Raw genomic sequence first — 57671 nt, 5'->3', positions numbered from 1 at the left:
CTACATAATGAGCTGTGGGCTATCTTCTCATCAGTAAAAAACAAACAAGACGGTCAAGCGTTAAGACAAGTGCTAGCGCCTAAGATGCAGGATATCGATGGCAGAGTAGTAGATACTAAGCTTAAAGAACGTGATGACTTCTATGCGGCTTTAACCGAATTTTCTAACGCTATGAAAATTGCTTTGCAATCGGCATCTTTCTTTGAAGACAAGTCATTTGATAGTAAGCGTGATCGTTATAAGCAAGATCTAAAAGCCTTTGTTAATCTACGCAAGCAAGTCCGTGAAGACGCTGATGAAACCATCAATTACGATGAGTACGAAGCGGATATTCGTAGTTTACTCGACAAGCACATTGCTGGGCTTGAGGTGAAAGAAGCAAAAGGCGTTTACCTAGTCGACAACTTAGGGAAAAATATTAAGCCTGAAGCGATGAGTGACGATGAAGCACGTAACCAAACCGATAAGATCACCGGTCGTGTCACTAGAATGATTGAGCAAGACTTGGCTGATGATCCTTATGCGCAAGAGTATTTTTCTAAACTACTTAAGCAAGCCATTGAAGATGCCAAAGCGATGTTCGATGCACCAGTAAAACAATACATGATGTTTTTCGGTCTTGAGCAAGAGGTAAAAGATCGTAACGTCGCAGATGTGCCAAATGAGTTTATTGACGAGTCTGGTAAATTAAATAAACATGCTCAAGCTTATTTTGGTTTGTTTAAGCACTTATTCGATCAGGACTACTTAGCTGATAAAGCACTAGGTGATTCGTTAAATGATGAGCAGCTTGTAAAGTATGCCTTCGCTATTGATGAGGCCGTGAATAATGCGGTAGCTGAGTATTCCATCAATCCAGCAGAAATAGAAAATGATATCAGTATGAAGTTGCTGCCGATGTTGTTTGCTGATTTGGGTTTAAATAATGCCCAAAAGCTTATAGAAGAAGTGCTGAAAATTACCCGTCTTGGTTTATCAAGAGGCTAGTGAGTAATGAATAAGGTATCTATAAACGGCAAGTCTCACACTTCAAAAGAAGAGCGTGGCGTCTTCTCTTACGGTACGGATGTGATCCACTACGAAGTGATCCGTAAATCTGTAAGCAGTAAAGCCCAAGCTAGTAATACTAAGCCTCGTAAAGTTGTGATTAAGGTACATCCTGATCAGCGTGTGGTTGCTACTGCTCCTATCGATGCAACGGATTTGATAATCCATGATGCCATGATGAAACGTGCTCGATGGATATGGCAAAGCCTGCAAGACTTTGCCAAGCAAAAGGATCATGTATTGTCCAAGCGTTATGTCAGCGGTGAGACCCAGTTTTATCTGGGTCGTCGCTATGTCTTAAAAGTGCTTACTGACCCTAGTATATTGCCTAGCGTGAAGCTCAATCGCGGTAAATTGAATGTGACCTTAGGGCAGGAAGTTATTAATCAGAGGTCTGACATACGAGCAGCTGAAGTTAAATTATTGATTGATCAATGGTATCGAAATAGAGCTGAAATTGTCTTTAAGGTGGCGCTTGAAGCATTGCTACCAAAGGCTTCTTGGATAAAAATACATCCATCATTTAGAGTTTTAGTAATGAAAAAACAATGGGGCAGCTGCTCGACTAAAGGCAGTCTCATACTCAACCCTCATCTGGTTAAAGCACCAAAAGAATGCATTGATTACGTCATTCTACATGAGCTATGTCATATCGCTGAGCACAACCACAGTGAGCAATTTTGGCGGCTACTGACGCAGGTAATGCCAAACTGGAGAGAGGTAAAAGTTAAACTGGATGGTATGGCTGAAATGTATTTGAATGAGTGAGAATAGTCCGAGATAGAGTTTTGAATAAGAGAAGGGAAGCTTCTGGCCTAGCCGATACTTTGTGATCAGTGCCATTCATATTGAGAGTCACATCTTCCGTACGACTGTTCATAATGCTTTGATCCCAGTTGTTTTATTAAAATATAAGTCAAGTAAGTCACACATGCTCTTCTTCAATATTCATGATTCCAGTAATCAACTGGCATGAAGCCTTATTCTATTTTCTATAAAAGGGGTAGGTCCGATATTGAAAAAATATCTTTGGACCAAGCTGAATAAAAAACTATGCATATCCATAAAGTACCTAAAAAGAAAGTGTTAAGCTAGAGAAAATTCACCGTAACTACAAATTAAAAAATAGTTTACTAGATTGCCAATATATTTTTCAGTGCTAAACTAGTGATTACTAACATTAGTAGATAGTTGCTCTTTATTAGGCAATTTAACGACAGCAAGTTAAACAATCTAGTAAATTTACTATACGTTTTGCTATAGCTGACAAATTAATTTGATTATTTATTTAACAATTCCTATTTTGTTTTAAAAACTATAGCGTAAATATTGACTGTGTTTTGTCAATAATACTAATAAGCAAAAGACCATTTTAAGGAATGAAATGCTTTTATCTCCCATACCTACACAGGCACCGCATAGCTGGAAACACATAGAAAATATTTCTATTATAGAGTCGAACGAGCCATTACAAACCGTTCCATATACTGAGAACTTAAAGCAGCTTCCATTCTATTTTGATCAAGATATACCGCATGCTATTAATATTTGTGTAGCAAGGCGTTCTGTTATCCAAAAATTACAACAAGCCGCTAACTTGCTACCTGATCATTTAGGCATTGTGGTACTTGATGCGTGGCGCTCACGTGCGGTTCAACAAGCCGTTCAGGATGAAGTGGGCAACATCATAAAAATTAAATATCCACATCTCACCAGTTCAGAACAACAACAGCTCCTACTACAATTTGTTGCTCCAGTTAGCCCAGATTTTATCAGCCCGCACTTAACAGGGGGTTCTGTCGACATCACCCTATTTGAGCGTGCAACAGACAAATGGTTGGATATGGGTTCTGATTTTGATGAACCAACAGAACGTTCATACACCCATTTCTATGAAAATCAGCCTGAGCATCCTGCTTGTAACAACAGACGTTTATTGTATTCGGTAATGACTCAGGTGGGCTTTAGCAATCTACCAACGGAATGGTGGCATTTTGATTATGGTAATCCGCTTTGGGCCTATTATAACCAGCAAGATAATGCCATTTATGGCGCAGCCCATTGGGATATTAACTCTCATTAATTACTGAGCTGTCCCAATTTTGAGAGATATCTATATCACGTTCAAGGAGGAACATGATGGAAACATTGATTCAAGCAGATGATCATCTGGCATTGTGGACGTTTGTCATGGTTGCAGCGACTTCTGCTATTTTCATCGAGCAGCGCTACAAATGGGCCAGTAAGATACCAGGCGCTGTGATTGCATTATTGATTGCCATTGCCGCATCTAACCTAAAGATCATCCCAATAGATGCCCCTACATATGACATCGTCTGGGGTTATATTGTACCTTTAGCCATACCTCTATTATTATTCAAAACTAACATACAGTCTCTTGTTAAAGAAAGTTGGAAACTGCTATTGTTGTTTTTGATGTCATCTATGGCTACCATGATCGGTGCTGTCATTGCGTTTATGGCCCTACGTCACTATATTCCAGAACTGGATAAAATCAGTGGCATGATTTCAGCCTCGTATAGTGGTGGAGGGGTGAACTATGCGGCCATGTCAGCTAAATTAGCACCCAGTGAAAGCATCAATGCAGCCACTATTGTGGCTGACAATATGATGATGGCTTTTTACTTCTTGATATTGATTGGCTTGGCTGGTATACCTCTCATACGCCGAATATGGGGATCGCCACATACGGACGCCATTGAAAAGAATCCGGAGATGCTAAACAGTCGTACATTATCTGAAGCGTTTTGGAAACCAAACCTTATTTCTTTAAAAGATATTGCGATCTGCTTGGCCGCCTCAATGTTAATTGTACTAATTTCATTTAAGCTGTCAGCATTTCTGCAAGCGCTCTTGGGTACTAGTGATAATATTATCGTCGGTCTAATCATTAGCTTGATCACTGATAAATATTTGTTGTTGACGACCATCACGTTTGTCATAGTTTCTATCTTTAAAAACTCTTTTGAAAAGCTTAATGGTAGCCAAGAGCTAGGTACTTACTGTATTTATTTATTCTTTGTGGTCATCGGTATTCCGGCATCAATCAGTTTGATTGTGACCCAAGCACCCTTGCTGTTTGTGTTTGTATTCATCATTGCTATGGTCAATTTAGCCATTACCATGGGGGTGGGCAAATTGTTCAAGTTCAGTGTTGAAGAGGTGGTATTGGCCTGTAACGCCAATATTGGGGGCCCGACCACTGCGGCAGCCTTGGCCATTAGTAAAGGTTGGACGAACTTAGTCGGTCCTATCTTGGTCATCGGTACTGTGGGTTATGTGATTGGAAACTACGTAGGTACTATTATCTATTTCATAGTGACTCAGATTGGTATGTAAACATTACCAATGTATAAGTACAAAAATCGGTACCTTTTGGTATCGATTTTTGTTTTTCAGTGGCCAATCCAAACCTAGTACTACGTAGTCTTTCTATTCATTACTAAGTTTGCAAATGTTAGGACTATCATTAGATTTTTATCTTTACGTAATAAGAGGATCAATCTAGAATCTGAAGAGATTAGCATTATTTTCGGTTAGTATTTGAGTCACTAGTTCTTTATCATCAACGATTTTCTTAAAGTTACTGAGCACTTTATCAAAATCTATCTGACTCTCATACTGTGTATGTGGCCAGTCACTTCCCCAAATAAGATTATTTTTCATATCACGTTCTATGAGTAATTTAAACGCATCAACGGCATTCTGAATGCCCATCTTCTTATCCAAACGATAATATCCTGAAACTTTTACCCAGTGTTGGTTAGGATCAAGCATATCCAAAAATTGCTGATAGTCTGGATTATCGACACCTACTATGGGGTCGAATCGACCAAAGTAATCAATAACTATATCAATCGCATACTGTTTCAACATAGGTAATAACTTAATTAGAATAATTATGTTGATACTTACTTGAATAATAGTGAGAATGAAAATTTAATCAAAGTATGTCGTATTGCAAAAAACCTTAAAGGAGATCCAATCGAATACAGAGAGTCTTACGGTTTAGCAGAGAACTTTAGTTATGAAGTTAATATTAATTAGTCACTAGCAAATTAAATTGATTTGTATTTCCTCCTAAGTAGCCTAAGTTATAAATGTTTTTATATAATGAAGTTATGTTCACTTAAAACTATAACAAATAAACAATAATTCCACGATATGATGGTAACTATTACTCTTAGCATCAAGCAAGTTTGATGAGCAATATAAACTCACTCTAAAAAAATAAGCCACCTTGAGTGGCTTATCCATCCTATCTAACTAGTGACACCTATCAGCTATCTTAGTATTTAACCATTGTACAATTTCGCTCTCTACCCATGCCACTCGACCTCGTGATAGCTTGACCTGACGAGGGAAAGCTGTATCGTAACGATTAGACTTCTTATCTAACATGTCGTAAATAGTTGTTCTACTAAGACCTGTAAAGTAGATGACTTCTTTTAATGGCAACATTCTTGGTATATGTAAAGTACTTAGATTAGTAGACTCGTTTTGATTATTAGTATTTTCCATGACTAGCTCCTTGTGAGTGTATGAGAGCGTTTCCTCTCATACAGTTAGGGAGTCCCATATTTTTTTACTGCGTCCTATGCCGTCCGAACGCTTCCCTTTAGTGAGCGCATAAAAAAAAGGAGCTGAATGTATCAGCCCCTTCTTATACCGCTTTATAGTTCTTAGCCGCCTTAATTTACCGCTGTCACACTTTTCCGTAGACCTTCCTCAATACTGGTCACATTATGATTGTGCTTGCCATTCTGCGAACCACCCTGTTGGCTACTGCTAGCTTGGCTTATCTCGACCGGATAAAATTCCTCAGCTACTTCCGCTAGGACATCGGCATCAATCTCAAAGCAGGAGTTCACGTAGCCTTGCTTGGCTGCCACCTCTAACGCTGCTTGATCAAAGCCGTGTTCACCAAGCTCCGCATCGATGACCTGCGCATCTTGTACCGCTTGTTTAAGAGTCACGCCCTCTCGTAAAGTTAAGTCCACAAAGTAAATCGGTGTCCGATAGCTTTGCGTGGTGCTCTTACCCCTTAGGGTGAGTTGCAACGGTAGACACGACAGCTTATTGCCCGATACCGCAGCAAAGTAGCTCAGCCTTGCTGCAAGGGTACGAATACTATTAAAACCGGTGGTACGAAAGATAAACGTCCCCAGCTCATCGTCTTCACTCAAATTAACATACAGTCTGCCATACGGCTTACAAGCACCCCCTTGCGCTAGTGGACAGCGATCTGGTGACGGACATGACAATTGCTCAACGCCTTTGTTGGTGCGACGCTGACAGTGTTCCCCATCGCCCACACACAATGGACGTCCAGTTTGCCGATCAAATAGCGTGTACTCAGCGCGTAGATTGAGCTCAGGATCATTGAACAACAGGCGCACAGGGATTTGTCTAAGCTTACCGTTATTGTTTTCACGCAATTTCTCATCGAGTGGATGATTGACCCAGCCGTCTTTATTCTGCACTTGGCTGGTAATTGTAAATTGATCGTCTTTAGCAGGCAGACGCTTACCGTCCTTTTGAATGACTCGGCCAATGCTGATGCGACCGAGTACGGGCGGGGTGATGGTGAGACCTTTAATCATGGGAATATTCCTTAAGTGAGTTTATTAAAGCCATAAAAAAGCCCACCTGTTAAGGGTGGGCGGTTATGCGCTTAGTTTATTTACTGGGTTAATTCATTGCTGGTTGAGTGGGCTAAGTAATTGATCACTAGCCTAGCTGTCGCTTAGAATCACAAAGCGACGGCTGCCTTGACGGGTTTTACTAAACTTTGTTAAAAGCTCAGGATGTTCTTTAAGCAAAGCCTTACTATCAAGCCCCATACTATCCTTAGAGCGCTTCCATGAAATCGCGCCATTATCAAATATGGCAACCTCATGGTCCTTAATGAGACTTTGCAGCTGATGCTTGATCTGGTCGTGCTGTACTTGCAACTCATCCATCGATTCGCGGTGAGTAAGCAACTTAGTGAATAAGGTATTAGCGCCTTCGTCTGCGCTTAAATCAATTTTACTCGCAGGCTCTGGTTTCGGATAAAGCTGCTTTAACGCTCGCGCTGCTGACTCTGAGTGGTCAGGGGTCGGCGGCGTGTCCGTTTGCACATACTGCCAGAACAGACGCTCATGCCACAGAATGCTGTTAATAAGTTGCTCATCACGCTCAACCTTAAATATCTTGGCTTCGTGTCCGCAAAGCAATACGCAGATGTGCGCGGCTTGTTTGCCTGTAACGGCCAGTTGGTGTTGCACTTGGCACGTCACATATAATGGCACGCCATGTTTCCAAAGCTTAGCCCCATGCTCTCCTGCAGTTTTGCATTCAAGTATCTGCACATCATCACTACCAACAATCGCGTAATCTAAATTGGCCAGCATAAAGTAATTGTCAGGATCAGGATGCTGCAAGATGGCATTCACCCGACGCACTTTATTGCCTGTATGCTCCTGATAGTATTTCGCCACCATCGGCTCTAAGGTGTTGCCCCAGTACAGTGGTGAGTAACCATCAATAGTCTCATCGATGTTCGAGGTCATGCGTCCAGTCTTAATCATCCACAGCTCAAGCATCGATAGGTACGGATGGATACCACAAGCCGCCGCAGAATCACTAGCGCCAATGCCTTGCTTACGAACCTCAAGCCATTTCTCATGGCTTAGGTGCTTGGTATTCACCAAACGCTTAGCGGTGGTGGATGGGGTGCGATTGGTGGATTTAGTAATTTTAACCGTATTGTCATTAACTTTTGGTTTAACAATGGGTTTAGCCGATTTCGTATTCACCGTTGAGCGTTTACTACGGTTTGGCTGAGTCGTATTGTTTAATGGGATAATGTTCATGATAAATTCCTTGGATAGATTGGTTGGTTTGATTCGTTAAATAAACGGCATAAAAAAACCACGCTCGAAAGCGTGGCTGGTTGTGTTGTCATACTTTAGAGGTAGTGAGTTAAGCCAGCATGAGTAAAGATTCTTCCAAACCCTTTTGCTTGAGCTTAGCGCCAGCCCCGAACCATGCTGAGTTCAGGCGGTTATCGGTACTCATGGCCCGACGTTCATGATCCACGTACTCCGTGATACTGCATAACAGCCCATAAGCCGTATCACGTGCCGCATCAAGATCGGCCCCGCGACCTTGACCGTTAAACATAGACATCACCTTATTCATCGCTTTGGCATTGGGTACGGCTTCTTTCTCTCTCTTTGCGCTGTTGAACAAGATGAGGTTATTATCTTCATCGTTAAATACCCGACTGAGATAATTGCCCGCTTCCGCTTGGGTAACACGGCGCTCAGACAACTGCTTCATCTCATAGCTGTGCTCGTCCCACTGTTTAACAGATACGCCCAATTGCTGCTTTACTTTGTCAGCATCAAAGGAGGTTGAGTGCGGTACTTTCACTACACCGCCACTACCGTTAGCGAGGCTAATCGCAAGGGTGTTATTGCATACCACACGAATGGAAGTGAATTGCGCGGTAGTTGCCAACGTGCCGTCACAAGCGGTTGCAAGTAACAAGTAGCCATTACTGACATCATTCCCCTTAAGCGTCGCTGACTGGCCTGTCCTAGCGAGTGCCCATAACTTTCTGCCGCCTTTAAGTACACCAGCGGTCTCAAGCTCAAAGTCAGACTGCTCAGTAAGATCACGATAGAATTCTAGAATCTCACGAGGTTGTACTTCTTGATAGCGTTGACTAACTACAGATAGCGGCTCGAAATTATCACTACGGTATAAAACCTTTTGCTCAGCAAAGGGCAGAATCAGGTTATGCCCTTTGTCATTGTTTGCCATGTAGCTAACATCTGATGATTCGATACGCCAATCAAGCCCAGCTTGTTTTGCCCAAACCTCAATTGGTTGTTTGGGAGACAGCTCATTACCTAAGCCATGCCAAGGGGTGTCGCCAACAAATGCCATTGATTCGACTAGATGTGCCATGATGATTTTCCTTTTAAGTGTTAGTGATGTTTAATGAGTACGTTAAATAGTGAATGAGTTAATTGAAATCCGTAAAAACGTGATCGCAGCTGCTACAGCGATATTGTTTGTTGACCCGCATCGGTAACGCTTTATTGGGTTGCGTCAGCTCAATAACGGTAGCTAAAACGATGCCGACAACCGCACCAATAGCGGGATGAACTTTAAGGGTCTTACATATACTGACACCGAGACCGACTAACACCGCAGGAGATAACAGCTCATCAAATAAACTTATATCGGTGTTATCACTCACCTCATAAACAGCGGAGGAGTGGCAGCAAGGACAAATTGGTTTCATAAGGGCTCCTATTTATTTTAGGCATAAAAAAGGCCTGCCGAAGCAGACCTGAATGAGGGGGATATAGCATGGTTGTGATAACAGAGGTGCTATCTCATGACTGTAATATACATCTGAGATTGTTTTGCTATGGATGGGCGCTATCGACGTATCCCTCTACGCCAAGGTACATCAAACTGACCGCGTCCAAAGGTACGCATGTTAGGCAACCATACTTTCAGCTGTTGCTCACACTTATCAATCTTTGTTAAATACGAGGCTGTTCGTATAGCGTTCTTAACGGCAAGTGGGTCATCACGATGAATCATACCAATACCCAATAGCCCCTCCTTTTCATACTTTCTCTTATTTGCTACCGTATTCCAATTATAGTAAGTCCCAAGCCCACCCGTAATGCCTTGCCATTTCTCTCCTACCTCTTTACCCAAGTAATAATCTTTCTGCCGTTCTGAACCATTATAGATTAGCAATAGGTGACAATGTAGACCGCCATTTTTACCGCCTTGTTCCAGTGCCCAAGCATGACCTTGCAAATGCTCAAAGCACGTTTTTTGGTTACTAATAAAATCTCTCATTTTATTCATATGGCTATCGAAATCATCTATCGTCACCAAATGACTGGTTTCTGTTGCGTACTTTAAATCGACAGAGACAAACAACAGTTTTGAGTAGTGAGTAGTAAGACTTCTAATATGACTCTCTAAACTTTTTGTATTCTGACCCTCATTATAGCGCCAAGCTATATTTTCATTCTTAATATCATTTTTATAAAAACTCAGCGTTTTTATAAATCGCTGAGTTTTATCATGATCCCAAATAACGTCACATGGGTATGAGTCACCTACAATAGATTGAGTACTACCAATAAATGCATGAATAGATTCAGAGTAAAATAAATCATCATCAAGGTTATCCATGAATGGGTAATATAAATCGTTCAGTTGTTTTCTAACTTCTGTAAAACTTATTTGATTGGCTAGTATAGCCCTAACGAGTTTATCAACGTTAGAAACGATTTGCGGTTGATTGAGATGTGAGTATGACATGTTCCTGCTCCGATGAGTTTGTGGTTCATAGATTCAGGTCAGTCAGTATTTTTTAATGCCGTGCATTAAAGTCTAGTCGCTTAGCTTAGGTAATTAATAATATAAATAACCCACTAAGGATATCAAAGCAACAATGCGGAAACGCCTACATTTTTTACAATCGCTTGTGGATAACTACCAAAAACTAGTAGTGTAATGAAAAATGGAGTTGAGTGCAGAATTAGTGGATAGTAGAAATAGCTAGGGCCTTCATAGAATATGGAAAAATAATCAGTTATTTCAATATCTAGATATCAAAATACCTCTTAAATTACTAGTAAATATCATGTAATATAGCTTGATATAAAACGTGATTAATACTTATATACCACGAGTGGCACAAGAAATTTTAAAGGGGTAAGAAATTATGGCATATATGTTTAATAATTATGATCAGAAAAAGTATGTTGAAAAGAAAGTTATGTCGTTAACTGATAGGGAAGCGATCTGGTTACGTGATTATTTAGCTGATACTATTAATGAAAATTTCTCAGGAATAGAATTCATAAATCTAAAGAAAAATCTTTTGTTAGAGCTATATGAGTACAAGGATTTTAAAAAAATAATTGATGAAAGTATGATATGTATGGGATCGTCCTTAACGCCAGAGAAATATTTTCAATGGCTTAGTGGTAATTTAAGAGCCCAAATATTCTCTATAAATGTATTGCAGGAAAATAGACATCATAAAAGTAGTATAGATAATTACGATAGTAGTGCTATGAATAACATATATAGCTTTTTGGATTTCTTGAAGTTTGGTGATTCATTTGCAAGCTTAGATAATAAAGCAGATATATTAACTCTTAATAAAATTATATGGGATACAGTAAGTGGGGAAGAAAACTATTCGAAATGGTTAAAAGGTGAGTGTGTTAAACAAATAGAATGGGCACAAAACTATCTTAAGGATAAAGGGTGCTATGTAGAAGCCGATATCGATAATTCAAATCATAGCGAAATAAGATCTAGGGTATTAGCTTCGTTAGATCTTATAGATCATCCTGTTGATATTGCTACTAGCAAAAATTACGAGCAGAGTGATGGTAAGATTCTGTTTATATCGAGAATGAAAAAGGCATGGACTCAGCAAAAACAACGTGATGAAGGTAAAACAAAAAAGCCTTATCATTTACCTTTGACTAAAGAAACTAAGGGGAGGCTTGAAAAGATGGCTGAGGTTAAAGGTTTATCTCAAACGGCACTACTTGATATTTTAATTAACTCAGCATATAACCTTGAGTTTCTCGATGTAGATGGTAATGAAATATTCTAATTTTTTTTGATTAAAATTTGCAGCTCATCTGTAGTGATACCTTTACTTATCAAAGCGTTGATGAGTTCTTGCTTATCAGCATCTTGCAATGTGTCAGACTGTTGGCCTTTCAAAGAGCTTTCAATCTGCTGCCTCGCTGTTTGAAAATCTACTACCTCACCTTTATCTCTAAGTAGGTCTAAGAAATTAGCCCATACTTGCATGATCTTGCGACGCTCTTCTAAATGCTGAGCGTGGTTGTATACCGCTCTTATATTATTTCTTTTGTCGTGAGCCATCTGCTTCTCAATAGCATCACCCATGTAGCCAAGTTCGTTTAGGTTAGTTGAAGCGATATGACGGAATCCATGCCCTGTCTGTTTCCCTGCATAACCAATGATATCTAAAGCATTGTTGATGAACTCTTCGCTGTAAGGCTGGTTTGTACCCATATTAAAGAATACGTACTCAAACTGGCCGGTAACTGACTTGAGCTCTTCGAGCACACTAATCAACTGTGTTGATAACGGTACGATGTGCCCTCTAACCACCTTTAAATTATCTACATCAACACGCCATACGTTATTCACAAAGTCGATATGTTCCCATTTCATCATTCTCAGCTCAATGGTTCGACAGAATGAGTAGGCAAGGAATTTCATACCTAATCTAGTTTGATCATGCCCGTGGTACTTTTCTATGTCGCGAAGCAGTTGAGGCAACTCAGATAGCTCAACATGCTTCATGTGCTGTGTTTTTGCTTTTGGATATAAGTCCTTTAGCCCTTCGATAGGATTTGATACAAGCAGCCGCTCCATTTTGGCACGCTTAAGTATTTTCTCAACCAATGCGATAGTTCTACGAGTCACTTCCCTAGGAGGTTTGCCGTTACTGTCTTTTCGAGCTTCAATCTGCTCAGCCATAAGTTTGCAGTCATCGAAAGATACGTTATTAAGCGCAATGTTCTTAAACATCGGCAGCACATCTTTAGCCATTCGATTACTGTCTTGTTGGTAAGTGCGAGGCTTAACAGTTGTCTGTCTCTCGACAAGCCATACTGAAGCGTAGTCATTAAACATCTGCGCTTGTTGGTCTTGAATATTTTTACGGCGTTTTTGCGTTTTAGGATCGACACCTTCAGCAAGCAGAGCCTTTATATCTTTATTAGCTTGTCTAGCCTCTGATAGCCGTACATCTGGGTAGCTTCCCAATGTCAGATTCTGCTGCTTTCTGTTAAAGCGATATGCACTAATCCATGTCTTTGTACCAGAAAGTTGCACCCACAGCTGAAGCCCTTCCCGATCGCTATGTTTGTCAGGGCGAGAGCTTGTACATTTTTCACTGGGTTTAAGACTACGAATTTTGACATCAGTAAGCATAGCTACTATTCCTTATAGAAATTAAAGTAAGCCTTTACCGACGGGGTTTTTTGAAGTATCTGTTGGTATATTTGAATATAGAAATATAAAATTGTTGGTATAAAAGGCTAGTTATTAATTCTATACCAACATGTATACCAACACAATGGATGGCTTACCTGGGTTTTAAAAGGAATGTTTCGGACAACAGTAGTTAGTAGATATAGACTGAGAGCCACACTGCTAAAGGTTTTAAGGAGTGTTTAGGATGGGGTAGGACAAGATAGGAAAACAGAGGATAACTAAGATTGGCGGTGAAGGAGGGATTCGAACCCTCGATACGCTATTAACGCATACACACTTTCCAGGCGTGCGGTTTCAGCCACTCACCCACTTCACCGTACTGTAACATTTGCAGACTATGTTTAGCTACTGTCTGTTATTTTAGACGGCTCAGTATAGCGGATACAGTTTAGAATGTCACGGTTTGCGTTCTCCAATCAAGGAAAATTTCCAACGCAAGCATATCTTTCCTTATTGATGGGTGCCTGCTAGGATAGTATATTATAAGGTATAGAGAGTTGACGGTTAGATGATACGTATAAATGAGCAGAGAAATAAAGAGAGTAGATCTATCTATCCTAGTAAGTTGCGGACGTGTACTACGAGTACAGTACTGACGCTGATGAGTATGATAGTAGCATCTCTCATCGGAATATTACCTGCCTACGCTGAGGATTTATCTCGGTGCAGTCAGTCTTTTTATGGTGGTGTTTATCCTGAATTCACCAATGCTAAATTAAGTAAAAATACGCAGGCGCTATGTTTTGATGGCTTTGCAGTCATGTATTCTGACGTGTCGCGAACGCCGCTGTGGTCAGCAGAGTATTTGACGCGGAAGCGTTTGCAACAAGCCAAACAAATTGACCGCGAAGATAGCTTTCATGAAGAGAGTCGGCTACCCATGTCAGCGCGCGCCAAATTATCAGATTACTCAGGGTCTGGTTTTGATCGTGGTCATTTAGCCCCAAATGGAGATATGGCAAATCGCAGTCAGCAGTACGATAGCTTTAGCCTTGCTAATATAGCTCCGCAGTCGCCACGAAACAATCGCTATATTTGGCGCAATATTGAATCTGCCACTCGTACTTTGACCCAGCAATATGGCGAAGCTTACACTGTTACCGGAGTAGCGTTTACAGATAAAAAAGTCCAGCGCCTCAAAGGTCGCGTATTAGTCCCGAGCCACTTTTTTAAAGCCGTCTATATTCCTGCTATTAATAGCGCAGGTGTTTATTACGTACCTAATGACGAGTCAGAACGTATAGAGATTATCAGTGTTGATGAATTGACAGCGCGAATAGGTATTGATGTGTTACCTGTGCTTGACCAACAGATAAAGGCGCAAGCATTGACGCTACCACTCAAGGCAGGTGACAAGATGGACATGCCCGATGTTACAGATAAAAATCCCAGTTGGATGCTTTTTGTTGTCGCCATTATTGATTGGGTAATGGCCCAACTACAAGCTTAAACACCAATTTTGACTGGTATATTGTAAATACTGTTCTCATAATTATAAAATGCGCAATGCTGCTGATAAATAGGAAAAATAAATGATTGAACCTTTTGCAAATAATCATCAAAGTATGCAAATTGGCGAGCTGGTCATCGAAAACCAAACCGATAAAATCATTATTTACGGTGATATTGACCTACAACTCAATATGTTAGGACATGAGCAAGCACAGCAATTGCACGAGCTCACCAGTAAAATACTACAAGCTTTTGATAAAAATCCTGATTATAGTAAAAATGTGCCTGAGTCAAAAGGTAAGAGTGACTTACCAGATGAAAGTATAGACAATCCCTTCTTGTAACTATTTGATATAGTTTTGATTTTATAGTAATACTAATCTATAAAGAAATTACTAGGCAACATTCGGAATTTGCTTATAATGAGTTAAACTGCTTTTACGTTACTCTGATTGTAGGTATCGATGGTAAGTAACAACACTATTAGAAAATGGTCAATGTTACTCAGCAATTAGAGCAGTCAATAAGCATGAACACTCTCACATTTTGAGTCATCATCGTACGAAAGGAGTCGATCTATGAAACTATTTACTAAAACCGCTTTAGCAGTCGCTGGCATCAGCCTAGCAACCATGGCATTCGCCGCTGACCCACTGGCTAACACCAGCTGGCAGACCTTTGAAGATGGTCAGCCTAAAGGTGTGGTAAAAATTACTGAATCAAATGGTATTTTGACTGGTAAGCTTGTTGAAGCTAATACCGCAAAAGGTAAACAGTACGTTGGTATGACCGTTATCGCTGGTCTAAAAGCCGATGGCAATGGTAAATACAGTGGCGGTACGATTACTGACCCTGCAAAGAATAAAACCTATCGTATGACTGCCAATGTAAATGGTAATACGATGGATCTCAAAGGGTATTTAGGGCCATTCTCACGTAGCCAAACGTGGAAAAAGAAGTAATTTAGCTTAATTACTGATAGCAAAAAACAAATTAGGCTACCTAATTATTTTATATAATAAAACCCCGCATTTCCTATAGGTGATGCGGGGTTTTTATTTTTAGACGGTGCGTAATGATCGCACTAAATAAGTTGTTTTTCTAATTAGATAGCGTCAGGTCCTGTCTCACCCGTACGAATACGAATAACTTGTTCAAGATTGGTCACAAAAATTTTGCCATCACCAATTTTACCCGTGCTAGCGATTCGAGTGATGGCTTCTATAGCAGGCTCAACCATGTCATCAACGACGGCTACTTCTATTTTTACTTTAGGCAAAAAATCTACGACGTATTCGGCACCGCGATATAGCTCGGTATGTCCTTTTTGGCGGCCAAACCCTTTGACTTCGGTAACAGTGACCCCTTTTACGCCAATATCAGACAGGGCTTCGCGCACGTCATCGAGTTTAAAGGGTTTTAAAATCGCAGTGATGAGCTTCATAACAAATTTCCTTATATAAATAAGTTGGGTAGCAGGCTGGGGCGTACGTTTTGGTCTATCGTATCTTTGCGCTACTTACAGTAAAGTATTCAACAGTTAGGGCTGAGGTAATCAAGAAGCTTGGCAAGGAGCTACACTTAAACTTATTCACTCACAAAACTATGCAAGGTCTATGTGCTTAGCAAAGTGAGAAGATAACGGTGAAATCATTTCTATTATCACAGTATAAGTCTGGGGTAAGTACAACGGAGCTGCCTAAGACGTTAGGATTATTAGAATTTTATTATAACCAAATTATGAATGACTTGGGGCAGCTATCCTGTGATAATTTGCTAAAAAACAAGGTTAAGATAAGTTTGAAATAATAGCGTTTATTAATAAAAGGACGAAAATGACAGGACTGTTTTAATAAAAAAGACTCTGCTTAATCAGAAAATAAATCCAACTCGAGTGCTAGTATTCAGTGCTGACAGTACGTTCTTATTAAAGCGGTCTAAAGAAAGTAGTAAGAAAGTGCAAGGGTACTTAATCTTTAGGGAAAAGAAGGTAAGGCGTTTTGGTACTACTGAGGAGCTTTTTAGTATCACTACCTTGGAGCAGCTCGCGCAGGCGTGATTGTCCAAATGCACCGGTCATGAGCAGTCCAATATGATGCTCATTTTGATAGTGGATCAAAGCCGCTGTCACGTCACGACTCTCTATTAAGCATCTTTTACAGTTAATACCTGCTTGTTTGAGTTTGGCATATGCTTCACGTAGGGCATCGCAATTATGAGAAGTGTCTTTACCGACCATGACAATATGAATAGTCAGTGCTCGAACCAGTGGCGTTTTACACAACCAGTTAAGCATTTTATGAGCAGTGGCGCGGTTATCAAAGGCGAATAAAGCCGTTGTTGGCGGCAAAAATGTAGTGTGAGTCACCAAAATTGGACATTGGCTTAAACGTACCAGCCCACTTAAAGTAGCTTTACAGGTAAGGTGGTGACCGATGACTACTAATTGTGATTTTGCATCGACATAATCCAGACTTTCAATGAGAGGTTCATGTCGATGCAAAGTGTAAACCTGACGCTTGTGCCGATGTTGCTCACAGTAGGCAGCTGCTTGATGAAGCAATAATTTGCCTTGTGCTTTTAGTTCAGAATTACTTAAGTGCTCGTGACTGGTAAATTGCTCAAGCAAGGTGTTTTCATCATCAATATTGAGACAGCCTGAATAATTAACGGCAGCCTTTTGCTGTAGGCTTGGTACTGAATATAACAGACCAATAGGCGCTTGCAAGCGCACTGATGCCCACATGCTGGCATCCAATACGGCTTGCACATGATCAGGGCAGTCTAAACAGGCAATCACACTATCTGGTTTTAAATTACTCATAATACAACCACATCATCTTAATAATGAAAATACAGTCGAAATAAATGGCCAGATGCAACGATTTAATCAAGCAGACCAATATCGCGGCGATCATGGATAGAGAAGCGATCGATGAGCGTACGACTGGCATTGTTGAGTCCAACTACCTTGACATCAATGCCTTCTCGTTGCAAGCGCATGACCAGCTTGTCGAGCGTATCAACCGCGCTGATGTCCCAAAAATGAGCTTGGCTCACATCAATATGCACGCTATCCAGTGCTTCTCTGGTATCAAAGCTTTGTAAAAACTGCGTGGTAGAGGCAAAGAATACCTGACCTTGTACATAATAATGGCGGGTATTACTGCTGTCATCGTACTCACTAAAGACTGTTAAGAATTGGCCGATTTTATTCGCGAAGAACAAGGCCGATAATAGTACGCCCACGCCTACGCCATACGCTAAATTATGAGTGAATACAGTGGTTAAAACTGTTGATAACATCACGATATTAAAGGACATCGGATGGGTTTTAAATTCGCGAATGGACTGCCAGTTAAAGGTGCCTATAGACACCATAATCATGACTGCGACTAAGGCCGCCATTGGAATTTGGCTGACCCATTCGCTTAAAAATACCACCATAATCAGTAGCACCACACCAGCAATGAGTGCTGATAAACGCGTGCGGCCACCGGATTTTATGTTAATCATCGATTGACCAATCATCGCGCAACCTGCCATCCCACCAAAGAAACCTGCTACGATGTTAGCAATACCTTGACCACGGCATTCGCGGTTTTTATTACTTGGTGTATCTGTTAGCTCATCTACAATAGTTGCAGTCATCATTGACTCTAGCAGACCCACAATTGCCAGCGTAATAGAGTAAGGCGCAATAATAAGTAACGTATTTAGGTTAAGCGGAATGTCAGGTAATAAGAACATCGGTAGCGAATCAGGCAAATCACCCATGCTACCCACATTACGAATATCTAAGTTCATATATAGCGCAACCGCCGTAAGCCCAACGATGCAAACCAGCGGAGAGGGCAGGATATGCCCAATTTTTGGAATCAATGGGAATAGATAAATAATGGCCAGGCCCGCTGCGGTCATCATATAGACGGTCATGCCAACGCGTTCAGTCATCGGGTTCAGCTCAGGTAACTGCGCTGCGAATATCAAAATAGCCAGTGCATTCACAAAGCCAATCACAACGGAGCGGGAAACAAAACGCATCAAGTTACCCAGCTTTAAAATCCCCATCAGAATCTGAATGACACCGCATAATAGGGTAGCCGCCAGCAAATACTGCAGCCCATAATCAGCAACCAAAGTCACCATGACCAATGCCATCGCGCCTGTCGCCGCCGAAATCATGCCCGGACGTCCACCGACAAAACTAATTACGACCGCAATGCAAAACGAGGCATATAAGCCTACTTTTGGATCCACACCTGCGATAATAGAGAAGGCAATAGCTTCTGGAATCAATGCCAGTGCGACCACGGTACCGGATAAAATATCACCACGAACGTTAGAGAACCACTCGTCACGTAAGCTGTCAACAAAAGATGTCATAAGTACACTGTATAAAGTTAGAGGCAAAAAAGTAATCATGACCCACTGCCAATACTGTCTGTTGATAATACAAGACAGTGGGAAATCTACTGCGTCGCTTAACAGATTAATGCTGTTAAGTGGTCCTGGGCTTTATAATGTTATTAAATATTGATTACTAAAGAATAGTCTTTAACTGACAGTCACTATAAAGACAATAATAAGAATAGCTATTGAGATGCTAATAATATGCGATGTGGTCAGTGAAACTATTGATAATAAAATGGGATAGAAAAATTAAGATAACGTATAAGTAGAATGGTGCGAAGAATAGTTGCTAAAGATAGCGTGACAGTAGGGTGATAAGGGTCACAACATGCTAAACTAAAACGCCAAATCAAAATGCCCGTTAAGGCTTTAACAACTTACTTTAAAAACATGCGCATAATACCATAAAGAGATAAAAAAGCAGTACCGAAACCTGAACGATACCGTTATGATACTCCGCATTGTACCCAATAGTCTTGCCCCACCTCGATATAGTTTCTATGGCAAAATATATAATAGGAAGATTACCATGAGCTGTGCTGCAACAGAATTATCAATCCCTAAAAATAGTGGCCTACAAGTGGTGGTCGGCTTAGGACAATCGGGGCTATCCGTAGCACAATATTTGATCGAGCACGGCTACCGCGTGGCAGTGACGGACAATCAGAGCGCGCCGGCGTTAGCAGATAATTTACCAGCAGCCGTTGAGATTCGTCAGTTTGGTGCAATTGATGGTGACTTATTGCAACAAGCGGCACGCATTATTATTAGCCCTGGTATCTCTCTTGATACCCCTGCAGTAGCAGCCGCCCGGCAAGCAAGTATCCCTGTAGTTAGCGATATCCAGTTATTTTGTGAAGCATGCACCGTACCGATAGTGGCCATCACAGGCTCTAATGCCAAAAGTACGGTGACCACCTTGCTTGGGCAAATGGCCGCTGATGCTGGAATTAATGTTGGTATTGGCGGCAATATTGGTATTCCTGCCTTAAATTTACTGGCAAATCCTGATATGGAGTTAGCCGTACTTGAGCTATCAAGTTTTCAATTAGAAACCGTGACTGATTTGGGTGCACAAGTCGCCACAGTGCTCAATATGTCACCAGATCACTTAGATCGACACGGCGATATGTTAGGGTATCATCAGGCCAAGCATCGTATTTTTCAAGGGGCAAAATCAGTAGTTATTAACCGTGAAGATCCAATGACCCGTCCCTTAGTCGCTGACAATTTACCACGCTTGAGCATCAGCATTCATGCGCCTGATAAAGACCAGTACGGTCTCATTACTGATGCTGATGGGCAGATTTATCTGGCGCGCGGTCACAAGCGTTTATTATCAGCGGACAAGCTATTGATTAAAGGTCGTCATAATCTACTGAATGCCCAAGCAGCTCTTGCTCTTGGTGAGCTGGCCGGTTTACCACTTGATAGTATGTTAACCACGCTACAACACTTTAACGGCCTTGATCATCGTTGCCAATATGTGACCACAGTCGCTAATATTGATTATTTTAATGATTCAAAAGGGACTAATATTGGCTCAACCATGGCGGCTATTGAAGGTTTAGGGGCAGTCTATGCGCCCAAAGATGGCAAGCTGTTATTAATTTTGGGTGGTCAAGGTAAAGGCCAGCAATTTGGTGAGTTAACCCCTTTCATCAATCAATATGTCTGCCAAGTCCTATGTATCGGTGAAGATAGCTTACAGATTGAGCAGCATTTGCGTGCTGTAAAGCTAAGCGATGAAGTTACTTTGCATCAATGTGAGACGCTAAAGGGCGCTTTTGCGACTATTCAGCAAGTGACGGCCAGTAGTTTATCGCAAGTCCAAGCGGTATTGCTATCACCGGCGTGTGCCAGCTTTGATCAGTTCAGTGGCTACGAGGCGCGTGGTGATTATTTTGGTCAATTAGTAGCACAGTTAGTTGTTCAATCAAAGACCGTTCCAGTTAGCTAAAGGTTAGTATCGGTTAATAGTGAAAATCACAACAGTGTAAACAATAATAGTGAAAAGTACTGAACGTTTAATATAGTTAGATAGTACTAGGTCTTAAATATGATGTTTAACAAGTTAAATCATTGTTTTACTTAGTCCTTACTGCCACTGTCAATCGCAGAAGGTAAGAGGTTTACTAAGTAGCAGCTTAGAAAATCGCATGTTTTTTCTTTTTTATAAAGTATATGAAGTAGAAGTAAACGGTGGCGTTGAATAGACGCCGTATTTTTTGTTTGTTAGTGTATCTAAAACTTATGGCGCTCTCTTTTTTGTCTCGTATCTCCCAACCGTCTCAGTCAACGACTGGCTCAGGCGGTATGCTCTCTTTACCCTCAGCACGTGCTACTTTATTAGCTAGTGTCGGCTGTATGCTGGTGCTCAGTTTATTGATGGTGGCCTCCGCCTCTATTCCATTTGCGCTCAGTCGTGGGATGACGGAGCTGGACTTTTTTTACCGTCAGCTGTTGTATATGGGTATTGGGTTTGTGGTGGCGGCGATAGCCTATTTTTTAGTACCGCTCAGAATCCTTTACCAAACCACAACCCAGTTTGTCCTATTAGGGATAACTGGGCTATTGTTAGTAGCAACGCTATTTGGCACACCAATTAACGGCTCAAAACGCTGGTTAGATTTAGGCTTTCTGAATTTTCAGGTCGCTGAGCTAGCCAAGCTTGCCGTTATTATTTTTGTAGCTGACTTTGTGGTACGGCGCTCATTTGAGGTGCGTAATGGCTGGGATGGCTTTTTACGTATATCCTTAGTAATTGGCCTGCTAACCATACTGTTATTATTACAGCCAGATTTTGGTTCCTTGGTGGTCATTGTAGGTACGGTATTTGCAATATTTTATATTGCTGGTGCGCCGTATAAGCAATTCATAGCGTTAGGAGCAGTGGTCGGTGCGTTAGCAGTTATGGCAATTGTATTCGTACAGTATCGCTTGACGCGAGCGCTATCGTTTATAGATCCTTTCGATGATATTCAAGATACGGATTATCAGCTGGCACGCAGCCTGATTGCTTTTGGCCGTGGGGAATTCACGGGTGTGGGTTATGGTGAAAGTGTTCAAAAGCTGTCGCATCTGCCTGAGGCGCATACGGATTTTTTATTAGCGATTACGGGTGAGGAGTTGGGCTTTGTTGGTGTGGCAATGGTTCTGTTGCTGGAGACGCTTATTATCGGTAGTGCGATGCGCATCAGCTACAACGCCTTAAAACGTCGGCAGATGCGTATGAGCTATACTGCATTCGGTATCGGGATTATTTTTATTGCGCAGACAGTGATTAATGCGGCGATGAATATGGGGGCGATGCCTACTAAAGGTCTGACGATGCCATTCTTTAGTTATGGTGGCTCCTCAATGTTGATTAGCTTGATAATGGTCGCTATCCTGCTCAAAATTTATAAAGAAAGTCCTGAAATTGGTAAAAGCCAATGTCGTTATTATTAAGCAAAAGCTTGAACTCTAGGTTGATTAATTTAGCTGCTTTATAAATATGAGTATAAAAAAAGCGTCGTTATCAGCGGCGCTTTTTATTAATTAACTTTTATCTTTGTGTTTAAGTATTGGGTATATCTAAATATTGTTTGCCTTGTAAAGGCGCATTGTCCCACTGAAGAATGGCTTGGTTAAGCATGCGTGCAGGGGTATCCATATCTACGGATAGTTGCTGTAATAACTGCAAGGCAGTTGCAATCAGTTGACTGGGGTCACGAGTATCAATTGGCTGGGCAAGGTTCTGTTTGGAGAGCTTTTGTCCTTCAGTATTGCAGATCAGCGGCAAATGATACCACTGCTCAATATTGGGTAACTTGGCAGCTTCCATAATACTTATTTGGGCAGTGGTCATTGGTAAAATATCTAAACCACGCATGACATGGCTAACGTGTTGCAACCCATCGTCGATACTGGCGGCCAAAATATAATTAATCATTCCATCTTGCCGTCGCGTAACCATATCACCTAAGGTGTGCTGTGGATTCTGCCATTGTATGCCCTGAATACCATCAATAAATCCAATCGTATAGTCTGGTAGTTGTATCCGCAGTTTGTGTTGTTGCCGACTAAGGCCTGCCCCTATACAGCAGCGTGGATAGCGTTGACGATTGGCAAGTCTATCAGTCTCGTCCTGTTGCTCCAAACTTTGATGTTCCCAGTATTGTGCCAGACTTTTACGCGAGCATTGACAGGCATAAGTTAGCGGTAGCAAGGTCGTGAATAAATAGTCATTATAAATATCAATACGCTCAGACTGATAAATAACGTCTCCATCCCAGTGCAGACCAAGCACTTCTAAGTCTATTAATATCTGCTCAATGAATTGCTGATCGCATCTTTCACTATCCGTATCTTCCATACGTAACAGCCAAGTGCCGCCTAAAGATTTGATATGGCAATAGCTGGCAAGCGCGGTAGTCAATGAGCCTAAATGTAGCTCACCAGTAGGAGAGGGCGCAAAACGACCAATAGGATGTTTTGTGATCGATGGGGTGTCAGTAGGATTATGAGTCAGAGTCAAAATAGTCAGATATCGAAAATAGAGGAATATAGATAGGATAAAGAAAGTGTCTATAAAAAGATATTTATTAAATGAATTTGTTTTGTTACTGACGGCTTAATTTATTAGTAGATATTTAATTTTTTAATAAAATGATTTAATGAATTGCTAGTCACTATAAAGCCATGGTATACAACGCAATAAGCGACCACTAGGGTCGCTTATTATTATGAATTCATTCATTGTATTCATAGGAAAGGTGGGATTGAACTTATGTTCATTTTCTAGGTATGACCTTGGTTTTGGCGCTCTTTAATCTCAGACAAGGTCTTACAATCGATACACTGGGTCGCAGTTGGACGCGCTTCTAGACGACGTAAGCCAATTTCCACGCCGCAAGTTTCACAAAAACCGTAGTCCTCATTTTCGATCTCGCCCATGGACTTGTCTATTTTGCGAATAAGCTTACGTTCCCGGTCGCGGGTTCGCAAGGTTAACGCAAACTCTTCTTCTTGGGTTGCGCGGTCATTAATGTCAGGCATAGCACTGGACTCGTCTTGGATATAAGTCTTAGTGCGGTCCGCTTCACCAATTAACTGATGCTTCCAGTCTAATAAAATTGCCTTAAAATGCTCTAACTGCGCATCAGACATATATTCTTCGTCTTTGGCAGGCACATAAGGAGTGAACTTCGTATCACTCGGATTCGTGGTTAGGGTGCTCATATGGGACTCCTACTTTTTCAAATTAATTCAATAAAACGACGTTTTAAAAGGCAAAACTCTATAAAATTCACTAGACCTTATTACTGTCTTTTTACAGAACGTTTTACCACTTGGTAACGCAAGTAACACAACTGATAGAACGGTTTGGCTGTCCTAGCCATTATCAGATTATTTAGTATCAAGAGCTGGATAGTTGTCTGCTTTATCTCATTGTACTTATTGATTGCAATGCCTATTTTACTTATGAGGTTGTAATTATTATAGGGTTAATATATCACCACCAAGAGAGTGGTTAAACATACTGGCGGTCAAGTATCCAACCTTTTGACCCAGCTTGCAACCTGTCCATTGTTGGCTAATTGCAACCAGCGATAGCCAGGGCGCGCGCACTCATCGTAGGCAAAGTCGTCTTCATTAGGCTGGAATTGATAACAGGTTGATGGAGTGGTATAAACGGTCACACCATAGTAATGTCTGACTTGTTCTTGGTGCGTGTGACCACTGATGATGACGCGCAGATGAGCAAATGCTTGCATACGCTGCCAAAAGGTATCGGCATTGACAGCGATATGCTTATCTATCCAGTCAGAGTTCATTGGGATCACGTGATGGTGTAAGGCAACGAGCGCGGGCTTATTGCAAGTGCTTAGCTGCGTACATAACCACTCGATATCAGTATTCGTAACCTCGCCGCCCACTTGCCCGGGCACAGCAGAGTCCAGTAATAGTAGCTGCCAATGCTCAGTGTCGATTACATGGCGACTTAGCAGCCGGCAATCTGCAGACTGGGCGACCAATTCACGCTGAAAAAAAGGCAGCTCTTGTCCGAGCTCATCGGTCACGTCATGGTTGCCTGCGATACAAGCGAAAGGAATTTGCGTGGCGCTCAACACTTTAAAAATATAATCGTAAGTCGCAGGCTGTATTTCATGCACTAAGTCACCTGTAATCAGAATCAAATCACAGCGGATGTTCTCGCTGAGTGCTTGCTGTAAGCACGCCTCAAAACCTTGCAGGCAAGTATGCTTAGCACTCAGATCGAGTCCTAATTCATTATTACTAAAGTCTGGTAGCGCCGATAAGTGCAAGTCGGATATCTGCAACACGTTTACTTGCGTATCTGGCGTACTAACGTTACGGGCAGGGTAACTTTGCATAGGGTCAGTACCTTATCAGGCTAAAAAGGTTTAGACCAAAACAGTCAGTGTTGTAATAAAGCGACATTTGCGTTTTGTTCTAATAATTTATACAACTATTTTATAGTATGACTCATTAAATATAGTACACAACTAAGCTGTATACCATTAAATATAGGCAGTTTGTAATATTTTAAAAAAAGACTCTAGTAGAGTTTATTAAATATAGCGGTATAAAAAAGTAAGTAATAAGATAAGAGACAGATTATGAAGGTTTATAACTTATTAAAATCTTATTATCATCATTAGTTGGCTGCTGACCACGATTTTGCTAGTAGCTTCGATACTATTAAGGCGACAAAAAATAAAATTGCCAGCACCAACACAATTGCCAGCCCGGTTTGGATATCTAGCCAAATACTGCCCCAGACGCCTAACGTCACACCCAATTGCGCTACTATCAGTGCAATTATAACCATCTGATTGGGTGCCGCTGAGTAAAGTCGCGCTGTTAATGCCGGTAATACTAATAAGCCGCTGATGAGCAAGCTACCCACTGCTTGTAGAGCAATGGCGCAAAATCCTGCCAGCACACCCATAAAGAACAGCCGCTGTCGCATAGGGTTGATGCCTTGAATGCGAGCTAGAGCCTCGTGGGTAGCCAGCTTCACTTGTGCTGGCCAAATATAGGTTAAAAACCCTAACCCCACTAACACACTGGCAGCAAGTATCGGTAAGTCAGCCCAATCAAGCTCCAGTAAGTTACCGAATAAAAAGCCTAAGACATTGGCTTGCTGATCAGTTAACTGAGTTAAAGTTAATAAGCCTAAGCACAGTAGCGATACAGCGACTACTGCCAGCACTGCATCGACTGGTAAACGCTCATCATCGATCAACACCAAGCCTACGACCACCATGACGCTGACCAAAGCAATCCCAATACCCATAGGAAGCTGCCACCATACGGCAAGTGCCACGCCCAGTAGGGTACCATGCGCTAAGGCATCGGCAAAAAAGGCCATCCGTCGCCATAATACTAAGCAACCAAGAGGCGCTGAAAGTAGACCTAAAATACTGCCTGCAATCCAAGCAGGTGCAATGATGGCTAACCAAGCAGTCATAACCGAGATCCGTTAGAAGGTTTTTATAAAAAATGAAGTCAAATGATGAAAAGCAGACTACTAGTCGGCAAGCTTATAGTAATTCACTTGGTGCGTGGTGCTCACAATCATGCGGCTGATGCACGTAGGGTTGCTCGTAATGATGTCCAAATAGCTTTTGAAACTCATGAGTCATAGCAAGCTCACTAGGTTGACCCTCACAGCAGATATGCTTATTGAGACAGATCACTCGACGGCTGCCTTTCATTACCCAGTGTAAATCATGAGAGACGACTAACATCGCACAGCGCAAAAAATCAGGTAACTCATCGATAAACTGATATAGCCAAACCTCAGTATCAGGGTCCAAACCTTGCATAGGTTCATCTAAAATCAATAGATTTGGCTTATCTAGTAGCGCCCGTGCCAATAGTACGCGCTGTGTTTCACCACCCGATAAATATCGCATTTGCCGCGTTAATAGATGCGTCAACGACAAATTATCAAAAATAAACTGACGCTGTTCAGGCGTTAAACGGTGTTTATGAGCTTGTGCTAACAAGTCTTGTACCCGTAGAGGTAAAATCGGTGGCACGGTAAAGCGTTGTGGTACATAGCCCAGTTGCAACGGTTGATGGGCAGTAATTTTACCATCAGTAGGCGTGATTAAACCTAGTATGAGCTTCACCAGCGTTGACTTGCCCGCGCCATTAGGCCCTATGAGACTAACGGTTTCATTGACCGCAATATCGATATTAATATGTGCGACCAAACGCTGCCTCCCGATATCGTAATTGACATCATTCAAGCTCAACAGTTTGCTATTACTATCGTTGCTTGTGTTATGAATATGCCCGTTATCAAGAGTAGATTTAGACTGCTGAGGCGTAAGTGATGCAGATGGGCTCATGAGGTCACAGTGAATAGTTTAAAAAGTGAAGGTGATATAGTAATAAAAAACCGTATGAATCTGTTGTTAGGCATTTAATGGCAAGCTTGGCAGCGTCCACTTAACTCAATGACACTGCGTGCGACGGTGAAACCGACATCTTGCTCTGCAAAGCTCATGATTTCTTGCACCGGCACACTACTGCACTCTTGAACGCGCTGGCACTGCTCGCAAATTAAAAATGCAGCGGTATGCTGAGCGCGCGGGTGACAGCAAGGGATATAAGCGTTGAGTGAGGTCAGCTGATGAATTAAGCCCTCACTTAATAAAAATTCTAAGCTACGATAAACTGTCGGCGGTGCTACATTTTTTTGCGCCTCTTTTTTTGTTTCACCGTGTTCTATCGTCTGGCTATTTTCTGTTTCTGATAAGCGCGCTTGCTGTAATTGAGTAATCAAATCATAAGCGCCAACCGGTTTATTGGCTCGTAATATCAATTCATATATTGTTTGACGTAACGGGGTAAAACGCACGCCACGCTCTTGGCATTGCTCTTTTGCTTCGGCTAACCGTTCAGCCACGTTGTCGGCAGTAAAATTCTGTACATCGTGCACATGATTAGCGTTTATCTGATTACAGACTGCTGAAAAGGTCGACATGACGCAAGCTCTCCAAAATAATCTAGCGCATATTATCGTTATAGTATAACATAATGAAGATTATAATAGGTTAATACACTGCACTTTTTCAAAAATTACCCGTGCAAGTCCTAACACCCTATTACTGCCTTTATTTGACAGGATTGATAACATATGACCATTCACCGTCATTATAATTACTTAAACAGCTATCCGAATAACCACCAAAATAGTTACCCAAATTTTATTAACAACGACTCCTATCTTACAAGCTGTAGTAAGCCTACTTTTTTTAGTAAGCTTCTGATGTTGGTTATAAAGCCACAGCGTCTATTAACCGTTGCACTGATAACGCTAACGTCAAGTTTATTAACAATGAATGCGCAAGCAGCAACGGTGAGCGTTAGTAACTATCCTCTATTTTTATTAAGTCAGGCCGTGACTGAAGGTGCGCCGTCTGCCAAGCAATTATTGCAACCCGGTGAAGTGGGGCATCATGGTAGTATCAGCCCAGGCGACATCAAAGCCATTCAAGACAGCAAGTTTGTGGTATGGTTCGGCGAACCGTTAGAGAATAATTTAGCAGCAAGCTTGAATACTGCGCCCAATGCTATTTCATTATTTGGCTTCAATGCCTTTAAGCGCCATGCACTTCGTGACGTAAAGGCGGTACCTCTTTCTGGAACGCTAGATCCGCATATTTGGCTTGATCCTGAAAATGCTAAAGCCATCACACGTGCTCTTGCTGTGATTCATAGTCATGCCAATCCGCAGCACAAAAAACTGTATCAGGCTAATGCGCAAAAATTTGCACGGCGCATGGACAGTGCGGTGGCAACGGTTCAACAGCAAGCTGGACAAAAAAGACAAAAACCTTATCCCTATTGGGCATATCACGATGCCTATCAATATATGGAACATGCCGCGCAGATACAGCTTATCGGTAGTCTTAGCACCGACCACCATCTAGCGCCCAAAGCCAGCCAATTACGCTGGCTAAATGAGCAACGTCCCGCCAAACAGATGTGTTTAATTACTCAAAGTAATTCTGCTAAAGGCCTACTTGCAAAATTACAACCAGTAAAGATTACTGTGCAAGCTGAGGACATGAGCGCGAGCAAAGATTTTGTAAGCGGGTGGTCAAATATGGCGCAGCAGATACATCGCTGTATCTCGTAAATTATGCTAGAGAATATAAAATATTTTACTGATAAATAGTTATTATGATTCATGATTATTACTAGCATATAAGGTACGTTACCAACCAATAAAAGGGTGGAAACCCTTAAGTCTAACGGTTAGCTAACGCCACATTTTGCTTGATTAAAAAGGGTGTACTTCCTATAATGAGCGACATTTTTTTGGTTAGAAATGCAACCTATACTGTTCAGTATAATAACCAGCCAGCCGCTGATAATTTCGCCCCGAATACAATATGAGCGGCTCATATCTGATAGGGGCAGTCAGTAGTTATTATTCTAATGCTATAGGATAGCCGATGACCAGACCTGCTGCACGTACTCAAAAAGATAAAATTGGCATCGCAATCAAGCGCCAAGCATGGGTACTGTTTGTCCTGATTGTCATTGCGATACTGCTAGATATCGTATGGCTACATAGTCAGCTTACTGTAGCAAAAAGTGCCGCCATTGGTGCGCTGCTGAGTTTCGTCACCCAAGCTGTATTTGCAGGTTTTATCTTTCGACATACTGGATATCGTGCCCGTCTACACATTGTTAGCCAGTTATACCGAGGCCAAATGGCAAAATGGCTACTGACCGTGTTAGGTTTCGCACTCATCTTTATTACTGTAAAACCTCTTGTTGCGCCTGCACTGTTTATCGGTTTTATAGTGATGCAGATTAGTAATAGTTGGATGTTATGGCATATACGTTAACGTCTGTAAAAGTACAACGACTCAAACATATTTGTTTCATTAGGCCTAACTTGTTTTCTATACGGTTGTTCGATACAACACTAGTATTTATCATAAAACTATTCAAATGCCAGTTATTAGCCGTATAGTTCATAAAGAGCGTCAATAATTTCATTCAGCTGTTCAATTTTTCTACAGTTGACTGAGTATTATCAAATATATTAGTACACAGTAAATGTTAGCTAAGAGTCCCCGTTATCGATAGTTAAAATATTGATGGTAACAACAGCTAAACGTAATTTTTGCGAAAAATTTATCATTGGAAACCAATTGATATCAGAAATACAGATGATGATAAAACGAAATAATACTGTTTTTTACTAATTAACGTCAAAATTGATATAATATCTATCATTATTAGTTGCTTTAAAGCATTGTTTCGATAATAATGATGCTGCATAAACAATATCTTACAATTTATTTATCTACGCAAACGTCCGTTACCAAACGCTAGCAGTTGCCACCTTACTTATACAGTGGATAAAAAATACATAATTGTCTTTACACGAATACAACGCTGCATTAAGATGTACAGTTAAATATTTTGCTTAATCATAAAACATTAAGCAGAACACTTTGCTAATAGGATATAAGCAAATACTCACATAATACATTTATGTGCAGATACCAAGGGCTGGTAAGGATTACTCACAAGCCCTTTTTTGATGGGTGTATTTTATAAAAAGCTATTAAAATCAGGTACTTGCATAAGCGCTATGGGTTGGATGTTACTGGTGGTATGATAATTTAGGAATGATTTATTTGCATATACAGCGGGCAATGGATTACTAACCTACTCATCAGATGACAACCGTTTTTTTAGTAGTTGATTACATCGTTGATTAATAAGAAGCTTATATTATGGCAGGCGAGCAAACAACAACAGAATATATCTCTCACCACTTAACGAACTGGACGTACGGCTACCTGCCGGGCGAAGGTTGGAAAGTTGCGTATACTGCTGAAGAAGCGAGTGCAATGGGCTTTAAAGCCATCCACCTTGATTCTATGTTGTGGTCAATCGGTTTGGGCATTGTTTTCTGCGCCATCTTTTGGATGGTCGCTAGAAAAGTCACGTCAGGCGTACCGGGTAAACTACAAACCGCAGTTGAGATGATCGTTGAGTTCGTTGATAACAACGTTCGCGACTCTTATAGTGGTACCTCAAAGCTGGTTGCGCCCCTTGCGTTGACCATCTTTGTGTGGATATTTTTAATGAACTTGATGGACTTACTCCCTGTCGACTTTATCCCTATGCTCGCTGGACAAATCGGGGCGATGATGGGACATGATCCACATCATGTGTTCTTTAAAATTGTGCCAACCACCGACCCGAATATTACCCTTGGCATGTCATTCTCTGTCTTTGCGCTGATTATCTTTTTTAGTATTAAAGAAAAAGGCTTGGGCGGTTTTGTTGGTGAGTTAACACTGCATCCGTTTAGTGCCACAAACCCTATTTTACAAATTATTTTAATACCCATCAACTTTATTTTAGAGTTTGTTACGCTAATAGCCAAACCTATCTCATTAGGTCTGCGTCTATTTGGTAACATGTATGCTGGCGAGTTGATTTTCATACTGATTGCTCTAATGCCGTTTTGGATTCAGTGGGCGTTGTCAGTACCGTGGGCTATTTTCCACATTTTAATTATTACCCTCCAAGCGTTCGTATTTATGATGCTGACGATAGTTTATATGTCACTGGCATCATCAACTGAACATTAATCAGACATTCAATAGGTAAATGAGGATACATCCATGGATCCAGTATTAGGTGGTTACACAGTTATCGCAGTCGCACTACTTATCGGTTTAGGTGCACTAGGTACAGGTATTGGCTTTGCAATCTTAGGCGGCAAATTCTTAGAAGGCGTTGCACGTCAGCCAGAGCTTGGCTCACAGTTGCAAACCCGTATGTTCATCGTGGCAGGTCTACTTGATGCTATCCCAATGATCGGTGTTGGTATTGCTATGCTATTGCTGTTCGCAAACCCTCTAGCAGGTTAATCAGAAAGCTCAGTTGTAAATGTTTGGTAGTCAAAGTTTTTCTAACCAAGTTATTACCAATAAACTTAGTCAAATTTTGGCTAGCAAACATGGTCAATGAAACTGATTTTTCATTAACAAAGAGGTGATCACGTGAATATCAATTCTACCCTCATCGGTCAAGCCATTGCTTTTGCAATCTTTGTGATGTTCTGCATGAAGTTTGTGTGGCCGCCACTTATCGGCGCTATTAATGACCGTCAGCGTAAAATCGCTGAAGGCTTAAATGCGGCGGAAAAAGCAAAAGCAGATTTGGCGACCGCTGAGCAAGATGTACAGCAAGAGCTTGACCTCGCTAAGACCAAAGCGGCTGCCTTAATTGAGCAGGCGAATAAAAGCGCTAATCAGCTCGTTGAAGATGCCAAATCGCAAGCCCAAGTGGAAGGCGAACGCATCCGTCAACAAGCACAAGCAGCAATCGATCAAGAGATCAATCAAGCACGTGAATCATTACGTGCCCAAGTCGCAGAGCTTGCGGTACTTGGCGCTGAGAAGATTTTGCAAGAGCAAGTCGATATGCAAAAACATGCCAGCATGTTAAATCAGCTGGCGGCGAAGCTGTAATTGTGAGGATATAATGGCTGACTTATCAACCTTAGCACGACCGTACGCTAAAGCCGCGTTTGACTATGCCAATGAGAACGGGGTAGTAAATGAGTGGGAAGACTTCTTGTTTATTGCCAGTACGATTGTCAATGACCACTCGTTCCATTCATTGCTAGACAATCCAGCCGTTTCTGCTGAGCATAAGTCAGCCGCGCTGGTCGATCTTTATAATACACAAGTAGCAGATGCCAGTGACTCAGCTTTTAAGCAACTCTTGGGCGCAACTCAAGGTCATAAAGCGCAAGGCACTGTCAGCTACCCCAAAGCATCAACAGCGCTTAGTAACTTCGTTGTTCAGTTATCAGAGCAAGAGCGTCTGGCACTGCTTCCTGAAGTTTATGAGCATTATCGTCGTCACAAAGCGACTAGTTTGAAGCAGCTCGACGCTTATGTGACTTCTGCTTACCCATTGACTGACGCCCAGCGTGAGATGTTGCAGACGCGTCTTGCTGCCTCGCTTAATGCCAGTGTGGTGATTCATGAGTCGGTTGATGCGAGTCTTTTGGCAGGCGCTACGATTAAAGTCGGTGATAAGATTATTGACGATTCTATGCGCGGCAAGTTACAACAGTTAAAAACACAGCTAACGGCCTAATGCCATTTATCTCCTTATTAGCGCTGACTGGTCAACTTAGGTCTGCGTGACAATAGTTTGAATGATAAGTAGAGCATTTAAGCCAGTGGGCGGGTTATCATAAATTAAAGGAAACCAGTCAATGCAACAATTGAATCCAGCGGAAATCAGTAACCTGATTAAGCAGCGTATTCAAGACCTTGATGCGGGTGCAACTGCAAAGAATGAAGGCACGATTGTCAAAGTATCTGACGGTATCGTGCAAATTCATGGTCTTGAAGATGCCATGTACGGCGAAATGATTGAGTTTGAAGGCGAAATATATGGAATGGCGCTGAACTTAGAGCGTGATTCTGTTGGCGCAGTAGTACTAGGCGACTTCCTAAAACTACAAGAAGGTCAAAAAGCCTATTGTACTGGTCGTATTCTTGAAGTACCCGTAGGTCCTGAGCTGCTAGGCCGTGTTGTTGATGCTTTAGGTAATCCTATTGATGGCAAAGGTCCTATCAATGCTAAAATGACTGACAAAGTCGAAAAAATCGCCCCAGGCGTAATCGACCGTCAATCTGTTGATCAGCCGGTAATGACTGGTTATAAAGCCGTTGATACCATGATTCCAATCGGTCGTGGTCAGCGTGAGCTTATTATTGGTGACCGTCAGACGGGCAAGACCGCGATGGCGATTGATGCGATTATTGCGCAAAAGTCATCTGGTATTAAGTGTGTGTATGTGGCAATCGGTCAAAAACGCTCTACTATTGCTAACGTGGTTCGTAAACTTGAGCAAACGGGTGCATTAGAATATACCACTGTTGTGGTGGCTTCAGCATCAGAGCCAGCAGCACTACAGTATATTGCACCGTACTCAGGTTGTACGATGGGCGAATACTTCCGTGACCGCGGCGAAGATGCGCTGATCGTTTTTGATGATTTATCAAAACAAGCGGTTGCTTATCGTCAGATTTCACTATTGCTACGTCGTCCGCCAGGTCGTGAAGCCTATCCTGGTGACGTATTCTATTTACACTCACGTTTACTTGAGCGTGCATCACGTGTTAACGCCGCGTATGTAGAAAAATTCACCAATGGTGAAGTGGTTGGTAAAACCGGTTCGTTAACCGCGCTACCAATTATTGAAACCCAAGCCGGTGACGTCTCTGCATTCGTACCGACCAACGTGATTTCCATCACTGATGGTCAGATTTTCTTAGAATCAAGCCTATTTAACTCAGGTATCCGTCCGGCTGTGAACGCTGGTATTTCGGTATCTCGTGTTGGCGGCGCGGCGCAAACTAAAATTATCAAAAAGCTTTCTGGTGGTATTCGTACCGCACTAGCTCAGTACCGAGAGCTTGCAGCCTTTGCCCAGTTTGCATCAGATCTTGATGATGTGACTCGCGAACAGCTTGACCACGGTGAGCGCGTGACTGAACTGATGAAGCAAAAACAATATCAGCCAATGTCTATCTCTGAGCAAGCCGCAGTTATCTATGCGTCAAACGAAGGCTTCTTGTCAGATGTTCCGGTTGAAAAAATCGGTTCTTTTGAAGAGAATTACTTGCGTTATTTACATGACGAGCAAGCTGATTTGATGAAAGAGATTGATGATACTGCAAATTATAATGATGATATTGCAGGTCGTTTAAAGTCAGCGGTTGAGACATTTAAACAAAACCACAGTTATTAATTTAACGGGTTAAGCCGGTTTGGCGGTGGCTTTAGTTCTAGAATTTATGAAGTGGCGCGTTGTCTTATAGGATATTTGCGCCACTTTAGCTACTACCAATGGCATATGATCGCGTGGTGCTACGAGCTATTAAATATTGTTGCATGCGCCAATGCTGTTAACCCTCTATATTGGAATCATTATGGCAAACTTAAAAGAAATACGTGCCAAAGTCACCAGTATTCAAAGCACACAGAAAATTACCCGTGCCATGCAAATGGTGGCTGCGAGTAAGATGCGCCGTGCTCAAGAGCGCATGGTTGTGGGTCGCCCGTATGCGGATAGTATGCGCCGGGTTATATCGCATTTGGTGCATGCCTCATCAGATTACAAACACCCGTACATGGCATCGCGTCCGGTTAATAAGGTAGGCTATATTGTCATTACCTCCGACCGTGGCCTTGCGGGTGGTTTGAATATTAACTTATTCAAAGCCTTAAGCAAAAATATTAAACAATATCAAGACCAGTCTGTACAAGCTGAATTTGCAGTGATTGGCGCTAAAGGCGTTAGCTTTTTTAAAAGCTTTGGCGGCAAAGTGACCTCAGCGGTCACTGATTATGGCGATAAGCCGACCTTTGAGCAGCTAAACGCTCCGGTTCAAGCCATGCTTGATGACTATAATAACGGTAAAATAGACCGTATCTATGTGGTCTATAATCAGTTCGTTAACGCCATGACCCAAAAACCGACCATCAACCAGCTAGTACCGCTACCAGAGGGTACCCTTGGTGGTGATGATAGTGGCGTTGAGACTGAACTTAGCTGGGATTATATCTATGAGCCTGATATCGAGACTTTGATTGATGGTCTGCTTGGGCGCTATATTGAGTCGATTGTTTATCAAGCGGTAATGGAAAACATTGCTTCTGAGCAGTCGTCACGTATGGTCGCTATGAAAGCGGCAACAGATAATGCTGGTGACCTAATTAACGATTTACAGTTGGTTTATAACAAGCTGCGTCAAGCGGCGATTACTCGAGAGATCTCGGAAATCGTTGGCGGTGCTGCTGCTGTTTCATAATTGACACCCCCTATATATAGAAGATCATGGAGAACGCAATGAGTAGCGGTCGTATTGTACAGATTATTGGCGCGGTTCTTGACGTTGAGTTCAACCGCAACGAAGTTCCTCAGATTTATGATGCCTTGCAAGTAGACGGTACCGAAACTACCCTAGAAGTACAGCAACAGTTAGGTGATGGCATCGTACGTACGATTGCTATGGGTTCAACTGAAGGCTTAAAGCGTAACTTACCGGTTACTAACACTGGTGGCCCAATTTCTGTGCCAGTAGGCGTGGGTACGCTAGGTCGTATTATGGATGTTCTTGGTCGTCCGATCGATGAAGAAGGTCCTGTAGAGGCGGACACTAGATGGTCAATCCACCGTGAAGCGCCAAGCTATGCCGAACAATCAAACAGTACTGAGCTGCTAGAAACAGGTATTAAAGTCATCGACTTACTTTGCCCGTTTGCTAAAGGCGGTAAAGTTGGTTTGTTCGGTGGGGCTGGGGTTGGTAAAACCGTCAACATGATGGAATTGATTAACAACATCGCCCTTAAGCACGAAGGTCTATCAGTATTTGCTGGTGTTGGTGAGCGTACGCGTGAAGGGAATGACTTCTATCACGAAATGCAAGAAGCGGGTGTTGTGAATACCGAAGACTTTAGCAAATCTAAAGTAGCGATGGTATATGGCCAGATGAATGAGCCGCCAGGTAACCGTCTACGTGTTGCGCTATCTGGCTTGACGATGGCTGAGTATTTCCGTGATACCAAAGATCCTGAAACGGGCAAAGGTCGTGATGTCCTATTGTTTGTTGATAACATCTATCGCTATACGCTAGCCGGTACGGAAGTATCCGCACTGCTAGGTCGTATGCCATCAGCCGTTGGTTATCAGCCAACCTTAGCTGAAGAGATGGGTATGCTACAAGAGCGTATTACGTCAACGCAATCAGGTTCAATCACTTCAGTACAAGCCGTATATGTACCCGCGGATGACTTGACGGATCCATCACCTGCAACTACCTTTGCTCACTTAGATGCAACGGTCGTACTAAGCCGTGATATCGCCTCACAAGGTATTTATCCTGCGGTCGATCCACTAGATTCAACTTCACGTCAGCTTGATCCACAAGTGATTGGCGAAGAGCATTATAATGTTGCTCGGGGCGTGCAGGAAGTATTGCAGCGCTATAAAGAGCTTAAAGACATTATTGCTATTCTAGGTATGGATGAGCTGTCAGAAGAAGACAAATTGGTTGTATACCGTGCACGTAAGATTCAGCGCTTCTTGTCACAGCCTTTCCACGTCGCTGAAGTCTTCACTGGCGCACCTGGTAAATATGTCACTTTACGCGACACGATTGCGAGTTTTAAGGCAATCATCGCTGGTGAATACGATGATTTACCAGAGCAAGCATTCTACATGGCCGGCGGTATCGATGAAGTAGTCGCTAAAGCAGAAAAAATGAAATCTGCTTCAGCGTAAGTTATTTAACCATGAGCTTAGCGGCAAACATCCTATAACTGGACTATTTGCTGCTAAGCATAGCAGTTGTTGAGCAGATTCGATAGTTGTGCAATAGCTGCGATGCATACCAGCACTGACAAAAGGAATAAGGTATGGCAACGTTACAATGTCGTGTCGTAAGTGCCCGTGAAGAGTTATATTCAGGGGAAATCAGCATGTTGATCGCAACTGGTAGCGAAGGCGAAATTGGGGTGTTGCCAGGCCACACGCCACTTATTACCTTGCTAAAACCAGGTCCTATGCGGGTGCGAACGCCAAATGGCGAAGAAGAAGTCATCTACGTCTCAGGTGGGGTGCTAGAAGTACAACCGAAGATGGTTACCGTACTCGCTGATACGGGCATGCGTGCGCATAACCTTGACGAAAGCAAAATAGTTGAAGCCCGTAGAAAAGCAGAGCAGATGCTAGTCAACCAGTCTGATACACTGCAAACTAATGCAGCTTTAGCCTCATTAGCAGAGTCTGTTGCGCAGCTACAAACCATTCGTAAATACAAAAATCGTGCTTAGGTACATTAATTGGCATTTTGTATTAAATGGTAGACTTTAATTTAAACAATAAAAAACAGCCCATTGTGGGCTGTTTTTTATTGTTTATAAATAGTCCATCAACACATCTTAAAATTACTAACTATTGCTTTAGTTTTTAGGAATATTTCATACGTTTCTAAATAGAATTTAAAAAGATAGTAGCGTGAGTATTACTATTTAGTTATATTAGCATTTACCATTTTTTATAAAAAAGACTTAAACTCTACAAAGCGATAAGAAACGGACCGGCTATTCGCAGTGAACAACGACTGTCTATTAGTATAATAGTGATAAGTATTGGACGATAACTAAAGCTTTAGTCTGTATTGTTTATAGGTTTTGTTAACAACAATAGGCTATAGTATAGGGGGTTGTAAGTTTGATAGTATACTGTGCCACCACATTTGTACCACCTATGCGAACCTGAATTGTTCCACTTTAATATGCTATTAACTTTTCCTGTCTCAATTTTATACATTAAAGGATATCACGATGACAATGAACGAAGACGACAACACCCCACGAATCCTAATTGTTGAGGATGATGAGCGTCTGGCTATGTTGACCCAAGACTATTTGGTCAAAAATGGTTTAGAGGTAGCAATTGAAACTGACGGCAATCGCGCTATTCGTCGTATCGTCAATGAGCAGCCAGATTTAGTCGTGCTTGATGTTATGCTTCCTGGTAGCGATGGCTTGACTGTATGCCGTGAAGTGCGTCCACATTATCAAAACCCTATTTTGATGCTAACTGCCCGTACAGAAGATATGGATCAGGTGTTAGGTTTAGAGATGGGTGCTGACGATTATGTCGCTAAGCCTGCTCAACCGCGCGTTTTGTTAGCTCGTATTCGGGCATTACTACGTCGCTCCGAAAATGCACCCTCAGAAGATGTGCCACAACGCTTAGAATTTGGCGATTTGATTATTGATAATGGCGGTCGTTCAGTCATGCTAGGCGAAGAGTTGGTTGATTTTACCAGCGCTGAATATGACTTATTGTGGCTGCTTGCTTCTAATGCGGGTCGCATTTTGTCACGCGAAGATATCTTTGAACGTCTACGCGGTATTGAATATGACGGTCAAGACCGTTCGATTGACGTGCGTATCTCGCGTATCCGTCCAAAAATTGGTGATGATCCAGAAAATCCAAAACGTATCAAAACCGTACGTAGTAAAGGCTATCTGTTCGTAAAAGAGGGTAACTAAGCAAATTATATTGACTCAGTCAATATGCATGCTTATATATCCTTTATAATAAAGAAACCAGTGTGATACTGGTTTTTTTATGGGTAAATTTTAAGTTTTTGGCCTTATAGTTAGTGTTATGTGGTTTAATTGTAAAATAGAATTAAAGCGCCAAATTTAAGTTCAATCAGCAGCCCCTATTTAGTTAATAAGTCATCACTCAACAGATTCGGTCACGGCACGTATGTCATTAGTTTCTTCTTTAAAACACAGTATTTTTGTTCGGATTTATGCTGGACTGTTAATTGTCTGTTTGTGTGTGGCGTTGTTTGCACAGCTGTTAATGGATACTATTAATAAAGAGCGGGCGCAGTCCTATCGTGAGAATATGGCGACGGGTGCTTTTTACTTGGTAGGAGAAGGCATTGCCCGCCAAGATAGCGCAGCACAGCGCGAATACTGGTTGTCAGATGCCAGTAGTTTATTTGGCTCGACCTTTCGTATAATACCGATTAAAGAGGTAGATTTTAGCTCAAGTGAGCTGCGCCGCTTTGATAATGGGGCGACTGTGGTACGCTACGCCAGCCAGAAAAATTATGCTGATGTCTATCATCGCCTCGCGGAAAGCGACAGTGTCTTGACGGTTAGAATGTCACAGGTCACTGAGCAGCACGTGCGGGCAATGGCAGTGTTCTTGTTAGATGACATGTCCTATTATTCGACGCTATCGGCTAAGCGGGCGCGTCTTACTGAATTAGAAGATAAGTTCCCTTTTCCATTAGCGCTTAAAGGGGTCAATGAGCTTAATCTAGACAGTGATCAGCTGTCACGCCTGCGCCGTGATGAAGTGGTTATCTTGTTCCAAGATACCAGCACCAGCCAAAGCAACTCAACCATTCGTATTATTGTGCCATCAGAAATTAGTGATATGGCGATTTTAATGGGGCCAGTGTCATTGTTTAACTGGTTCCCATTAAATTTGATTATTAGTATGGTTCTTATCAGTATGTTTTTAATCAGCTTAGGGGTTTATGCACTGATTTTCCCGCTTGAGCGTAAATTACAATTGATCCAAATCGGGGTTAACGAGGTCAGTAAGGGCAATCTTGACAGCCAAGTGCAAGTTATTGGTCAAGATGAAATAGCGCGACTGTCAGCAACTTTCAATGCGATGACATCCCATATTAAGCGCCTGATTGAGTCACAGCGTGAGCTGACACGTGCCGTATCTCACGAGCTGCGTACCCCAGTCGCCCGTATTCGCTTTGCAGTAGATATGCTGGCTGATACGGAGGATGAGGACTCGCGGTTTACGCAGCGTGATTTTATCGATGAAGACATCGAAGCACTGAATAGCTTGATTGATGAGATTTTAACGTATGCAAAACTTGAAGAAGGGTCGCCCAAATTAGACTTAGAACCGGTAAACTTTAAAGAGTTGATTGAGCAAATTGTGCGCGAAACCAATGCCTTAGGTAAAGATATTAAAATCGTAGGCAATCCGCCAAGCTCAAAAGTCACTGCTGTAGCTGATCGGCGCTATTTGCACCGCGTTATTCAAAATCTTGCTGGTAATGCTCTACGCTATGCTGAGACGACTATTATCATTAGCGCTGGGGTCAAAAAAGGCAATGCTTTTGTGTGCGTTGAAGATGATGGCCATGGTATTGCAGAGTCTGACCGTGAAAAGGTATTCATTCCCTTTTCACGTCTAGATGATAGCCGGACGCGTGCCTCAGGGGGTTACGGGCTCGGACTGTCTATTGTGTCGCGGATTGCCTTTTGGTTTAACGGCAGTATGAAAGTAGATGAAAGCCCTGAGCTCAATGGTGCCCGCTTTACAATGACTTGGCCGGTTAAGCCATTGACCCAAACTATCGCTGCTGATCAAATTACCCAAGAACAAAGTGACCGTACTTTTGATTCATAATCAGTTAGACTTCATCAACAAAGTATCTAAAAGTTTAAAACGCATCTTGCGTTTACATAGCTTCAAGGATTAGGAGGTTAGACCATGCCTTATATGTTTGGCGGGTTAGTGATACTGAATGCCATCGCGCTTGGCTATTACTTGTTCGTACAGCAGCCGTCCGCTACTCAGAGTCTACAAACGGCTCAAGATGAGCTCATTCGTCCCCTAACTTTTACCAATAGTGCTGAACATATCCCACCACTAATTGGTAGCAAAAACTAACGTAATACATATCAATAACTTCGCATTATCCAACCTGGTTTGTACCTCTAATCTTTGTCAATTGCCTTTCATTTTACTCGCCTTTCATTACATTTTTAGGCGGTATCAACGTCTGTGCTTCAGAATTTTGGGTTTCATCGCCATCTACTTTAGAGATTAGTGGAATGCGCACACAAACCTGCAAGCCACCATGCGGATGATTAATGGCTTCGACAGTGCCATGATGTAAGTTTGCAATACGGCTGACAATAGCAAGCCCAAGACCACTACCTTGCGTGGTACGTGCGGTTTCACCACGCTCAAAGGGCTGCATAATGCGCTCTAACTGATCTTCTGCTACCCCGCTACCGCAATCGCGCACACATATAATCAGCTGTTCTTGTGCCTCTTTGTCGACTGCACTTTCGCTTGCAACCTCATTTTCTTTTAAGACAGTTGTTTCCATAAATGTTGGTGCGATCGTTGCTGACAGATAAATTGGTGGTTTTCCATAACGGTTGGCATTATTGACTAAATTAATAATCAAGCGCTTAATCGATAGTGGGCGTACTGGTACCGCTTTATGACATTCTGACTGATAGACGAACTTCATTGGTGCAAATTGCACCATAACCTCATTAAATATAATATCTAGGTTAGTTAAACGAACCGGCTCATCAGACCCATCTTTCATAAAAGAAATGAACTGCTCTAAAATGGCATCCATATCTTCAACATCATAAATAAGCCCTTCACGAAAAAAGTCATCGGGTAGCATTTCAGCCGTGAGACGCATACGGGTCAATGGGGTGCGCAAATCATGAGAGATACCAGCGAGCATAATGGTACGTTCTTTTTGTGCTTGATTAAGAGTAGTGAATAAGCGATTAAAGGCCATATTTACTTGGCGAATCTCAGTAGGGCCATTGCGTGTGGGTAAAGTAGTGGCATGACCGAGACGAATATAATTAGTGGCTGCACGTTGCAGGTGGCGCAAAGGACGGTTAAGTTGCTGCGCGAGCAAAATAATGGTCAGTAAGGTTAATATCGGTAACCCAACTAAAAACAATATTAATAAAGTCGGACTGTATTGCGAATAATAAACCACGGATTCGCGAATCCAAAAGCTGTCATCACGGCTGTCTTGCACCCACAGCTGCGGCGTAGGCTTAAACTTGAAATAAACCTCGACCGGACGCCCCAATTGCGCACCAATCTCACGTTGTAATACATCGGTGAACAACCCTACAAAAGCTTTATCCTCAACTTGTGGAAAATCACTTGAATTATCGACCACCACTACATGTGAATGCTCATAAACCCATTGCTGCACTTCTGGATTATTTTGCCAGTCTTTTTTGACGCTACCTACGAGGCGTAGCTCGCTCGTTAAGTAGCGGGCATGGCTTTTAAGCTCTGGTAGATAGAGGCTGCGCCAAAAGAACCAAATGGTTAAGCCAACACTAATAATCACAATAAAAGCGACCATCAGCGTGGTCAGCCAGCTACTAGAATAGGAATTTCCTATCCCGCCTTTACGGCGTGGAGGTAAGTTCGAGGTAGACATAAGGGCAGGCTGCTTTTGCAAAGTTGTTATAAAGTATAATTGAATCCCTACTAATGCGCTATGGTGAGACTATTGCTTTATAGTTATAAGCCTGATTCTAAATACAATGCTGACGACCCTTGCCCACAACTATTAAATCTAATATCTGTTCATAATTACTGCCCTTATCTAGTAGCAAAATTCTTTTAAGCTATTGTTATAATTTAATTAAATAAACACAGTTTATGTTTTTAATAAAATAAGACTGTGATATAATTATGCCCTTTTTGGTATACCTGCGAAAGAGAGAATTCACATGGTTGTTATTCGTTTAGCACGGGGCGGTGCCAAGAAACGCCCGTTTTATCAAGTAGTTGTTGCTGATCAACGCCGCGCGCGTGACGGTCGCTACATCGAAAATATCGGCTTTTTTAACCCGCTTGCTAAAGAGTCAGAAGAAGCAGTACGCCTAAATATGGAAGCGTACAATGCATGGATCGCTAAAGGTGCACAACCTTCAGATCGCGTGGCTTCATTAGCAAAAGCTTATAATAAAGCAGCAGCTAGCACTGAAGCGACGGCTTAATTGCCAGTTGTTAAGTCTAGTTACTCAGTATCGATAACGTGATTGTTACGTTAGATACTTAGCTTTAGAACACATAGCGTAGCTGGTCTGACCAGTGTACGCGCTTAACTGTTTATCGCTGTTTTATCCATCATCATTTATATCACGTTAGGTTAGCCGTTATGTCACCTGTTCCAGACGCTAGTGCCCTTATGAAAATTGGCCAGCTTAAAAAGCCTTACGGCATTAAGGGTTGGCTGTGGGTATTCAGCGATACCGATGAACATGCGGCCATATTTGATATTCAGCCGTGGTGGATGAAAACAGCTACCGGTATAAGGCCGTTAACCGTTAAAGCTTGGCGCGAGCAAGGCACAGGACTTGTTGCTCAGTTTGAGCAAGTTCCTGACCGTAACGTTGCCGAGACTATGAACGGAGTTACTATTTGGGTTGCCCAAAACATCTTATCTGAAACTGCTGAAGACGAATATTATTGGTCGGATTTAGTAGGTATGCGGGTGATGAATGAGCAAAACGAGTATCTTGGCGATATCACTGAGATGTTTGAGACGGGCGCTCACGATCTTATGCGCGTCGCTGCAAACTCAAACAGCTTGGACGCCGAGGAGCGTTTGATACCGTGGCATAAGCAAACCGTGATAGAGGTCGATGTGGCCAATAAAACGGTTATTGCGGCATGGCCGAGTGACTACTAGCCGAGTGAATATTAATTAATCATAAGCTAGCACTAACAGATTATTATTAAGACGTATTAATGTGGAATTCAGATGTATTTCGCCGTGATTAGTATTTTCCCTGAGATGTTTGCAACGATTCGTGAGTTTGGTATCACGGGGCGGGCAGTGACTCAGGAGCAAGTCACGATTGAGTGCATCAATCCACGTGATTACACCACTGATAACTATCGCCGTATTGATGAACGTCCGTATGGCGGCGGTCCTGGGATGGTGATGATGGCAGAGCCATTGTCAAAAGCTATCGAGGATGCGCGCCTGCGCGCAAGCCAACATGGTTGCCGCATGGATGCAGCACATTGTCCGGTGATCTATATGTCACCGCAAGGGCAAACGCTGAGTGAGAGTAGCGTGGTTAAGATGGCTGAATACGACGGCATGATCATATTGTGTGGTCGTTATGAGGGCATTGATGAGCGCTTACTGTTGCAATATATCGATATTGAAGTGTCGCTTGGTGATTATGTGCTGACCGGTGGTGAGCTACCAGCGATGGTGCTCATGGATAGTGTGATCCGTCGTCTTCCCGATATCATGGGTGATGACAAGTCCGCTGAGCAAGACTCGTTCGTCGATGGCTTGCTTGATTGTCCACACTATACTAAGCCGCATGATTTTGCTGGATTGGCTGTGCCTGAGGTACTGCTGTCAGGTCACCATGCTAACATCGCTCAGTGGCGCTTTAGCCAACAAGTCGTTCGCACGCAAACGCGGCGTCCTGATTTATGGCAAGCATTCACCCCAACGGCGCAGCAGTCTAAATGGCTCAAAGCTTTGGCGAAAGACGCTAAAAAACAGCCTTTATAGCTTATAGGCTCTGATAGTTTATATGCCTTGATAGACAGTCTAATAAACAGTTAATGATTAAAATTTTGAGCAACACTAAACAGGTCATACCATAATGGCCGTTTGCCAAACCCCATTTATGTTGTGTTTATTATTAATAAAGCTTAATTCAAGATATTAATAACAGGCATGATTACTTATTACAAACAGGTAATATGCGTTAAGCCTCTATTATCTAATGTGAGGAGATAACTCTCATGAGCAACAAGCATCCATTGGTTCAGGTCATTGAAAACGCTCAATTACTTGAGCGCCCAAGCTTTGCCCCAGGCGACACGGTCGTCGTTCAAGTAAAAGTACGTGAAGGTGAGCGTGAGCGTCTACAGGCTTTTGAAGGCGTCGTTATTGCTAAGCGTAACCGCGGTTTGAACTCAGCGTTCACCGTGCGTAAAATCTCAAGTGGTGTTGGCGTTGAACGTGCATTCCAATTGCATTCACCAATTATCGAGAGCATTGAAGTGAAACGCCGCGGCGCAGTTCGTCGTGCGAAACTATACTACTTACGTGAGCGTTCTGGTAAATCAGCACGTATCCGCGAAAAGTTGGTTGCTCGTGCCCCCAAAGCCGCTCAGAAAAAAACTGATGCTGGCGTACCTAAAGCAGTTGATACTGCACCAGGTATTTAAGGTTAAGCACTGCGCTTAAACTTGCTTAGTTACCGAGCCGTCTATTGTGCGGCAAGGCAATTAAGCAACAGTAGATACAAGCCCTTATTCATAGGTTTATCATATAAATAAGTAGGCGTACCAAAAAAGACAAAACCCCAATCTGCGCTATTGCCAGATTGGGGTTTTTGTATGGGGTGCTTTAATTTTAAGTCGTTAGTTTTTGAGTGTCTAACTTATCGATACGGCTGCTCTGTTCTTTAGATTTACTATGCTTACGCAAACGAATATAGATTTTTTTAGTTACTGTAGCGACTGTTTTTTGTTGCTCATCAACGATATCCGTCGTGTATTCACGAAATACTGCCTCACCCTCTTTTGCCAGTTCTTGGATAGTTGCAATCTCCGTGCTAGGAATTTTCATCCTTGCAGTTACTTTGCTGTTACCAGGCGCAATAAACTCAATGTGTGAGCTTTTATCCCATACTACATAAGTGCTGCCTAATTGGTGCATCAGCATCAGCATATAAAACGGATCTACCATGGAGTATAAGCTACCACCGAATTGCGTGCCCACGATATTTTTATTAAGGGCATTGAGACCCATACTCACCACGCATAGCCCTTGATCAAGATCAACGTGTTCAACTTTTATGCCAGCACCGACATAAGGGGCGTAAGTATTAATACGCAGCTTAAGTAGGTGAGGAGTAAGTAGTGGCATGATATTTTTTTTAGTTTTGCGTCTGAAGTTCTCTAAATTCTTAGGTAACAAGCTCATATTTTATCCTTTTGTCTTTTAATGATCATGCCAAAGGGTGGCGCTGTCCGACGACGTACTATATAGCGAGGACATGACAAGTCTTGGCTGAGCAAAAGATGTCTATCATAATTAAAAACGAGAGAGGTCACTAGTCTTAAAGCGTAACTAATATTATTACCATACTATTGAACGAGTGCAAATGCTTAGTGATATACAAAAGTTTATAGATTGGGTTAAAAGGCATCCAGTAGGTCTTGAGCTAGGAGTTAGAAAGTGAGACGTTCAGTATCTTTTTAAACTCAAAACCTCGCAATTCGAGCGTTGATAGCATACACTACCCACCAATTTATATTCTTTGCCTCGTTTTTTGTACGATTTTGAGAAATGAGCCATCATTCATAGCAGAATATAAATCTCAGTTAACATAGGGAGATGTGATGAGTAACGCCAAAATTCCTACCCCAGGATCTAACCTCCAGACAGATCCAGCCGATTACGATAATGAGTTGCAAGGCAGCTATGAAGAGTTGCATCAGCCAAGCTCAAGTTTTGAGAGTCGTGACGCCTATTTAAATCGTGAATTGCAAATCATGCAGCCAAAGCGCTGGCGTGCGAACTTGCCGTTTCGTGATTATCGTTTTGAATATGAAGATACTATTCCAGCGATGGCCGCGACGATTGGTAAAGTCGTCATGGTAGGTGCTATTGCCGCCACTTTTGCAGGACCGTTAGGATTAGGCGAAGCCTTTGTACTAGAAAACGTCCGTTATGAATTATTAATTGTCTCATTCTTCATCATCGTATTTTCAGGTCTTTTCCTACCGACTGCTAACCTTGCCGGTACCCATGGGCCGCTGATTCCGCTGATCCCTATTGTGGTTGCCGCTGGTGGTCATCCAATGGCTTTTGGTTTACTCATCGGTGCCTTCGGTCTCCTATTAGCGATTAGTAAAGGAGGCAGTTTACTGGCGAACTTGACCAGTAAAGGTGTGTGTGGTGGCCTGTTGCTGTACTTAGGTTTTATTGGTACGACATCGCAAGTCAAAAACCTGTTTACATGGGCCGAAGGTATTGGTATGGCCCATATTGCCTTTATTGTGATTTTGCTGACCATTATTCTTTATGCCGTGTTAGAGAATTATAATAAGCGTTGGCTTGCCGTCCCACTAAGTTGCTTATTAGGTGGCGGTGTGGCCTTTGCATTAGGCGCACCATTCGAGTTCCATACCGCACCAGGCTTGCCGCATATGAGCCCAGCCTATTGGTGGGGTGAGAATACGGGTTGGATGCTAGGTTTGCCTACGGTTGAGAGCTTCATTGTCGTATTGCCTTTTGCCGTATTGGCAGTGGCTATGTGGTCACCAGACTTTTTAGGTCATCAAGTATTCCAAAAAATAAGCTATCCTAAACGTACTGAAAAAGTGTTGATGGACATTGATGATACGATGATTAGTGCGTCTGTACGTCAGGTTGCAGGTTCAGTATTAGGCGGGGCAAACTTTGCCTCATCATGGGGTACATATATTGTCCCAGCGGCGATTGCTAAGCGTCCAATTCCAGCTGGTGCGTTATTAACCGCCTTGTTCTGTATCATTGCAGGTCTTTGGGGCTATCCAATGGACTTAGCGATTTGGGAACCCGTAATGTGTGTTGCCTTGATTGTAGGTGTTTTCATTCCGCTATTAGAAGCAGGTATGGAAATGACACGTGAAGGTAAAACTACCCAGTCTGCTGCAATTGTGGTTTTCGCCTCAGCATTAGTTAACCCAGCCTTTGGTTGGTCAATCACTTTGTTACTCGATAACTTAGGCTTGATTGGCTCTAAAGAGCGTAGTGCTAACCTATCAAAAATGAGCCGTTGGATTATTCCTGCAACCATGTTCGTAGTATTAACAGGGGTTATGGCTGTGGTCGGTATGTTGCCGGGTATCCCAGCACTGCTACCAAACTTCCGTCATTAAACTTTCGTTATCAAACTTGCATCATTTAACTGACTAACTAGGTGCAATGATTTTAAATTTAATTAAAGTTATAAAAAGTCAGCTTCTCGCTGGCTTTTTTTATGGTTAAAAATTGGTGGTGGATTGTCGATAATGACAGTGGATTACGCTTGCAAAACAGCTAGTATCCCCCATAATTAGTAAGATATTAGTATCTTTGAGAGTGTTCTGTTTATGGTTAATGTCCCTACGCCTAATACTGCCGATGATAAGCAAGCCCGTCTGAAGCATTTAATTAAGCGCCTGCCAAATTTGCCAGGGGTTTATAAAATGCTGGGTAAAAATGGCGATATTCTTTATGTAGGTAAGGCCAAGTCGTTAAAGAGTCGCGTTAACAGTTATTTTGCCAAGACTATTGACCACCCAAAAACGCGCGCATTAGTAGCCCGTATTCATAATATCGAAACTATTATTACTCGTAGTGAGACCGAGGCCTTACTGCTTGAACAAAACCTAATTAAAGAACACCGCCCGCCTTATAACGTCATGCTGCGTGATGATAAATCGTACTTGTATGTGTTTATCTCGGCTGATAAACCTTATCCACGGCTGGCTTATGGTCGCGGTAAAGGCAATCATCAAAAAGGCCGATTTTTTGGACCATTTCCATCTGCACATGCTGCCAAAGAGACGCTAGTGCTGATGCAAAAAATGTTTCAGATGCGCCAGTGTACTAATACCTTTTTTCGGCAGCGTAAGCGCCCGTGTTTAGAATATCAAATCAAACGCTGCCGTGCGCCTTGTGTGGGCTTAGTCACGGCTGAAGATTATGCCGAAGATGTGAACAATACCATTCGCTTCTTGAAAGGTGACTCTAGCGATATTCATAGTGCCTTAATTGAAAAAATGGAAGCCGCTGCAGAAGAGTTGGATTTTGAAAAAGCAGTATTTTATCGTGACCAGCTGTCGATGCTACGGGAAGTACAAGCGCGGCAAGCAGTTTATACGGTAGAGGGCGAAGCTGATGTCATCACTATTGCCAGTCAAGCTGGCATGACTGCGGTCAATGTGCTGACCGTACGTGGTGGACGTGTACTGGGCGGTAAAAACTATTTCCCCGATGTCGATAGTAGTGAGCCGCTTGCCGATAATCTTTCCGCCTTTATCATGTCATTTTATTTTCAGGTGACCGATGACTTGCCTCCTGAGATTATTCTAAGCCATGAATTACCGGATCAAAGCGCAGTTGCTGAAGCGTTAGCCACTCATTTCGGTAATAAAGTGGTCATAAAAACCAGCGTGCGCGAACATCGTGCTGAATGGTTAGATTTAGCGACATTGAATGCTAAAAACGCACTGAAAACTAAGTTAGGGGATTATTTAGAGTTACATGCCCGGTTTGGGGCGCTAAAAGATGTGCTGTCGTCAGTGACGGACCGAGTAATTGATCGTATCGAGTGTTTTGATATCTCACACACGATGGGTGAGGCGACGATTGGTAGCTGCGTGGTCTTTGACCAAGGCGGCTCGCGTCGGCGTGATTATCGTCAGTATGCGATTCATGATGTTGTAGGCGGAGATGACTATGCGGCGATGAAGCAAGTACTGACTCGCCGTTATAAAAAACAGCCATTACCAGATTTGCTCTTGATTGATGGCGGCAAAGGTCAGCTTAGTATGGCAAAAGAGGTACTGGTTGAATTGGGTATCCTTGGTGACACCTTAATGATTGGGGTTGCCAAAGGCGAAGGACGTAAGGCGGGCTTAGAAGTATTGCACTTCTTAGATCACGAACCGCTTGATTTACCTATGGATAGCAAGGCACTGCATTTGCTGATGCATATTCGTGATGAAGCGCACCGTTTTGCGATTACTGCCCACCGTAAAAAACGTGATAAGCGCCGTTCCTCATCAGTGTTAGAGGTTATTCCGGGCCTTGGTGAAAAGCGCCGCCGTGATTTGCTCAATCATTTTGGCGGTATGCAACAGTTGCTTGGTGCATCGCAGCAAGAATTGGGCGGCGTGCAAGGTATTGGGCCAGTGCTAGCGAAGACTGTTTATAAAGTATTACATGAGTAGTATTTTCTGCTTATAAAAAATGACAACAGCCTTAAGACTATTGTCATTCTAAAGTTAATCACTTTTGATAGTTAAAAAATAAAACTTAATTGTTGGTTTGGATAGCTGCGACAGTGTTGGCGAACATATTCCCAACGATTAAATCTATATCGCACATAGAAGCGGACGTGCACAGCTTTAGGGTAACAGCATCGAATAGCCATTAAGACCTCCATAATTGTTATAAAAATTTCACAACTATGGAGCATAGACATTTATTAGCGTTTGCTATAAAGTACATGAACCCGTCCAAGGTAAATAAACTTTATTAGTCAGCTAATAATAGAGTCTAACTCTATAGTTGTATTACATAAAAGTTTTTAAGCTCAGTAATTAACGTTGCTGAGCTTTTTTAATTCTCCATAATTAGTTTCTCCTCTTTGTTAATAGGTTATAAAAATAACTTTTTAATTAAGTTACTTTATGCTTCTTTTTGCATATAAGTCACAAACTTAAAGTCTAAACCACTCTTCTCATCGTGCATTTGCTCAGATTCCTGCGCTACATTAAAATCGCTTGGCAACTCAGGATAAAAAGCATCGCCACAATCAATTTTCGTATCGACATGGGTCAGCTCAATGCGGTCGGTATACGGTAACGCGTCACTAAATACGCGCTCACCACCAATCACCCAAATTGTCTCAAGTTCTAGATTTTTTGCTAAGCTTGCGGCTTGCGCTAATGCCTTATCTAAACTATGTACCATGACAGCTTTCTCATTGCCTACCAGACCTTTTTGCTCAGCGTAGTCCAGTTGGGTGGTGATAATAAAGCTCATGCGCTTCGGTAGCGGCTTACTACCCATCGACTCAAAAGTCTTACGACCCATGATGACAATGCCTTTTACAGCACCGTCAGTTTCTGCAGTAGTCATTTGCTTAAAATGCTGCAAATCGGCTGAGATATACCACGGCAAATCATTGCCTTTACCAATACAGCGATTGCGACTAATAGCGGCGATTTGGGCAACTTGAATGTTGGCATAACTCATGGGATGTTCCTGTAATTGTTATTAATATGCATAACTGGCTTTAGTTAAGACCGATGCTTATACTGAAACCTGCGCTTTAATAGCAGGATGCGATTCATAACCTTCAACTTTAATATCATCGTATTTAAAAGCAAACATATCATTTACATCCGGATTTAGGGTCAAAGTCGGCAATGCAAATGGATTGCGTGTTAATTGCAATTTTGCTTGTTCACGATGGTTCTGATAAATATGACAATCACCGCCCGTCCAAATAAATTCACCAACCTCTAATCCGCACACTTGCGCTACCATTTGGGTCAACAGAGCGTAACTAGCAATATTAAAAGGCACGCCTAAGAATAGGTCAGCTGAGCGTTGATAGAGCTGGCAAGAGAGCTTATTGTCCGCCACAAAGAACTGAAACATGGTATGACAAGGTGGCAAAGCCACTTGCTCAGCTTCACTAGGGTTCCAGCCAGAAACAATCAAACGCCGTGAATTAGGATTGGTTTTTATTTGTTTAATAACGTTAGTAATTTGGTCGATACCATCATTATTATAACTACCGTCAGCACCTTGGCTAGCGCCATAATTGCGCCACTGATGCCCATAAATAGGGCCCAAATCACCTTCAGAGCGATTAAAGCGTGCGGTCTGCGCGGCCGTTGCCCACTCGTTCCAGATGCGTACATTATTTTGCTGCAAATAATCAACGTGGGTGTTACCGCTCAAAAACCATAACAGCTCATAAACAATCGATTTAAAATGAACTTTTTTGGTAGTGAGTAGCGGAAAACCATCGGCTAAATTAAAACGCAACTGCGCACCAAAATGGCTAAGCGTACCAGTACCAGTACGATCACCTTTTTCGGTACCATTTGTTAAAACATGGCGCAGTAAATCTAGATAAGCGTGCTCATTTCTATCAGTAATCATAACTCTCAGCTTTAATAAATAGGTGGTTTATATAAAGTAACTTAATAAGCGCCTTGCTTACCCCAATCATAAATACCACGTTTATAAGCATAAATGAGCAGAATGAAGCCAATAATTATCATTGGTGCGGTCAATATTTGCCCTTTAGTCATCCAACCAAACAAGATATAACCCTGATCGATGTCCGGCTGACGGAAAAATTCAATGATAAAGCGGCTAAAACCATAGCCCAATAAAAAGACTGCAGTCGCTGCCATGCGTGGGCGCGGCTTGGATGAATACCACCATAAAAAGAGGAATAATAGGAGACCTTCGGCAAACGCTTCATATAATTGTGAGGGATGACGCGGCAATAAATACTGACCGTTAACTTCAAGTGCTAAGTCTTGCAAGGCTGGATTGGCTTGTAGTTGTTGTACATCAAAAGCGGCCGCTTGCGGGAAATAGGTCAGCCAGTTATAACCGCCATCAGAGACCCGTCCCCATAACTCGCCATTGATATAGTTACCTAAACGTCCAAATAAAAGACCAGTGGGCACACAAGGCACAATGAAGTCGAGGACTTGGAAAGGACTTTTTTTATATTTACGCGCAAAGTACAACATGCCAAGCATGACACCGATAAAGCCGCCATGGAACGACATACCGCCTTCCCAAACTTTAAATAAATAAGCAGGATTCTGTAATAGCTCACCGAATTGATAAAACAATACATAACCGACACGGCCACCTAAGATGACCCCAAGCGCACCAAAAAACACTAAGTCTGAGACCATATCGGTCGACCAATTGTCCCGCTTGGTGCTGCGATACCATGCCAAGCCATAAGCGGCGGCAAAAGCTAATAAATACATAAGGCCATACCAGTGAACTTCTACTGGGCCTAAGGATAGCGCGACGGGGTCATACTGAGGGTGAATCATCATAAAGGCATCATAAAGTTGGCAATAATATGCTGCTCATCATAGCAAAATTCGCTCGATAGGCATACAAAATCGTGATAGCGACTAAGTCATAATACTGTTTAGAGTGTATAGCTGTATTATAAGAAAACCGCTAAGATAGAAAAATATACTGAACTTTGGGGCGTTGTTATGCAAAAGAGCTTATTAAAACTATCTGTCTTAACTGACCAGCAGAGCGCGAGTGAATTTAAGGGGCGCTGGTTAAAAAAGACGGCAACGCCATTAGCGATAGTTAGCATTACCGCTATAAGTTTACCTTTAGTGCTGATAACTACGGCGCAAGCAGCGACGAGTACTATTGAGCAAGTGACTATCTATCAAGGCTTAGCGAGTGTCACTCGTGCTTTACCTATTAGCGGTACGGGTGAGCAGACCCTTATTTTCTCTTGCTTGTCACCCTTTATTGATAATGATAGCTTAAGCGTGCAGGCGCTAGGTAATGTTAATGTCGGTGAAATCAGTATCGAAACGTTGAGCGGGGAGCAAGCGGCGCAATGTCAGTATCAAGGAGATGCAAAAGTACAGACCCAACAGCAAACCTTAGCGGATATTACTGCAGAATTAGAAGCGGCAAAATTAGCCAAAGCTTATTTGCAGAATTTGACCAAAGTTACCCAAGTCAGTATGAACGGCTCTGTGGCTAGTACCACTCGAGATATGGAATCTGAAGCCAAAACTATTAATAAAAAAATATTAGCGATTCAACAGCAGCAAACCTTTGCTCAAGATGCGCTAACTCAACTGCTGGCTGGTAGTACCACCTCAACTCGTAATAGCGTTACCCAAGTCAGTGTGCGGACAGCTAGCCGTGCACCAAGCTCCGTGAAACTACATTATCAAGTACGCGGTGCTGGCTGGGAGCCGACGTATCAAGCGCGTTTAAATACAGAAAGTGAGCAACTAAATATTGTTGCCTCCGCCATAATTGCCCAGCAAACGGGAGAAAATTGGATAAATGTACCCTTAACATTAAGTACAATTAATCCCAATCAAAATACCACCAGCCAATTGCCAACCGTACCGCGATTATCGCTATATGAAGAGAGTCAAGATAAATTGGTTAGGTATACGCAACCTATGATGGAGAGGAATGCTACCCCGGTTGTCGTAGTATCAGAAGAGAAAAGCTATGCTGGCAGCGCGGCAATGGATTCAAATATGGCACCGCTACCTAACTTTACAGTCAGTAGCCAAAATAAAAATGGTCTTATAGAATATCGCTTGCCGCAGCGGGTCAGTATTCCAAGTGATGGCAGACGGGTGCGCACGGTTATTGATGAGCAATCGGGCAAGAGTAAGCTATGGGTTCGTAGTACACCCCATCAAGAAGCCGCTGCTTATTGGTATGCCTCAGCGCCGTTTTTGACCCCAGCTTGGGTTGATGGTTCGCTGCAACTTTACCGCGACGATAACTATGTCGGGCAGTCGCGCTATAGCTATCAGACCCTAAAAGAGCAAGGTATTGGTTTTGGTATCGACCCCAATATAATCGTCAAACAACTAGCCGATGAAGACAAACAAGGCGATAAAGGGGTATTTAATCGTCTGCAAACACGAACCATTAATCAAGCTTATCAGTTTACCAATCAGCATAATCGCAGTATGCGCTTGCAGGTATTAAGTGCTGAGCCTGTTAGCACTGATGAGAGTATTAAAGTCATTACCACTCATACTCCACCGATTAGTGAACAAGATTGGAACGATAATAAAGGGATAGTGGCATGGGAAGTTATTTTGCCAAGTAAACAGTCACAAGTATTCAACTCTACTTATCAGATAAGCTATCCTGTTAATAAGCAATTAAATACCAATTGATAAAACAATGCTTATGATAAAACTGAACCACTAATATAATAAGCAACTAATAAAAAGGATTGCTATGTGTATCGTCGCCATTACTTGGCAATTATTTGATGAGTTGCCATTGGTATTACTGTCTAACCGCGATGAGTTTTTGCAGCGTCCGACTGAGCCCCTACACCAGTGGTTGGATAAGCCCATCTATGCTGGGCGTGATAGTCAAAGTGGGGGTACTTGGCTAGGCATTCATCAACAGCAGCAACGAATACAACTAGAAGCACAGCCAAAAACTCAAGCTTCAAACCTAAAATACGATGAGCAAAATGGGCGCTGGGCAGCAGTGCTTAACTTTCGAGATGGCGTGCAGGCAACTGTCAGTGAGCGCTCTCGTGGCGAGTTAGTGACTGACTTTCTGACCAGTGATATAAGTCCAATGGCTTTTGCACGAGAGATTAACTTGCAAGATTATGCGGGCTTTAATCTTATTATTGGCGATGCTAAGCAAGCGGTTATCGTTAATAATCGCGGTTATGCACCCACACCTTTATATGCTGGGCTGCATGTATTTTCTAATGGTCAGCCGGATGAAAGTTGGTTTAAGACTGAGCGCCTGCGGGCTAGACTACGGCAAGAAGTGTTACCACTGATTGGTGAAAATAGTCACTTTGATTATTGGCAACCGGCAGCCTTTGACGTACTGTCAGATAATACTAAAGCGCCGCCGGATAAGTTGCCGCAGACTGGCGTCGCTAACAATATCGAGCAAGCGCTATCGTCTGTTTATATTGAGCCTATGGCTTTGGCTACTCTTAATCTCAATCTCAAAACCAGCATGCCGACTTATGGTACGCGTACGCAAAGTATTTTAACGTTGCGTAATGAAAAGGGTAGCGGTAGCCATGCAAAAATGAGGGCTGAACTTATCAGTCGTGAGTTAAATAACGCTAGCTAGGCTAGCTAGCACCAATAAAAATGTCTACTCTAGAGTCTGAAAAGTAACAGGCTCTAGAGCAGGCATTGATTTAAACTTAATGTTACTGAATTATTCTATAAGCAAATGATTGTTTTGCTCAGGAATAATCAGCTCTTGCTTGAGTGGCAGCTCACGCACCAGCTCTTGCAAGGCGCGGCGGTATACACCACGTTTAAAGTGAATCACTTGCCCAAGTGGGTACCAGTAGCTGACCCATTGCCAATGATCAAACTCAGGCTTACCCTCATCAAAGCGGATATGTTGAGTATTCAGCTCATCTAAGCGTAGCAAAAACCATTTTTGTTTTTGCCCAATACACAGTGGATATTGTCCATGACGCACGTAGCGTTTTGGCAAACGATAGCGCAACCAATCTTGCGTGACCGCCAATAAATCGACATGGCGCGGATATAACCCGACCTCTTCCCAGAGCTCACGATACATCGCATCCATCGGCGTCTCCCCTCGGTCAATACCACCTTGAGGGAACTGCCAAGCGTTGTGACCAATACGTTTTGCCCACAGAACTTGCCCTTGTGTATTTGCCAAGATGATACCGACGTTTGCGCGAAAACCGTCTGCATCTATCATGACTAAACCTTTCAAATCATTTAAAAGCGCTTATTTTAATAAAGTGCTGATATGTAAGTCATAATTATTATTCCGTGACAGATTGTGGCGGATATTGAGTGACTGATATCAATACATTATCAAAATAAGATTCATTACCGTTATTAAACCAAGAAACCGGCAAAATGTGTAACAGTATTTTGCTATAAAATGTTTCACGAATTTATAACTGTAAAATCAAAGGTTTATAGCGGTGATATTACAAGCTACTGATGGACTTATTTTTAGTGGTTTTTAGGCGATAAAAAATAATATTGCTAAGTAAATAAAAAATTTAGTTTAGTGTGCCATTCAATGACAGTTGCCCTATAAAACCGTGTTTTAGCTTGTGCTACACTAGCTCAGTAACGTAAATAGTAATGTGAGTTAGTGTTCCTAAAAGCTATCAATAACGAATTAAAATAAGGGTAAAACTATGGCAGAATCTAAAGCAAGCGTCACTTGGCAACAAGACAAAGCTTTTATGGGTGTGTCACCCTCAGGGCATAATGTCCAAATTGATGCGGACAAAGAAAAAGGTGCAAGCCCAATGGAGCTGATTTTATTAGGTCTTGGCGGTTGTGCCAGTTATGATGTGGTTGGAATATTACAAAAGACGCGTCAAGAGGTGCAAGATGTACGCTGCGAGCTTACCGCTCAACGTGCTGAGACAGTCCCCGCTGTTTATACTGATATTCACATGCATTTCGTGGTGACTGGTAAAGATATTGCAGACAAACATGTTGAAAGGGCGATTCACCTATCCGCAGAGAAATACTGTTCAGCCAGCCGTATGCTGGTACAAGGCGGCGTGAACGTCACTCATGATTTTGAAATTATCGCAGGGTAGGGGCAAAAATACTGATGAATGCACTATTTGGGCTTATTCCCGATACGGCAGCGGCAGCAATCTGGGCGATGGTAGTAGCAAGTCTGTTGCCCTTGGTCATGGCGATG

General features: G+C 42.3%; 56 protein-coding genes, 1 tRNA gene and 1 pseudogene (2 of these 58 cut by a window edge). 34 read left to right on the top strand and 24 right to left on the bottom strand.

The window, feature by feature from the left end; genetic code table 11:
• From ES754_RS11320 to ES754_RS11305, 4 genes are all read left to right on the top strand, one after another.
• Positions 1-987, top strand: the 3' portion of a protein-coding gene (locus ES754_RS11320) for a type I restriction endonuclease subunit R (protein ID WP_147224311.1). 2322 nt of this gene lie to the left of the window's left edge; only the last 987 of its 3309 coding nucleotides appear in the window; its start codon lies beyond the left edge, outside the window; its stop codon occupies positions 985-987.
• Between the two features lie 6 nt (positions 988-993).
• Positions 994-1815 (top strand): M48 family metallopeptidase, encoded by an 822-nt coding sequence (locus ES754_RS11315; protein ID WP_147224310.1) that lies wholly within the window; start codon positions 994-996, stop codon positions 1813-1815.
• A 616-nt stretch (positions 1816-2431) separates the two neighbouring features.
• Positions 2432-3130: a M15 family metallopeptidase gene (locus tag ES754_RS11310; RefSeq protein WP_147224309.1), complete on the top strand. Its 699-nt coding sequence runs from the start codon at positions 2432-2434 to the stop codon at positions 3128-3130.
• Between the two features lie 53 nt (positions 3131-3183).
• Complete coding sequence (locus ES754_RS11305; RefSeq protein ID WP_211361127.1) at positions 3184-4407, top strand: DUF819 family protein; 1224 nt, start codon at positions 3184-3186, stop codon at positions 4405-4407.
• A gap of 165 nt (positions 4408-4572) precedes the next feature.
• Here the strand turns inward: ES754_RS11305 and ES754_RS11300 are convergent, their stop codons facing one another.
• Positions 4573-4944, bottom strand: coding sequence for an amidohydrolase family protein (locus ES754_RS11300; RefSeq protein WP_147224308.1), 372 nt, complete (start codon positions 4942-4944; stop codon positions 4573-4575).
• Between the two features lie 21 nt (positions 4945-4965).
• Here ES754_RS11300 and ES754_RS12440 point away from each other — a divergent pair.
• A pseudogene (locus ES754_RS12440) lies at positions 4966-5115 on the top strand (GntR family transcriptional regulator); the annotation flags it as partial.
• Between the two features lie 219 nt (positions 5116-5334).
• On the opposite strand, the gene ES754_RS11290 reads toward ES754_RS12440, so the two are convergent.
• From ES754_RS11290 to ES754_RS11265, 6 genes are all read right to left on the bottom strand, one after another.
• The gene (locus tag ES754_RS11290) at positions 5335-5589 is read right to left on the bottom strand and encodes a helix-turn-helix transcriptional regulator (RefSeq protein ID WP_147224307.1); all 255 of its coding nucleotides are present in this window, start codon (positions 5587-5589) and stop codon (positions 5335-5337) included.
• Positions 5590-5759: 170 nt separating this feature from the next.
• Positions 5760-6671, bottom strand: a complete 912-nt coding sequence (locus ES754_RS11285; RefSeq protein WP_147224306.1) for a recombination directionality factor — start codon at positions 6669-6671, stop codon at positions 5760-5762.
• Between the two features lie 132 nt (positions 6672-6803).
• The gene (locus tag ES754_RS11280) at positions 6804-7925 is read right to left on the bottom strand and encodes a YqaJ viral recombinase family nuclease (protein WP_147224305.1); all 1122 of its coding nucleotides are present in this window, start codon (positions 7923-7925) and stop codon (positions 6804-6806) included.
• A 109-nt stretch (positions 7926-8034) separates the two neighbouring features.
• Entirely contained in the window at positions 8035-9027 is a 993-nt protein-coding gene (locus tag ES754_RS11275; RefSeq protein ID WP_147224304.1) for a DUF932 domain-containing protein, read from the bottom strand.
• A 58-nt stretch (positions 9028-9085) separates the two neighbouring features.
• On the bottom strand, positions 9086-9367 hold the full coding sequence (locus tag ES754_RS11270) for a hypothetical protein (protein WP_147224303.1): 282 nt from the start codon (positions 9365-9367) through the stop codon (positions 9086-9088).
• A gap of 140 nt (positions 9368-9507) precedes the next feature.
• Positions 9508-10413 (bottom strand): YagK/YfjJ domain-containing protein, encoded by a 906-nt coding sequence (locus ES754_RS11265; RefSeq protein ID WP_147224302.1) that lies wholly within the window; start codon positions 10411-10413, stop codon positions 9508-9510.
• A 406-nt stretch (positions 10414-10819) separates the two neighbouring features.
• Between ES754_RS11265 and ES754_RS11260 the strand changes: the two genes are divergently transcribed.
• Positions 10820-11728, top strand: a complete 909-nt coding sequence (locus tag ES754_RS11260; protein ID WP_147224301.1) for a hypothetical protein — start codon at positions 10820-10822, stop codon at positions 11726-11728.
• Here ES754_RS11260 and ES754_RS11255 read toward each other — a convergent pair.
• Positions 11725-13086, bottom strand: coding sequence for a tyrosine-type recombinase/integrase (locus tag ES754_RS11255; RefSeq protein ID WP_147224300.1), 1362 nt, complete (start codon positions 13084-13086; stop codon positions 11725-11727). The two genes, ES754_RS11260 and ES754_RS11255, sit on opposite strands and share 4 nt — an antisense overlap.
• A 288-nt stretch (positions 13087-13374) precedes the next feature.
• A tRNA-Ser gene (locus ES754_RS11250) sits at positions 13375-13465 on the bottom strand.
• Positions 13466-13756: 291 nt separating this feature from the next.
• Here ES754_RS11250 and ES754_RS11245 point away from each other — a divergent pair.
• The 3 genes from ES754_RS11245 to ES754_RS11235 all read left to right on the top strand — a co-directional run bounded on the left by ES754_RS11245 (position 13757) and on the right by ES754_RS11235 (position 15563).
• Entirely contained in the window at positions 13757-14599 is an 843-nt protein-coding gene (locus tag ES754_RS11245) for a DNA/RNA non-specific endonuclease (protein ID WP_227677843.1), read from the top strand.
• Between the two features lie 82 nt (positions 14600-14681).
• Positions 14682-14945 (top strand): hypothetical protein, encoded by a 264-nt coding sequence (locus ES754_RS11240; protein WP_147224298.1) that lies wholly within the window; start codon positions 14682-14684, stop codon positions 14943-14945.
• Between the two features lie 234 nt (positions 14946-15179).
• A complete protein-coding gene (locus ES754_RS11235; protein ID WP_147224297.1) occupies positions 15180-15563 on the top strand; it encodes a DUF2147 domain-containing protein in 384 nt (127 codons plus the stop codon).
• 143 nt (positions 15564-15706) lie between these two features.
• On the opposite strand, the gene glnK is transcribed toward ES754_RS11235, so the two are convergent.
• The 3 genes from glnK to ES754_RS11220 all read right to left on the bottom strand — a co-directional run bounded on the left by glnK (position 15707) and on the right by ES754_RS11220 (position 18987).
• Positions 15707-16045, bottom strand: a complete 339-nt coding sequence (glnK, locus tag ES754_RS11230) for a P-II family nitrogen regulator (RefSeq protein WP_147224296.1) — start codon at positions 16043-16045, stop codon at positions 15707-15709.
• Positions 16046-16570: 525 nt separating this feature from the next.
• Positions 16571-17425 (bottom strand): universal stress protein, encoded by an 855-nt coding sequence (locus ES754_RS11225; protein WP_147224295.1) that lies wholly within the window; start codon positions 17423-17425, stop codon positions 16571-16573.
• Between the two features lie 62 nt (positions 17426-17487).
• A complete protein-coding gene (locus tag ES754_RS11220) occupies positions 17488-18987 on the bottom strand; it encodes a SulP family inorganic anion transporter (protein ID WP_147224294.1) in 1500 nt (499 codons plus the stop codon).
• 556 nt (positions 18988-19543) lie between these two features.
• Here ES754_RS11220 and murD point away from each other — a divergent pair.
• Together murD and ftsW are read left to right on the top strand one after the other, a co-directional pair.
• Positions 19544-20974 (top strand): UDP-N-acetylmuramoyl-L-alanine--D-glutamate ligase, encoded by a 1431-nt coding sequence (murD, locus tag ES754_RS11215; RefSeq protein ID WP_147224293.1) that lies wholly within the window; start codon positions 19544-19546, stop codon positions 20972-20974.
• Positions 20975-21267: 293 nt separating this feature from the next.
• On the top strand, positions 21268-22464 hold the full coding sequence (ftsW, locus tag ES754_RS11210; RefSeq protein ID WP_147224292.1) for a putative lipid II flippase FtsW: 1197 nt from the start codon (positions 21268-21270) through the stop codon (positions 22462-22464).
• A 109-nt stretch (positions 22465-22573) separates the two neighbouring features.
• Here ftsW and gluQRS read toward each other — a convergent pair whose 3' ends face one another.
• The 6 genes from gluQRS to ES754_RS11180 form a co-directional block, all read right to left on the bottom strand.
• Complete coding sequence (gluQRS, locus tag ES754_RS11205) at positions 22574-23497, bottom strand: tRNA glutamyl-Q(34) synthetase GluQRS (RefSeq protein WP_147224376.1); 924 nt, start codon at positions 23495-23497, stop codon at positions 22574-22576.
• A gap of 299 nt (positions 23498-23796) precedes the next feature.
• Positions 23797-24237 (bottom strand): RNA polymerase-binding protein DksA, encoded by a 441-nt coding sequence (dksA, locus tag ES754_RS11200; protein WP_147224291.1) that lies wholly within the window; start codon positions 24235-24237, stop codon positions 23797-23799.
• A gap of 308 nt (positions 24238-24545) precedes the next feature.
• Complete coding sequence (locus tag ES754_RS11195; RefSeq protein ID WP_147224290.1) at positions 24546-25394, bottom strand: metallophosphoesterase; 849 nt, start codon at positions 25392-25394, stop codon at positions 24546-24548.
• 284 nt (positions 25395-25678) lie between these two features.
• The gene (locus ES754_RS11190; RefSeq protein WP_147224289.1) at positions 25679-26494 is read right to left on the bottom strand and encodes a metal ABC transporter permease; all 816 of its coding nucleotides are present in this window, start codon (positions 26492-26494) and stop codon (positions 25679-25681) included.
• A gap of 73 nt (positions 26495-26567) precedes the next feature.
• Positions 26568-27383, bottom strand: coding sequence for a metal ABC transporter ATP-binding protein (locus ES754_RS11185; protein ID WP_147224288.1), 816 nt, complete (start codon positions 27381-27383; stop codon positions 26568-26570).
• Positions 27384-27457: 74 nt separating this feature from the next.
• The gene (locus tag ES754_RS11180; RefSeq protein ID WP_147224287.1) at positions 27458-28021 is read right to left on the bottom strand and encodes a transcriptional repressor; all 564 of its coding nucleotides are present in this window, start codon (positions 28019-28021) and stop codon (positions 27458-27460) included.
• A gap of 285 nt (positions 28022-28306) precedes the next feature.
• Here ES754_RS11180 and ES754_RS11175 point away from each other — a divergent pair, with 285 nt between their 5' ends.
• The 13 genes from ES754_RS11175 (at position 28307) to ES754_RS11115 (ending at position 41341) form a co-directional block, all read left to right on the top strand.
• The gene (locus ES754_RS11175; RefSeq protein ID WP_147224375.1) at positions 28307-29179 is read left to right on the top strand and encodes a metal ABC transporter substrate-binding protein; all 873 of its coding nucleotides are present in this window, start codon (positions 28307-28309) and stop codon (positions 29177-29179) included.
• 319 nt (positions 29180-29498) lie between these two features.
• A complete protein-coding gene (locus ES754_RS11170; protein WP_147224286.1) occupies positions 29499-29897 on the top strand; it encodes an ATP synthase subunit I in 399 nt (132 codons plus the stop codon).
• A 900-nt stretch (positions 29898-30797) separates the two neighbouring features.
• Positions 30798-31664 carry a F0F1 ATP synthase subunit A gene (atpB, locus tag ES754_RS11165; protein ID WP_147224285.1) on the top strand — a complete coding sequence of 289 codons (867 nt, stop codon included), beginning with the start codon at positions 30798-30800 and terminating at the stop codon, positions 31662-31664.
• Positions 31665-31697: 33 nt separating this feature from the next.
• Positions 31698-31946 carry a F0F1 ATP synthase subunit C gene (gene atpE, locus ES754_RS11160; protein ID WP_010197960.1) on the top strand — a complete coding sequence of 83 codons (249 nt, stop codon included), beginning with the start codon at positions 31698-31700 and terminating at the stop codon, positions 31944-31946.
• Positions 31947-32078: 132 nt separating this feature from the next.
• Complete coding sequence (locus ES754_RS11155; RefSeq protein WP_147224284.1) at positions 32079-32549, top strand: F0F1 ATP synthase subunit B; 471 nt, start codon at positions 32079-32081, stop codon at positions 32547-32549.
• A gap of 13 nt (positions 32550-32562) precedes the next feature.
• Positions 32563-33186 carry a F0F1 ATP synthase subunit delta gene (locus ES754_RS11150; RefSeq protein WP_147224283.1) on the top strand — a complete coding sequence of 208 codons (624 nt, stop codon included), beginning with the start codon at positions 32563-32565 and terminating at the stop codon, positions 33184-33186.
• 121 nt (positions 33187-33307) lie between these two features.
• Positions 33308-34852 (top strand): F0F1 ATP synthase subunit alpha, encoded by a 1545-nt coding sequence (atpA, locus tag ES754_RS11145; RefSeq protein WP_147224282.1) that lies wholly within the window; start codon positions 33308-33310, stop codon positions 34850-34852.
• Between the two features lie 181 nt (positions 34853-35033).
• Positions 35034-35915 carry a F0F1 ATP synthase subunit gamma gene (atpG, locus tag ES754_RS11140; protein WP_147224281.1) on the top strand — a complete coding sequence of 294 codons (882 nt, stop codon included), beginning with the start codon at positions 35034-35036 and terminating at the stop codon, positions 35913-35915.
• 38 nt (positions 35916-35953) lie between these two features.
• Complete coding sequence (gene atpD / locus ES754_RS11135) at positions 35954-37387, top strand: F0F1 ATP synthase subunit beta (RefSeq protein ID WP_147224280.1); 1434 nt, start codon at positions 35954-35956, stop codon at positions 37385-37387.
• Positions 37388-37521: 134 nt separating this feature from the next.
• Positions 37522-37938 carry a F0F1 ATP synthase subunit epsilon gene (locus tag ES754_RS11130; RefSeq protein WP_147224279.1) on the top strand — a complete coding sequence of 139 codons (417 nt, stop codon included), beginning with the start codon at positions 37522-37524 and terminating at the stop codon, positions 37936-37938.
• A gap of 519 nt (positions 37939-38457) precedes the next feature.
• A complete protein-coding gene (locus ES754_RS11125; RefSeq protein ID WP_147224374.1) occupies positions 38458-39168 on the top strand; it encodes a response regulator in 711 nt (236 codons plus the stop codon).
• A gap of 223 nt (positions 39169-39391) precedes the next feature.
• A complete protein-coding gene (locus ES754_RS11120) occupies positions 39392-41077 on the top strand; it encodes an ATP-binding protein (protein WP_147224278.1) in 1686 nt (561 codons plus the stop codon).
• 84 nt (positions 41078-41161) lie between these two features.
• Positions 41162-41341, top strand: coding sequence for a hypothetical protein (locus ES754_RS11115; RefSeq protein ID WP_147224277.1), 180 nt, complete (start codon positions 41162-41164; stop codon positions 41339-41341).
• A gap of 73 nt (positions 41342-41414) precedes the next feature.
• On the opposite strand, the gene ES754_RS11110 is transcribed toward ES754_RS11115, so the two are convergent.
• A complete protein-coding gene (locus ES754_RS11110) occupies positions 41415-42887 on the bottom strand; it encodes an ATP-binding protein (protein WP_147224276.1) in 1473 nt (490 codons plus the stop codon).
• 295 nt (positions 42888-43182) lie between these two features.
• Here ES754_RS11110 and rpsP point away from each other — a divergent pair, with 295 nt between their 5' ends.
• From rpsP to rplS, 4 genes are all read left to right on the top strand, one after another.
• Positions 43183-43452, top strand: coding sequence for a 30S ribosomal protein S16 (rpsP, locus tag ES754_RS11105; RefSeq protein ID WP_147224275.1), 270 nt, complete (start codon positions 43183-43185; stop codon positions 43450-43452).
• Positions 43453-43613: 161 nt separating this feature from the next.
• The gene (gene rimM / locus ES754_RS11100; RefSeq protein WP_147224274.1) at positions 43614-44147 is read left to right on the top strand and encodes a ribosome maturation factor RimM; all 534 of its coding nucleotides are present in this window, start codon (positions 43614-43616) and stop codon (positions 44145-44147) included.
• A 72-nt stretch (positions 44148-44219) separates the two neighbouring features.
• On the top strand, positions 44220-44993 hold the full coding sequence (gene trmD / locus ES754_RS11095; RefSeq protein WP_147224273.1) for a tRNA (guanosine(37)-N1)-methyltransferase TrmD: 774 nt from the start codon (positions 44220-44222) through the stop codon (positions 44991-44993).
• Between the two features lie 236 nt (positions 44994-45229).
• On the top strand, positions 45230-45658 hold the full coding sequence (gene rplS / locus ES754_RS11090; protein ID WP_147224272.1) for a 50S ribosomal protein L19: 429 nt from the start codon (positions 45230-45232) through the stop codon (positions 45656-45658).
• A gap of 187 nt (positions 45659-45845) precedes the next feature.
• Here the strand turns inward: rplS and ES754_RS11085 are convergent, their stop codons facing one another.
• Complete coding sequence (locus ES754_RS11085) at positions 45846-46418, bottom strand: DUF4442 domain-containing protein (protein ID WP_147224271.1); 573 nt, start codon at positions 46416-46418, stop codon at positions 45846-45848.
• A gap of 419 nt (positions 46419-46837) precedes the next feature.
• Here ES754_RS11085 and ES754_RS11080 point away from each other — a divergent pair, with 419 nt between their 5' ends.
• Both ES754_RS11080 and uvrC read left to right on the top strand, forming a co-directional pair.
• Positions 46838-48361 (top strand): DUF3360 family protein, encoded by a 1524-nt coding sequence (locus tag ES754_RS11080; RefSeq protein WP_147224270.1) that lies wholly within the window; start codon positions 46838-46840, stop codon positions 48359-48361.
• A 213-nt stretch (positions 48362-48574) separates the two neighbouring features.
• Positions 48575-50419, top strand: coding sequence for an excinuclease ABC subunit UvrC (gene uvrC / locus ES754_RS11075; protein WP_147224269.1), 1845 nt, complete (start codon positions 48575-48577; stop codon positions 50417-50419).
• A 460-nt stretch (positions 50420-50879) separates the two neighbouring features.
• Here uvrC and ES754_RS11070 read toward each other — a convergent pair whose 3' ends face one another.
• From ES754_RS11070 to lgt, 3 genes are read right to left on the bottom strand one after another with little or no spacing between them, the layout of a single operon-like run.
• Positions 50880-51449: a dihydrofolate reductase gene (locus tag ES754_RS11070; RefSeq protein WP_147224268.1), complete on the bottom strand. Its 570-nt coding sequence runs from the start codon at positions 51447-51449 to the stop codon at positions 50880-50882.
• Between the two features lie 57 nt (positions 51450-51506).
• A complete protein-coding gene (locus tag ES754_RS11065; protein ID WP_147224267.1) occupies positions 51507-52367 on the bottom strand; it encodes a thymidylate synthase in 861 nt (286 codons plus the stop codon).
• A 41-nt stretch (positions 52368-52408) separates the two neighbouring features.
• Positions 52409-53293 (bottom strand): prolipoprotein diacylglyceryl transferase, encoded by an 885-nt coding sequence (gene lgt, locus ES754_RS11060; RefSeq protein ID WP_147224266.1) that lies wholly within the window; start codon positions 53291-53293, stop codon positions 52409-52411.
• A 168-nt stretch (positions 53294-53461) separates the two neighbouring features.
• Here lgt and ES754_RS11055 point away from each other — a divergent pair, with 168 nt between their 5' ends.
• A complete protein-coding gene (locus tag ES754_RS11055; protein WP_147224265.1) occupies positions 53462-55147 on the top strand; it encodes a DUF4139 domain-containing protein in 1686 nt (561 codons plus the stop codon).
• Positions 55148-55211: 64 nt separating this feature from the next.
• Entirely contained in the window at positions 55212-56084 is an 873-nt protein-coding gene (locus ES754_RS11050) for an NRDE family protein (RefSeq protein ID WP_147224264.1), read from the top strand.
• Positions 56085-56174: 90 nt separating this feature from the next.
• On the opposite strand, the gene ES754_RS11045 is transcribed toward ES754_RS11050, so the two are convergent.
• The gene (locus tag ES754_RS11045) at positions 56175-56696 is read right to left on the bottom strand and encodes an RNA pyrophosphohydrolase (protein WP_147224263.1); all 522 of its coding nucleotides are present in this window, start codon (positions 56694-56696) and stop codon (positions 56175-56177) included.
• Between the two features lie 454 nt (positions 56697-57150).
• Between ES754_RS11045 and ES754_RS11040 the strand changes: the two genes are divergently transcribed.
• Positions 57151-57564: an OsmC family protein gene (locus tag ES754_RS11040; RefSeq protein ID WP_147224262.1), complete on the top strand. Its 414-nt coding sequence runs from the start codon at positions 57151-57153 to the stop codon at positions 57562-57564.
• A 14-nt stretch (positions 57565-57578) separates the two neighbouring features.
• Positions 57579-57671, top strand: the beginning of a protein-coding gene (locus ES754_RS11035) for an MAPEG family protein (protein ID WP_147224261.1). The gene runs 333 nt beyond the window's last position; the window shows 93 of its 426 coding nt (coding positions 1-93); it begins with the start codon at positions 57579-57581; the stop codon falls past the right edge of the window.

The organism is Psychrobacter frigidicola (assembly GCF_007997305.1).
In the GTDB taxonomy this organism is placed as follows: Bacteria; Pseudomonadota; Gammaproteobacteria; order Pseudomonadales; family Moraxellaceae; genus Psychrobacter; species Psychrobacter frigidicola.
The sequence above is the reverse complement of the archived record's forward strand: the minus strand, read 5'-3'. Positions and strand labels throughout refer to the sequence as shown.

What these genes read in the sequence shown, in the direction of transcription:
- ES754_RS11315 (WP_147224310.1), top strand. Translation starts at nt 994, where the DNA reads ATGAATAAGGTATCTATAAACGGCAAGTCTCACACTTCAAAAGAAGAG.
- ES754_RS11310 (WP_147224309.1), top strand. Translation starts at nt 2,432, where the DNA reads ATGCTTTTATCTCCCATACCTACACAGGCACCGCATAGCTGGAAACAC.
- ES754_RS11305 (WP_211361127.1), top strand. Translation starts at nt 3,184, where the DNA reads ATGATGGAAACATTGATTCAAGCAGATGATCATCTGGCATTGTGGACG.
- ES754_RS11300 (WP_147224308.1), bottom strand. Translation starts at nt 4,944, where the DNA reads ATGTTGAAACAGTATGCGATTGATATAGTTATTGATTACTTTGGTCGA.
- ES754_RS11290 (WP_147224307.1), bottom strand. Translation starts at nt 5,589, where the DNA reads ATGGAAAATACTAATAATCAAAACGAGTCTACTAATCTAAGTACTTTA.
- ES754_RS11285 (WP_147224306.1), bottom strand. Translation starts at nt 6,671, where the DNA reads ATGATTAAAGGTCTCACCATCACCCCGCCCGTACTCGGTCGCATCAGC.
- ES754_RS11280 (WP_147224305.1), bottom strand. Translation starts at nt 7,925, where the DNA reads ATGAACATTATCCCATTAAACAATACGACTCAGCCAAACCGTAGTAAA.
- ES754_RS11275 (WP_147224304.1), bottom strand. Translation starts at nt 9,027, where the DNA reads ATGGCACATCTAGTCGAATCAATGGCATTTGTTGGCGACACCCCTTGG.
- ES754_RS11270 (WP_147224303.1), bottom strand. Translation starts at nt 9,367, where the DNA reads ATGAAACCAATTTGTCCTTGCTGCCACTCCTCCGCTGTTTATGAGGTG.
- ES754_RS11265 (WP_147224302.1), bottom strand. Translation starts at nt 10,413, where the DNA reads ATGTCATACTCACATCTCAATCAACCGCAAATCGTTTCTAACGTTGAT.
- ES754_RS11260 (WP_147224301.1), top strand. Translation starts at nt 10,820, where the DNA reads ATGGCATATATGTTTAATAATTATGATCAGAAAAAGTATGTTGAAAAG.
- ES754_RS11255 (WP_147224300.1), bottom strand. Translation starts at nt 13,086, where the DNA reads ATGCTTACTGATGTCAAAATTCGTAGTCTTAAACCCAGTGAAAAATGT.
- ES754_RS11245 (WP_227677843.1), top strand. Translation starts at nt 13,757, where the DNA reads ATGATAGTAGCATCTCTCATCGGAATATTACCTGCCTACGCTGAGGAT.
- ES754_RS11240 (WP_147224298.1), top strand. Translation starts at nt 14,682, where the DNA reads ATGATTGAACCTTTTGCAAATAATCATCAAAGTATGCAAATTGGCGAG.
- ES754_RS11235 (WP_147224297.1), top strand. Translation starts at nt 15,180, where the DNA reads ATGAAACTATTTACTAAAACCGCTTTAGCAGTCGCTGGCATCAGCCTA.
- glnK (WP_147224296.1), bottom strand. Translation starts at nt 16,045, where the DNA reads ATGAAGCTCATCACTGCGATTTTAAAACCCTTTAAACTCGATGACGTG.
- ES754_RS11225 (WP_147224295.1), bottom strand. Translation starts at nt 17,425, where the DNA reads ATGAGTAATTTAAAACCAGATAGTGTGATTGCCTGTTTAGACTGCCCT.
- ES754_RS11220 (WP_147224294.1), bottom strand. Translation starts at nt 18,987, where the DNA reads ATGACATCTTTTGTTGACAGCTTACGTGACGAGTGGTTCTCTAACGTT.
- murD (WP_147224293.1), top strand. Translation starts at nt 19,544, where the DNA reads ATGAGCTGTGCTGCAACAGAATTATCAATCCCTAAAAATAGTGGCCTA.
- ftsW (WP_147224292.1), top strand. Translation starts at nt 21,268, where the DNA reads ATGGCGCTCTCTTTTTTGTCTCGTATCTCCCAACCGTCTCAGTCAACG.
- dksA (WP_147224291.1), bottom strand. Translation starts at nt 24,237, where the DNA reads ATGAGCACCCTAACCACGAATCCGAGTGATACGAAGTTCACTCCTTAT.
- ES754_RS11195 (WP_147224290.1), bottom strand. Translation starts at nt 25,394, where the DNA reads ATGCAAAGTTACCCTGCCCGTAACGTTAGTACGCCAGATACGCAAGTA.
- ES754_RS11190 (WP_147224289.1), bottom strand. Translation starts at nt 26,494, where the DNA reads ATGACTGCTTGGTTAGCCATCATTGCACCTGCTTGGATTGCAGGCAGT.
- ES754_RS11185 (WP_147224288.1), bottom strand. Translation starts at nt 27,383, where the DNA reads ATGAGCCCATCTGCATCACTTACGCCTCAGCAGTCTAAATCTACTCTT.
- ES754_RS11180 (WP_147224287.1), bottom strand. Translation starts at nt 28,021, where the DNA reads ATGTCGACCTTTTCAGCAGTCTGTAATCAGATAAACGCTAATCATGTG.
- ES754_RS11175 (WP_147224375.1), top strand. Translation starts at nt 28,307, where the DNA reads ATGTTGGTTATAAAGCCACAGCGTCTATTAACCGTTGCACTGATAACG.
- ES754_RS11170 (WP_147224286.1), top strand. Translation starts at nt 29,499, where the DNA reads ATGACCAGACCTGCTGCACGTACTCAAAAAGATAAAATTGGCATCGCA.
- atpB (WP_147224285.1), top strand. Translation starts at nt 30,798, where the DNA reads ATGGCAGGCGAGCAAACAACAACAGAATATATCTCTCACCACTTAACG.
- atpE (WP_010197960.1), top strand. Translation starts at nt 31,698, where the DNA reads ATGGATCCAGTATTAGGTGGTTACACAGTTATCGCAGTCGCACTACTT.
- ES754_RS11150 (WP_147224283.1), top strand. Translation starts at nt 32,563, where the DNA reads ATGGCTGACTTATCAACCTTAGCACGACCGTACGCTAAAGCCGCGTTT.
- atpA (WP_147224282.1), top strand. Translation starts at nt 33,308, where the DNA reads ATGCAACAATTGAATCCAGCGGAAATCAGTAACCTGATTAAGCAGCGT.
- atpG (WP_147224281.1), top strand. Translation starts at nt 35,034, where the DNA reads ATGGCAAACTTAAAAGAAATACGTGCCAAAGTCACCAGTATTCAAAGC.
- atpD (WP_147224280.1), top strand. Translation starts at nt 35,954, where the DNA reads ATGAGTAGCGGTCGTATTGTACAGATTATTGGCGCGGTTCTTGACGTT.
- ES754_RS11130 (WP_147224279.1), top strand. Translation starts at nt 37,522, where the DNA reads ATGGCAACGTTACAATGTCGTGTCGTAAGTGCCCGTGAAGAGTTATAT.
- ES754_RS11125 (WP_147224374.1), top strand. Translation starts at nt 38,458, where the DNA reads ATGAACGAAGACGACAACACCCCACGAATCCTAATTGTTGAGGATGAT.
- ES754_RS11120 (WP_147224278.1), top strand. Translation starts at nt 39,392, where the DNA reads ATGTCATTAGTTTCTTCTTTAAAACACAGTATTTTTGTTCGGATTTAT.
- ES754_RS11115 (WP_147224277.1), top strand. Translation starts at nt 41,162, where the DNA reads ATGCCTTATATGTTTGGCGGGTTAGTGATACTGAATGCCATCGCGCTT.
- ES754_RS11110 (WP_147224276.1), bottom strand. Translation starts at nt 42,887, where the DNA reads ATGTCTACCTCGAACTTACCTCCACGCCGTAAAGGCGGGATAGGAAAT.
- rpsP (WP_147224275.1), top strand. Translation starts at nt 43,183, where the DNA reads ATGGTTGTTATTCGTTTAGCACGGGGCGGTGCCAAGAAACGCCCGTTT.
- rimM (WP_147224274.1), top strand. Translation starts at nt 43,614, where the DNA reads ATGTCACCTGTTCCAGACGCTAGTGCCCTTATGAAAATTGGCCAGCTT.
- trmD (WP_147224273.1), top strand. Translation starts at nt 44,220, where the DNA reads ATGTATTTCGCCGTGATTAGTATTTTCCCTGAGATGTTTGCAACGATT.
- rplS (WP_147224272.1), top strand. Translation starts at nt 45,230, where the DNA reads ATGAGCAACAAGCATCCATTGGTTCAGGTCATTGAAAACGCTCAATTA.
- ES754_RS11085 (WP_147224271.1), bottom strand. Translation starts at nt 46,418, where the DNA reads ATGAGCTTGTTACCTAAGAATTTAGAGAACTTCAGACGCAAAACTAAA.
- ES754_RS11080 (WP_147224270.1), top strand. Translation starts at nt 46,838, where the DNA reads ATGAGTAACGCCAAAATTCCTACCCCAGGATCTAACCTCCAGACAGAT.
- uvrC (WP_147224269.1), top strand. Translation starts at nt 48,575, where the DNA reads ATGGTTAATGTCCCTACGCCTAATACTGCCGATGATAAGCAAGCCCGT.
- ES754_RS11070 (WP_147224268.1), bottom strand. Translation starts at nt 51,449, where the DNA reads ATGAGTTATGCCAACATTCAAGTTGCCCAAATCGCCGCTATTAGTCGC.
- ES754_RS11065 (WP_147224267.1), bottom strand. Translation starts at nt 52,367, where the DNA reads ATGATTACTGATAGAAATGAGCACGCTTATCTAGATTTACTGCGCCAT.
- lgt (WP_147224266.1), bottom strand. Translation starts at nt 53,293, where the DNA reads ATGATGATTCACCCTCAGTATGACCCCGTCGCGCTATCCTTAGGCCCA.
- ES754_RS11055 (WP_147224265.1), top strand. Translation starts at nt 53,462, where the DNA reads ATGCAAAAGAGCTTATTAAAACTATCTGTCTTAACTGACCAGCAGAGC.
- ES754_RS11050 (WP_147224264.1), top strand. Translation starts at nt 55,212, where the DNA reads ATGTGTATCGTCGCCATTACTTGGCAATTATTTGATGAGTTGCCATTG.
- ES754_RS11045 (WP_147224263.1), bottom strand. Translation starts at nt 56,696, where the DNA reads ATGATAGATGCAGACGGTTTTCGCGCAAACGTCGGTATCATCTTGGCA.
- ES754_RS11040 (WP_147224262.1), top strand. Translation starts at nt 57,151, where the DNA reads ATGGCAGAATCTAAAGCAAGCGTCACTTGGCAACAAGACAAAGCTTTT.